At 43.8% G+C, this 57,671-nt stretch carries 50 protein-coding genes (2 of these 50 cut by a window edge); 31 read left to right on the top strand and 19 right to left on the bottom strand.

Annotated elements, in window-relative coordinates; genetic code table 11:
* The 3 genes in view from MHM98_RS10415 to mnmC are tightly spaced (each overlapping or abutting the next) and all read right to left on the bottom strand, a layout consistent with a single transcriptional unit that may run on beyond the window.
* Positions 1-519 carry the 5' portion of a methyltransferase gene (locus MHM98_RS10415; protein ID WP_239439211.1) on the bottom strand. It extends 198 nt beyond the left edge of the window, so the window shows 519 of its 717 coding nt (coding positions 1-519); it begins with the start codon at positions 517-519; the stop codon falls past the left edge of the window.
* Positions 506-682, bottom strand: a complete 177-nt coding sequence (locus MHM98_RS10410; protein ID WP_239439210.1) for a hypothetical protein — start codon at positions 680-682, stop codon at positions 506-508. The genes MHM98_RS10415 and MHM98_RS10410 overlap by 14 nt, the downstream gene beginning before the upstream one ends.
* Positions 669-2,729: a bifunctional tRNA (5-methylaminomethyl-2-thiouridine)(34)-methyltransferase MnmD/FAD-dependent 5-carboxymethylaminomethyl-2-thiouridine(34) oxidoreductase MnmC gene (mnmC, locus tag MHM98_RS10405; RefSeq protein WP_239439209.1), complete on the bottom strand. Its 2,061-nt coding sequence runs from the start codon at positions 2,727-2,729 to the stop codon at positions 669-671. The genes MHM98_RS10410 and mnmC overlap by 14 nt, the downstream gene beginning before the upstream one ends.
* Positions 2,730-2,862: 133 nt before the next feature.
* Here mnmC and fabB point away from each other — a divergent pair, with 133 nt between their 5' ends.
* From fabB to purF, 13 genes are all read left to right on the top strand, one after another.
* The gene (gene fabB, locus MHM98_RS10400; protein WP_239439208.1) at positions 2,863-4,077 is read left to right on the top strand and encodes a beta-ketoacyl-ACP synthase I; all 1,215 of its coding nucleotides are present in this window, start codon (positions 2,863-2,865) and stop codon (positions 4,075-4,077) included.
* 145 nt (positions 4,078-4,222) lie between these two features.
* Entirely contained in the window at positions 4,223-4,825 is a 603-nt protein-coding gene (locus MHM98_RS10395) for an RDD family protein (protein WP_239439207.1), read from the top strand.
* A gap of 18 nt (positions 4,826-4,843) precedes the next feature.
* Entirely contained in the window at positions 4,844-5,347 is a 504-nt protein-coding gene (locus MHM98_RS10390) for a YqiA/YcfP family alpha/beta fold hydrolase (RefSeq protein WP_239439206.1), read from the top strand.
* Positions 5,348-5,677: 330 nt separating this feature from the next.
* A complete protein-coding gene (locus tag MHM98_RS10385; RefSeq protein ID WP_239439205.1) occupies positions 5,678-5,857 on the top strand; it encodes a hypothetical protein in 180 nt (59 codons plus the stop codon).
* A gap of 56 nt (positions 5,858-5,913) precedes the next feature.
* A complete protein-coding gene (locus MHM98_RS10380; RefSeq protein WP_239439204.1) occupies positions 5,914-7,038 on the top strand; it encodes a 4-phosphoerythronate dehydrogenase in 1,125 nt (374 codons plus the stop codon).
* A 43-nt stretch (positions 7,039-7,081) separates the two neighbouring features.
* Positions 7,082-8,092: an aspartate-semialdehyde dehydrogenase gene (locus tag MHM98_RS10375; protein ID WP_239439203.1), complete on the top strand. Its 1,011-nt coding sequence runs from the start codon at positions 7,082-7,084 to the stop codon at positions 8,090-8,092.
* A gap of 372 nt (positions 8,093-8,464) precedes the next feature.
* Entirely contained in the window at positions 8,465-12,115 is a 3,651-nt protein-coding gene (locus MHM98_RS10370; RefSeq protein WP_239439202.1) for a FimV/HubP family polar landmark protein, read from the top strand.
* Positions 12,116-12,215: 100 nt separating this feature from the next.
* Positions 12,216-12,998 carry a tRNA pseudouridine(38-40) synthase TruA gene (gene truA, locus MHM98_RS10365; RefSeq protein WP_239439201.1) on the top strand — a complete coding sequence of 261 codons (783 nt, stop codon included), beginning with the start codon at positions 12,216-12,218 and terminating at the stop codon, positions 12,996-12,998.
* A 385-nt stretch (positions 12,999-13,383) separates the two neighbouring features.
* A complete protein-coding gene (gene accD / locus MHM98_RS10360; protein WP_239439200.1) occupies positions 13,384-14,262 on the top strand; it encodes an acetyl-CoA carboxylase, carboxyltransferase subunit beta in 879 nt (292 codons plus the stop codon).
* A 44-nt stretch (positions 14,263-14,306) separates the two neighbouring features.
* On the top strand, positions 14,307-15,551 hold the full coding sequence (folC, locus tag MHM98_RS10355; RefSeq protein ID WP_239439199.1) for a bifunctional tetrahydrofolate synthase/dihydrofolate synthase: 1,245 nt from the start codon (positions 14,307-14,309) through the stop codon (positions 15,549-15,551).
* Between the two features lie 70 nt (positions 15,552-15,621).
* Positions 15,622-16,272 (top strand): SPOR domain-containing protein, encoded by a 651-nt coding sequence (locus MHM98_RS10350; protein WP_239439198.1) that lies wholly within the window; start codon positions 15,622-15,624, stop codon positions 16,270-16,272.
* Between the two features lie 282 nt (positions 16,273-16,554).
* The gene (locus MHM98_RS10345; RefSeq protein WP_239439711.1) at positions 16,555-17,046 is read left to right on the top strand and encodes a CvpA family protein; all 492 of its coding nucleotides are present in this window, start codon (positions 16,555-16,557) and stop codon (positions 17,044-17,046) included.
* Between the two features lie 35 nt (positions 17,047-17,081).
* Complete coding sequence (gene purF / locus MHM98_RS10340) at positions 17,082-18,599, top strand: amidophosphoribosyltransferase (RefSeq protein ID WP_239439197.1); 1,518 nt, start codon at positions 17,082-17,084, stop codon at positions 18,597-18,599.
* Positions 18,600-18,822: 223 nt separating this feature from the next.
* On the opposite strand, the gene putP is transcribed toward purF, so the two are convergent.
* From putP to MHM98_RS10295, 9 genes are all read right to left on the bottom strand, one after another.
* Entirely contained in the window at positions 18,823-20,274 is a 1,452-nt protein-coding gene (gene putP, locus MHM98_RS10335; RefSeq protein ID WP_239439196.1) for a sodium/proline symporter PutP, read from the bottom strand.
* Positions 20,275-20,653: 379 nt separating this feature from the next.
* Positions 20,654-21,391 carry a DUF3379 family protein gene (locus tag MHM98_RS10330; RefSeq protein ID WP_239439195.1) on the bottom strand — a complete coding sequence of 246 codons (738 nt, stop codon included), beginning with the start codon at positions 21,389-21,391 and terminating at the stop codon, positions 20,654-20,656.
* The gene (locus MHM98_RS10325) at positions 21,388-21,909 is read right to left on the bottom strand and encodes a sigma-70 family RNA polymerase sigma factor (RefSeq protein ID WP_239439194.1); all 522 of its coding nucleotides are present in this window, start codon (positions 21,907-21,909) and stop codon (positions 21,388-21,390) included. The genes MHM98_RS10330 and MHM98_RS10325 overlap by 4 nt, the downstream gene beginning before the upstream one ends.
* Before the next feature lie 48 nt (positions 21,910-21,957).
* Positions 21,958-23,652 carry a BatD family protein gene (locus MHM98_RS10320; protein ID WP_239439193.1) on the bottom strand — a complete coding sequence of 565 codons (1,695 nt, stop codon included), beginning with the start codon at positions 23,650-23,652 and terminating at the stop codon, positions 21,958-21,960.
* Positions 23,646-25,592 (bottom strand): VWA domain-containing protein, encoded by a 1,947-nt coding sequence (locus tag MHM98_RS10315; protein WP_239439192.1) that lies wholly within the window; start codon positions 25,590-25,592, stop codon positions 23,646-23,648. The genes MHM98_RS10320 and MHM98_RS10315 overlap by 7 nt, the downstream gene beginning before the upstream one ends.
* 11 nt (positions 25,593-25,603) lie before the next feature.
* Positions 25,604-26,572, bottom strand: a complete 969-nt coding sequence (locus MHM98_RS10310) for a VWA domain-containing protein (RefSeq protein WP_239439191.1) — start codon at positions 26,570-26,572, stop codon at positions 25,604-25,606.
* Positions 26,559-27,047 (bottom strand): DUF4381 domain-containing protein, encoded by a 489-nt coding sequence (locus tag MHM98_RS10305; protein ID WP_239439190.1) that lies wholly within the window; start codon positions 27,045-27,047, stop codon positions 26,559-26,561. The genes MHM98_RS10310 and MHM98_RS10305 overlap by 14 nt, the downstream gene beginning before the upstream one ends.
* Positions 27,040-28,005 (bottom strand): DUF58 domain-containing protein, encoded by a 966-nt coding sequence (locus tag MHM98_RS10300; protein WP_239439189.1) that lies wholly within the window; start codon positions 28,003-28,005, stop codon positions 27,040-27,042. Before MHM98_RS10300 ends, MHM98_RS10305 begins: the two co-directional genes overlap by 8 nt.
* A 1-nt stretch (position 28,006) precedes the next feature.
* Entirely contained in the window at positions 28,007-28,966 is a 960-nt protein-coding gene (locus MHM98_RS10295; RefSeq protein ID WP_239439188.1) for an AAA family ATPase, read from the bottom strand.
* 311 nt (positions 28,967-29,277) lie between these two features.
* Between MHM98_RS10295 and fadI the strand changes: the two genes are divergently transcribed.
* Together fadI and fadJ are read left to right on the top strand one after the other, a co-directional pair.
* Positions 29,278-30,588 (top strand): acetyl-CoA C-acyltransferase FadI, encoded by a 1,311-nt coding sequence (fadI, locus tag MHM98_RS10290; protein WP_239439187.1) that lies wholly within the window; start codon positions 29,278-29,280, stop codon positions 30,586-30,588.
* A complete protein-coding gene (fadJ, locus tag MHM98_RS10285) occupies positions 30,588-32,699 on the top strand; it encodes a fatty acid oxidation complex subunit alpha FadJ (protein WP_239439186.1) in 2,112 nt (703 codons plus the stop codon). Before fadI ends, fadJ begins: the two co-directional genes overlap by 1 nt.
* An 81-nt stretch (positions 32,700-32,780) precedes the next feature.
* On the opposite strand, the gene MHM98_RS10280 is transcribed toward fadJ, so the two are convergent.
* Together MHM98_RS10280 and cysZ are read right to left on the bottom strand one after the other, a co-directional pair.
* Positions 32,781-33,137: a DUF4156 domain-containing protein gene (locus MHM98_RS10280; RefSeq protein WP_239439185.1), complete on the bottom strand. Its 357-nt coding sequence runs from the start codon at positions 33,135-33,137 to the stop codon at positions 32,781-32,783.
* A 166-nt stretch (positions 33,138-33,303) separates the two neighbouring features.
* Complete coding sequence (cysZ, locus tag MHM98_RS10275; protein ID WP_239439184.1) at positions 33,304-34,071, bottom strand: sulfate transporter CysZ; 768 nt, start codon at positions 34,069-34,071, stop codon at positions 33,304-33,306.
* Positions 34,072-34,261: 190 nt separating this feature from the next.
* Here cysZ and smc point away from each other — a divergent pair, with 190 nt between their 5' ends.
* From smc to MHM98_RS10255, 4 genes are all read left to right on the top strand, one after another.
* Positions 34,262-37,741: a chromosome segregation protein SMC gene (smc, locus tag MHM98_RS10270; protein WP_239439183.1), complete on the top strand. Its 3,480-nt coding sequence runs from the start codon at positions 34,262-34,264 to the stop codon at positions 37,739-37,741.
* A 34-nt stretch (positions 37,742-37,775) separates the two neighbouring features.
* Entirely contained in the window at positions 37,776-38,798 is a 1,023-nt protein-coding gene (zipA, locus tag MHM98_RS10265) for a cell division protein ZipA (protein WP_239439182.1), read from the top strand.
* 62 nt (positions 38,799-38,860) lie between these two features.
* Positions 38,861-40,882, top strand: coding sequence for an NAD-dependent DNA ligase LigA (gene ligA, locus MHM98_RS10260; RefSeq protein WP_239439181.1), 2,022 nt, complete (start codon positions 38,861-38,863; stop codon positions 40,880-40,882).
* A gap of 13 nt (positions 40,883-40,895) precedes the next feature.
* Positions 40,896-41,420 carry a DUF2919 family protein gene (locus tag MHM98_RS10255; protein WP_239439180.1) on the top strand — a complete coding sequence of 175 codons (525 nt, stop codon included), beginning with the start codon at positions 40,896-40,898 and terminating at the stop codon, positions 41,418-41,420.
* Here the strand turns inward: MHM98_RS10255 and MHM98_RS10250 are convergent.
* From MHM98_RS10250 to MHM98_RS10240, 3 genes are all read right to left on the bottom strand, one after another.
* Positions 41,401-41,595 (bottom strand): hypothetical protein, encoded by a 195-nt coding sequence (locus MHM98_RS10250; RefSeq protein ID WP_239439179.1) that lies wholly within the window; start codon positions 41,593-41,595, stop codon positions 41,401-41,403. The genes MHM98_RS10255 and MHM98_RS10250 overlap by 20 nt on opposite strands.
* 173 nt (positions 41,596-41,768) lie before the next feature.
* Positions 41,769-42,014, bottom strand: a complete 246-nt coding sequence (locus MHM98_RS10245) for a hypothetical protein (protein WP_239439178.1) — start codon at positions 42,012-42,014, stop codon at positions 41,769-41,771.
* 202 nt (positions 42,015-42,216) lie between these two features.
* Positions 42,217-42,675 carry a CreA family protein gene (locus MHM98_RS10240; RefSeq protein WP_239439177.1) on the bottom strand — a complete coding sequence of 153 codons (459 nt, stop codon included), beginning with the start codon at positions 42,673-42,675 and terminating at the stop codon, positions 42,217-42,219.
* A 288-nt stretch (positions 42,676-42,963) separates the two neighbouring features.
* Between MHM98_RS10240 and MHM98_RS10235 the strand changes: the two genes are divergently transcribed.
* The 3 genes from MHM98_RS10235 to MHM98_RS10225 all read left to right on the top strand — a co-directional run bounded on the left by MHM98_RS10235 (position 42,964) and on the right by MHM98_RS10225 (position 45,346).
* Positions 42,964-43,713, top strand: coding sequence for an electron transfer flavoprotein subunit beta/FixA family protein (locus tag MHM98_RS10235; protein WP_239439176.1), 750 nt, complete (start codon positions 42,964-42,966; stop codon positions 43,711-43,713).
* On the top strand, positions 43,713-44,639 hold the full coding sequence (locus MHM98_RS10230; RefSeq protein ID WP_239439175.1) for an FAD-binding protein: 927 nt from the start codon (positions 43,713-43,715) through the stop codon (positions 44,637-44,639). Before MHM98_RS10235 ends, MHM98_RS10230 begins: the two co-directional genes overlap by 1 nt.
* Positions 44,640-44,764: 125 nt before the next feature.
* Positions 44,765-45,346 (top strand): thymidine kinase, encoded by a 582-nt coding sequence (locus tag MHM98_RS10225; protein WP_239439174.1) that lies wholly within the window; start codon positions 44,765-44,767, stop codon positions 45,344-45,346.
* Positions 45,347-45,654: 308 nt separating this feature from the next.
* Here MHM98_RS10225 and MHM98_RS10220 read toward each other — a convergent pair whose 3' ends face one another.
* A complete protein-coding gene (locus tag MHM98_RS10220) occupies positions 45,655-48,426 on the bottom strand; it encodes an insulinase family protein (protein WP_239439173.1) in 2,772 nt (923 codons plus the stop codon).
* A gap of 322 nt (positions 48,427-48,748) precedes the next feature.
* On the opposite strand from MHM98_RS10220, the gene sixA reads away from it, so the two are divergent.
* The gene (sixA, locus tag MHM98_RS10215; protein WP_239439172.1) at positions 48,749-49,234 is read left to right on the top strand and encodes a phosphohistidine phosphatase SixA; all 486 of its coding nucleotides are present in this window, start codon (positions 48,749-48,751) and stop codon (positions 49,232-49,234) included.
* 31 nt (positions 49,235-49,265) lie between these two features.
* Here the strand turns inward: sixA and smrB are convergent, their stop codons facing one another.
* Positions 49,266-49,799 carry an endonuclease SmrB gene (gene smrB, locus MHM98_RS10210; RefSeq protein ID WP_239439171.1) on the bottom strand — a complete coding sequence of 178 codons (534 nt, stop codon included), beginning with the start codon at positions 49,797-49,799 and terminating at the stop codon, positions 49,266-49,268.
* A gap of 153 nt (positions 49,800-49,952) precedes the next feature.
* Here smrB and prmB point away from each other — a divergent pair, with 153 nt between their 5' ends.
* The 8 genes from prmB to MHM98_RS10170 all read left to right on the top strand — a co-directional run.
* Positions 49,953-50,912: a 50S ribosomal protein L3 N(5)-glutamine methyltransferase gene (gene prmB, locus MHM98_RS10205; RefSeq protein WP_239439170.1), complete on the top strand. Its 960-nt coding sequence runs from the start codon at positions 49,953-49,955 to the stop codon at positions 50,910-50,912.
* A gap of 13 nt (positions 50,913-50,925) precedes the next feature.
* Entirely contained in the window at positions 50,926-52,029 is a 1,104-nt protein-coding gene (gene aroC, locus MHM98_RS10200; RefSeq protein ID WP_239439169.1) for a chorismate synthase, read from the top strand.
* A gap of 54 nt (positions 52,030-52,083) precedes the next feature.
* Entirely contained in the window at positions 52,084-52,611 is a 528-nt protein-coding gene (locus tag MHM98_RS10195; protein WP_239439710.1) for an elongation factor P hydroxylase, read from the top strand.
* A gap of 3 nt (positions 52,612-52,614) precedes the next feature.
* On the top strand, positions 52,615-53,754 hold the full coding sequence (locus tag MHM98_RS10190; protein WP_239439168.1) for an ATP-NAD kinase family protein: 1,140 nt from the start codon (positions 52,615-52,617) through the stop codon (positions 53,752-53,754).
* 71 nt (positions 53,755-53,825) lie between these two features.
* Positions 53,826-54,104, top strand: a complete 279-nt coding sequence (locus MHM98_RS10185; protein ID WP_239439167.1) for a YfcL family protein — start codon at positions 53,826-53,828, stop codon at positions 54,102-54,104.
* Positions 54,105-54,184: 80 nt separating this feature from the next.
* The gene (locus MHM98_RS10180) at positions 54,185-55,753 is read left to right on the top strand and encodes an MFS transporter (RefSeq protein ID WP_239439166.1); all 1,569 of its coding nucleotides are present in this window, start codon (positions 54,185-54,187) and stop codon (positions 55,751-55,753) included.
* Between the two features lie 133 nt (positions 55,754-55,886).
* Positions 55,887-57,002, top strand: coding sequence for a site-2 protease family protein (locus MHM98_RS10175; RefSeq protein WP_239439165.1), 1,116 nt, complete (start codon positions 55,887-55,889; stop codon positions 57,000-57,002).
* Between the two features lie 8 nt (positions 57,003-57,010).
* Positions 57,011-57,671 carry the 5' portion of a pseudouridine synthase gene (locus MHM98_RS10170; RefSeq protein WP_239439164.1) on the top strand. 41 nt of this gene lie beyond the right edge of the window, so 661 of the gene's 702 nt are visible here — the first part of the coding sequence; the start codon lies at positions 57,011-57,013; its stop codon lies off the right edge, out of view.

Genomic DNA, 57,671 nt, shown 5'->3' with positions numbered 1-57,671 from the left:
TAATTGAAGTGTATTGCATATCTCGTTAATAGCTTCAATTGTATGCACGGGAAGGAGCAGTGAAATAACCCCATCATCCCTCAGGAGTGCTTTAGCCTTTGTTAACAATTGTTGGTAGCTAAGGGTATCTGTATGGCGCGCCGTATTGCGTAAGTTATCGTCATTTTTTAAGTGATTATCAAAAAACGGCGGGTTGGAGATGATGACATCAAACGTATCGTCACTTTCGAAATTATTTATATCGCAATTGATTACCGAGATTCTGGCTGACCAAGGTGAGTTGTTCACATTGTCACTAGCTTCTTGACTACTCGCAGTCATTAATTCGACACAGGTGATGTGTTTAGCGCCGCGCTGCGCTGCCATTAGTGATAAAATTGCTGTGCCGCCGCCAATATCAAGCACACGCTCCGCGTTTTCAACTGGCGTTAGTGCACCAAAAATCAGGCTGTCAGTGCATACCTTCATCGCATTGACGGATTGTTTGATGGCAAATTGTTGTAATTTAAATGTCGACATTGTGTTTCTTAAATTGCTTGATCCAGTAACGGTTTGGATTTAATTGATCTAACAGCGATTGTGGCAGTGGCATTGGCTCATCGGTGAGCTGACAAGCTAATACTTCTGCCATCGCATTGACAGATTGCTCGATTGCAAAGTGTTGTAATTTAAATGTCGACATTGTGTTTCTTTAGTTGCTTTATCCAGTAACGGTTTGGATTTAATTGATCTAACAGCGATTGTGACATTGGCATTGGCTCGTTAGTTAGCTGACAAGCTAATACTTCTGCGAGCAGCGGGGCAGAACACAAACCTCGAGAACCTAAGCCGCCTAGCATGAATAGCTGCGACTCGATGGGGGAATTTTCATAATGATGGGCGGGTTTGCCTTTGTATAAATCGTTATAAAGCGTTTTGGTCGCATTGTATTCTGGCACATTTCCCACCATCGGCAGATGATCTTTGACGCTACAGCGCACGCCAACTTTGCCGCCATTCACATTATTATTAATTTCTGTGAAAAGTGTTGGGACATCGATTTCAAGCTTATCGAGGTTTTGCTGATGCTCAATATCGTTCACGTCATAGCCGCTAATATCGCGATTAAAGCTGGCCCCAAGACTGTGTGAACCATTATGACTTGGCGTGACATATCCTTGATAGCAAAGCACTTTGTTAAGTTTCTCGCTAGTCTCCGTTGAATTGAGGTGACTGACTTGTCCGGCCGTCGCGTAGAATGGCAAATGCTGACATTGTGCAAAGTTGGCTATTTCATGGCCCGCAGCTAACACGAGGATGTCAGCCTTAAGTGGCGATTGAGCAGTGATATTCACTTGCCAATTATCTTCGACGAAGTTTATCGATTCAACTTGGCAGTTATAGCGAACTACAACCTCGCTATGCTGCTGAGCAAGTTTAATCAGCTCACTGGTTAATGATTTTGGAGATACCCAGCCGCCAGTAGGAAAGTGCAGTGCGTTATGCTCGATAGCGATACCGCTCAATGTGCTAGCTTGCCCGGCGGTCAATTGTTCTACCAACCCCTTGGGAAAGATTGCTGAGTCAATTACTTTACTATGGGCTTTGGCCTGTTTTTCTTCATGATCTAATGACAGTACGCCGCATAGCTTACCGACCTCTGGGTTGCGTTGGATAATGTCATGATAACGATTGGCTGCATACAAGAACGCGGGCGCATAAAATTGAGACAATAAATCGTGCTGACCATTGATTAGCGGATAAAAACCGCCTTGGCGATTACCTGACGCACCGCAAGCTAAGGATTGATCTTTACACAATACTTCACTGCTGATACCGCGTTTTGCTAAGGCGAGGGCTAATGTTGCACTTGCAACGCCGCCGCCGACAATGGTTATGCGCGATGGTGTTGAAGCGCCTTCATTACTATGGGGGAACTGTGTAACTCCTTGGCGATAAAACCACGGATTGTGATTGGTGTATTTGTCGGTGCGCTCAAACAGCCCAGTGATCATTTCACGCTTTTTACCAAAACCCTTGGCTTTCTTGATCACAAAACCAGTTTGTTGCAAGCCGCGACGGACATCGCCAGCAGCGGTAAATGTGGCCATCGACGCATTGTGTTTAGACAGCTTCGCCATGTTGTTATAGAGGTTTTGGTTCCACATCTCGGGATTCTTGCTAGGCGCAAAGCCATCGAGGTACCACGAATCGACAATGCCCTCTGGCGGCGTTGAAACTTGGGTGATGGTGTCTTTGATGTCTCCGAACCACAAATCGAGAATGATCTGACTATTGTCGTCATCTAAAGCGAAGGGCATACGATGGCAACCTGCTAATACTGGTGGATATTGACTTTGCAGTGCAGTTGCTTGCTTGGATAGAGAAGTCCAACGCTGGTGTGACTTGATTAAGTCGCCCTGTGTTAGCGGAAATTTTTCAAAACTAATAAAGTATAAGCGCTTTAACGGGTGGTTTGGGTTGTGCGCTCTAAAATGCTTGAAATGCTGCCACGTCACCAGAAAGTTTAAGCCACTACCAAAGCCTGTTTCGGCAATGACATAACTGGCACTGTCGGTTTGTAACCAGCGCTCGTGAAGTTTGTTTTGCTCAATAAAAACATAAGTCGTTTCATCAAGGCCATCGGCGGTGTTGAAATAGATGTCGTTAAATTCAACAGAGGTCGGCTCTCCGTTGTCATTCCAGCTTAATTTAGCGGCTGAAAGACAATTTTTTTGCTGTTTAAACAAATGTTTAATACTCGTGATACAAAATATCGCGTAGTATATCATCGAAATTGATTAAATTGGCTATGAAAGCTGACCACTAAGTTAATAGAAAGTTATTACAATGCGGGCAGTTTATGAAACAACAGGATTTAAAATGAAACGTGCCGTAATCACAGGTTTAGGCGTTGTATCAAGTATTGGTAATAACGCAGAAGAAGTAACTCAATCATTGCGCGATGGTCGCAGTGGTATTAGCTACTCAGAGCAATTCAAAGAAATTGGCCTTCGCAGCCAAGTGTGGGGCAACATCGATTTAGATCCTAGTGAGCACATCGATCGTAAAGCAATGCGCTTTATGGGTAATGCAGCAGCGTACGCTTACGTTGCAATGCAACAAGCAATTGACGATTCAAAGTTAACCCCTGAAATGGTTTCTAACGTTCGCACAGGTTTAGTTGCCGGTAGTGGCGGTGCGTCTTCATCTGACCAAGTCATTAGTGCAGACAAGCTTCGCGAAAAAGGCGTTAAGCGTGTTGGTCCTTACCTAGTACCAAAAATCATGTCGAGCACCACATCAGCGACATTAGCAACGCCATTCAAGATTAAAGGCATTAACTACTCAATCAGCTCAGCCTGTGCGACTTCTGCACACTGTATTGGTCACGCACTAGAGCAGATTCAACTTGGCAAACAAGACATCGTATTTGCTGGTGGCGGCGAAGAAGTTGATTGGACATTAGCTATGGGCTTTGACGCGATGGGCGCACTATCGACTAAATACAACGAAACACCAGAAAAAGCGTCACGTACTTATGATGCAAACCGCGATGGTTTCGTAATCTCTGGCGGTGGCGGTATGGTCGTTGTTGAAGAACTTGAGCACGCATTGGCACGTGGCGCACACATCTACGCTGAAGTTGTAGGTTACGGTGCAACATCTGACGGTTACGACATGGTTGCTCCATCAGGTGAAGGTGCAGTACGTTGTATGCAACAAGCGATGGCAACGACTGATGGCGATATCGAATACATCAATACGCACGGTACTTCAACACCAGTGGGTGATGTGAAAGAACTTGGCGCTATCAAAGAACTATTCGGTGACAAAATCCCAGCATTCGGTTCAACAAAATCGCTAACTGGTCACGCACTAGGCGCAGCTGGTGTACATGAAGCTATCTACTCATTATTAATGATGGAAAACGACTTCATTGCACCATCAATTAACGTTGAAGAATTAGATGAACAAGCAGCAGGTTTACCAGTAGTTACCGAGCTACAAGAAAAACCATTGAAGACATTAATGTCAAACAGCTTCGGCTTCGGCGGCACTAACGCGACATTAGTTTTTCAAAAGTTTGAAAAATAATTAAGGCGTTTAAACGCTGTTAATTGATGAAAGCCATCTAATGCGAATTAGGTGGCTTTTTTCATTAATAGTTACTATTGGCGAACACTGTAATTCACGATTAAAATTAATTCATTAGTAAAGAAAATAGCCAACAAGGAATGATATGAATAAAGATAATGAAATCGACTTTTCGACATATTCGTTAGCAGAATTATATGATGCGCAGCGCAATATTGACCGCGAACAGTACCCAGATAGAGGAGCGAAGATTGATTCGTTAATCAAGAAAAGAGAAGCGGTGGATGCCGAGGACTCAAATCAAAAAGCAGATGGGACTTTAGCTAGTCGTGGAGACCGTTTTGTAGCGGCGTTGATTGATGGCTTGATTGGCGTCGGAGTTTCACTTCCGTTGTTTATCTATTGGGGGCTGGAAACTCTTAATTCTCTAACTATTGGTCAACAAGCGCTTGGCTTTGTTTATGGTTTAACGACTTTTCTAATTATCCAAGGTTACTTGATACATCATTATGGTCAAACCATAGGTAAAAAGTTAGTGGGTATTAGAATTGAGAATCTCGATGGAACTAAAGCAAGTCTTAGTACGGTTTTCCTCAAACGAATTTTGATTTTGCATGTAATTTCGTTAATTCCATTTATTGGCCAATTAATTGTAGGTATTGTTAACCCATTATTTATTTTTGGTAAAGAGCGTCGTTGCTTACATGATTACATTGCTGGCACGAAAGTTTCTAATTTTCAAAACTAATTACTACGGTAGTAATTCATGACAAAAATAATCTTCTCCCACGGTAAAGAAAGTGGTCCTTGGGGTTCGAAAATAAAACGCTTAGCTGATATCGCTAAGTCTTTCGGCTGCGACGTTGATAGCATCGATTACACCAATACTTTAGATCCCGATGAGCGGGTTGCACGATTAGCTGAGGTACTTGCCCAACAAAGTGACGATCTAATTCTAGTAGGGTCAAGTATGGGCGGTTATGTATCACTGGTAGCATCGAGTCAAACCAATTCAAAAATTAAAGGGGTGTTTTTACTCGCGCCAGCGCTTTATATCGACGGTTATCAAGTACAGGAATATTCAACTGCGCCCAATATCGAAATAGTCCACGGCTGGTCAGATGATGTTATCGCACCCGAACATTCGATTCGTTACGCCAAGACCGCCAAATGTTCACTGCATTTGATTGATGGCGACCATCGACTAAATTCTTCATTGGAAACCGTCGAAGAATTATTCTCGCAGTTTTTGACGAGATCCTTGCTGTAGTTATTGTGGGTGATGGGAATGATTGAAGTTCGAGAATCTAAAACAGCGGCGATGTGTCTTATTTTATTTAGTATCGGCTTTGCAATGTTTGCACTAACCTCATGGCAACAAGATACGTTCATTTCTATAGTGGGATTATTGATATCACTAGGGATACTAATAACCTCTGTAAAGACATTAATCAAACCTAAGTTCTTTATGTCGCTGAATCATTTAGGGATTAATATACCAGGCCAAGTAATTAGTTGGGGTGACATAGCAACTTATCAGTTTATAGACAGTTATATAGACAGAAAATTGATCATTAAGGTTAGAACATACGACTACATCATGTCTCTTAACGCAAATCGTAAAGATCAAGCAGTTGACGTTAATATCCATGAGTTTGCGCTAGAAGAAAAGAAGCGTCTAGGTGAATACAGCTCATTTGTAGTTCTATTACCGCGCTGTAACGTCAAGATGCTTGATCTTAAGGAAATATTTGATCGTCGCATTCGAACTTCGCGTTAAAGCTGCTACAATCCACACCTGTTTTTCTGTCTTTCCCATTCTAAGTTGAGTCCTTAATGATCAATGTATTAGCCGACGAGAATATGCCATACGTCACTGAGTTATTCGGTGATTTTTCTAATATTACCTTTAAAGCAGGACGCGAGATTGTCGCTGATGATCTGATTGACGTCGATGTGCTGCTAGTGCGCTCAATCACTAAGGTCAATAGCGAATTGATTGCTAAAGCCAACAGGCTGCGCTTTGTTGGCTCAGCGACCATTGGGCTTGATCACATTGATGGAGCCTGTCTAGATAAACGCAGCATTACTTGGACCAATGCGCCGGGGTGTAATGCGATAGGCGTCGCGCAATATGTACTAAGCTCTCTGCTAGTACTCGCCAGTCGTAAAGGATTTGAATTGCAAGATAAACGCGTTGCTATTGTTGGCGCAGGTAATATCGGTAAACAGCTGGCAAAGATTTTGACCGCTCTGTCTATTGAGCATTTCTTTTGCGATCCGCCGCTTAAAGATGCTGGTGCAGCTGGGGACTACCGTGAGATGGATGAGGTAATGAAAGCCGACATCATTTCGCTGCATGTGCCAATGACTAAAGAAGGCGAATATCCAACTTATCATTTATTTGACGAACAGCGCCTATCACAATTATCGGACAACACGATCTTACTCAACAGCTGTCGTGGCGATGTAATCGATAACGAAGCATTAGACAAGCTATTGGCTACCGGCAAAGAGCTCATCACCGTTATGGACGTGTGGCAAAACGAGCCACAGATTAATCAATCGTTACTCAATAAAGTTGATATCGCATCATCGCATATTGCGGGTTATTCATTTGAAGGCAAGGCGCGTGGCACTTATATGTTGTATCAACGCTGGTGTGAATTAGCCAATAAAGTGCCAGAGAAATCCCTTGTTTCTCTACTACCTAAAGCTAATGTCAGTGATATTAAGCTGCAACAGGCGCTTACTGTCGAAGATATTAAGCAGTTAGTAACCTTAGTCTACGACGTACGCGATGATGATGAACTTGTGCGGGCGCACGGTTTATCGGCGAAAGGCTTTGATAATTTACGAAAACAGTATAAAGTGCGCCGCGAATTTAGTGCAATTACCGTGCACGCGGCTAATGAAACTGACGCAGCGACGCTGCGCGGTCTTGGTTTTAATACGATTTAGCTTTTTTATTTGGATGACTTATTGAATGACTGGGGAGCAAACAATGTCTGAGCAATTTAATGTAGGTGTAGTTGGTGCAAACGGCGCTATGGGTAAGGCGATTATAGAAACCCTAGGTGAGCGTGACTTTGCCATCGACACGTTACTGCCGATTGATGTAGAAGTTACAGACGAGGATACAGCGCTATTTAATGGTAAGTCGTTATCAGTAAAAGATGCTAAAGACGTTGATTGGTCGACGTTGCACATTGTGTTTTTCTGCCATAGCGATGAAGTATCGTTAAAATATGCACCAATAGCCGCAGAATCCGGCGCAGCTATTATCGATAGCACTAATGCATTTATCGAGCGACCAGAAATCCCAATGGTTATTCCACACATCAACGGCAATGCCATTGCTGATTTTCGCAATGCAAATATCATCTTGAGCCCAACGCCAAGTGTGGTTCAATTATGGACGGTGTTAAAGCCAATTTACGATCAAGTAGGCATAACGCGCATTAATGTCACCAGTCATCATTCGGTATCGAGTGCCGGTGATTTAGGCATCAATGAACTTGCGCGTCAATGTGGCAAACTGCTTAACGGCTTAACCGTTGAAGATAATCCGTTTTCGTCACAGCTCGCTTTCAACATTTTGCCAACAGTAGGTAAGGTGTTAGATGAAGGCGAAACTGATATCGAAGCTATGCTGCGCGAACAAAGTATTAAGTTACTTGGTGACGCAGGCATCGCGATTAACTCAACTGCTGTTATGACACCAGTGTTTTACGGTCTCGGTCAAAGCATTAACATTGAATTAGGTCAGCCAATTGATGTTGACCAAATTCGTGAGTGGTTAATGATGGTAGAGCCAGTTGAAATTGACGGTGAGTACATTCCAACCCAAATTGATGACGCCTCTGGCAGTGATATGGTTCATGTAGGTCGCTTACGCGAAGATACATCTCATCCACATGCGGTAAACCTGTGGAGTGTGAGTGATAACGTTAAAACAACTGGTGCGTTAAACAGTGTTAAAATTGCAGAAATGCTAGTTCGCGATTTTTACTAATCAACATATTATCAAATATACAAAGCCGTGATGTCACAAACATCACGGCTTTTTTTTGCTTCAAATAACGACTAACGTTTACCGACCATTAGTCAGTTGCAATAAGCTTGGCTTATTATTTGCACAGATGATTAGGTCAATGCTTTGACGTATTTTTAACACTGACTGATAAAATCATTAATTATTATGACCAATTGTCATTAAGCGCTTGGCTTACAAATTTTTACTGATAATATAACGCACTAATATTCAGATAAAAATTTTGATGCTGTGAAGGTAATTGGCTCCCATTGGCCGTTTGTTAAACAGTTAAAATAATTATAAAAATCGGTTGGTTAGTAATCCAATTAACAAGGGACCAAGATGGACTTTATGAATCGTTTAATAAGTACCTGTATATCGACTTGTATCGTTTTTTCCGTGTTTATCGCAGCAGATGTTGCGGCTAAGCCTATTGAGCTAGTTGGCCCCAATAACAAGGTGGCCGGCAAGAATAAAACGGCAACTTATGGTCCAGTAAAAACAACTGACACCTTGTGGCGTATCGCATTTAACCATCGCCCAGATCCTAAACTAACCGTTGATCAAGTTTTAATTGCCATATTCATGGCAAATCCTCATGCTTTTAAAAACAACGACATTCATTCAATTATTAGTGGTTCAACGCTGACAATTCCATCTCAATCAGATATTGAAAGCATCACTGACGCCGCAGCCAAACTTCGCATTGCCAATAACGATCAACTTAAGACGAATAGCCGTCCTGCTCCGCGAACTGTGTCGCCGACCACTGAATCGAAACCACCAGCCACAACAAATACACAGACTCAAACGCAACAGACTAAACCAACGGTTGTAGTACCTGAGCCAGTTGAGAAAAAACCGGAATTTGTTGATGAGAAAGGGCCTGAACAGTCAGATACTGATGACCAGAGCGCGAACGTAACGCCAGTGCAGCAGGAAAATCCTGGACTATCAGAGCAGCTTGCGCTAGCGATGACAGATATGCAGCTGTTGATTAAAGAAAATCAGGCATTAAAAGAGCAAATTAAGGCTCTTGATGACAAGCTTGCAGAAATGCAGACGCAAGAAGCTTTAGATCTGCAAGCTCACGAAGAATTAGCAGAGTTGAAAGACGAATTAGCAGAAATTCAACTTGCGAAAGATATGGAGCACGATTCGCTACTTAACAACGGTTGGGTTATCGGCACCATTTTCAGCTTACTATCCACTGGTATTATGGCGGGTGTTTTCTTTTGGTTAGTACGTCGTCATAAGCCAGCGCCTGAAGAGCCAACAGAAGCGAAAACTGCAGCAGATGATAATGCGGTTCCTGATCTCGAAACCGAAGATGACTTGTTGGAAGTAGATGCTGATGACGATCTGTTGATCAGTGATGAAGACGATGATCTTTTAGAAATCAGTGACATTGATGATTTACCAGATCTTGATGATGATCTGTTGTCAGATGGCGATGAAGATGATGAATTATTAGTGCCATCTGATCTCGATGAAATTCAACTAGATGACAGTTCTGAATTACCAGAGCCAGAAGAAGAGGTTACCCAAGAAGAAGCTCCTAAAGAAGATGAGGGGATTTTAGCTCAAGACGATTTAGAAGCGCTTTTGGCACAAGCTGATGAGCTTGAAGAGGAAGAGGCACAAGGTGATCCTGATCTTTCTGATGAAATTGTTAGCACCGATGACATCGATGCGTTATTGGCCCAAGCCGACGAATTAGAAGTTGATGATGCCGACGAATTAACAAGTGACGATGATATCGATGCGCTGTTGGATGAAGCCAATGATGCAGTTGCAGCGGATGATATTGATGCCTTGTTAGACGAGGCTAACGCACCTGTTGACGCAGATGACATTGACGCTCTGCTAGATGAAGCCAACGCGCCAGTTGAAGCAGATGATATTGATGCGTTGCTAGATGAAGCCAACGCGCCAGTTGAAGCAGATGATATTGATGCCTTGTTAGACGAGGCTAACGCACCTGTTGACGCAGACGACATTGACGCTCTGCTAGATGAAGCCAACACGCCAGTTGAAGCAGATGATATTGATGCATTGCTAGACGAAGCTAACGCACCTGTAGACGCTGACGATATTGATGCATTGCTAGACGAAGCCAACGCGCCAGTTGAAGCAGATGATATTGATGCGTTGCTAGATGAAGCCAACGCGCCAGTTGAAGCGGATGATATTGATGCATTGCTAGACGAAGCCAACGCGCCGGTTGAAGTGGATGACATTGATGCATTGCTAGATGAAGCTAATGCACCGGTTGAAGTGGATGACATTGACGCTCTTCTTGCGGAAACTGACGAATTGGTTGAAGAAGATGCTACAGAACCAGCAGCCGATGTTGCGGTTGATGACATTGACGCTCTTCTTGCGGAAACTGACGAATTGGTTGAAGAAGATACTGTAGAACCAGCAGCCGATGTTGCAGTTGATGATATCGATGCACTTCTTTTGGAAACGGAGAGTTTAGCAGAAACCGATGAACTTGTTGAAGAAGATGCAGTTGAAGCAGCGGCCGATGTTGCTGTTGATGATATTGATGCCCTTCTTTTGGAAACAGAGAGTTTAGCTGAAACTGACGAATTGGTTGACGAAGATACTGTAGAACCAGCAGCCGATGTTGCAGTTGATGATATCGATGCACTGCTAGCAGAAACCGATGAACTTGTTGAAGAAGATGCAGTTGAACCAGCGGCTGATGTTGCAGTTGATGATATTGACGCACTGCTTTTGGAAACAGAGAGTTTAGCGGAAACTGACGAATTGGTTGAAGAAGATGCTGTAGAACCAGCAGCTGATGTTGCCGTTGATGATATTGATGCACTGCTTTCGGAAACAGAGAGTTTAGCCGAAACAGACGAGCTTGTTTCACAAGAGACGGTTGATACGTCGGCGGAGTCAACTGGCACGGTTTCAGATGTCGAAGACATTGATTCACTGCTTGGTGGTGCGTCACAACCCGATCTTGAACTGCCAGAAGATGATATTGAGCCGTTAACACTTGAAGTTGAAGAAGAGGTTGTTGCGCCAGAGGGGCTAGATGAACTACTAACTGAAACTGATTCTTTAGCTGCCCCAGAACAAGATGACAGACCAATCAGTACTCTTGAGCAGTTGTCACAATTAGATACGGTAGATGAGCCTTATCTGATGACTGAAGATGCTACTGAGGAAGATTTTTTTAGCGAACAAACTGCACAAGTAACTGATTCCGCCGAAAGTAATAGTGGGTTGAGTGATGCCGAGCAGCAAAACTTAGCACAAGCGCTCGAATCGCTTGATGACTTTATCGAGCCAGTAGCATCGAGTGAACCAACGCCTGAGTTGGCCATAGAGCAACCGCAAGAACTTGCACCAAGCCAAGAAGCACAACATCTCGTTGATGCGTTAGACAGCATGCTTGATACATCAGCTGAGCCACAAACTGCGCAAGCGGCAGTTGAGCTTGATGAGTTTATTAATAGCGACGCCATAGAGTTAGATGACGCAGATCTAACACAATCGATGGCCGAGTTTGATGAAGAAGCTGTGATTGAACCGTCAACGCAAGAGTCGGTGGCAGCACCGGTAAACAGTACGTTAGCTGATAGCGTAGCTCAGCTCGATGATATCAAGGAACCAGCGGTTGATTTGCTCGATGCTGAAGAGCAATTAAGTGAACAACTTCCTAAGTTCGAGCAAGAAAATAGTTTTATCGACATCGATAAGTTGCTTGATGAGTCGGCGATGAACGAGCAAGAAGCTGAGCCGTATCAAAACGTTGATTTAGATATTGGTCTTGATGAGTTTCCTGAAATGTTGCCAGAAACCGGTGGCATCGATGTTGATGATGATCCAAACGGCGCATCGAAAAAACTCGACTTAGCACGTGCTTATTTGGAAATTGATGACGAAGATAGCGCCCGCGATATGCTGGAGCAAGTTAAGCAGTCAGGCGATGAGTCGCAAATAAAAGAAGTCGAAAAGCTGATGAAGCGACTTAAGCATTAGCTTAATTGTGTTAAGGGACGAATATTTAGATAAGTCCTCTTTAAACAAGCGCATTATTATCCGATAATGCGCTTTTATTTTTTCAGTTGGTTTTAAAATTATGCGCATAGCATTAGGTGTCGAATACGACGGTTCAGCATATTACGGATGGCAACGTCAAAAAGACGTGATTTCTGTACAGGCAGTGCTTGAAAAAGCCCTGTCGAAAATTGCCAATGAACCAATTACGGTGCAATGTGCTGGTCGTACAGATACTGGTGTGCATGGCACTGGACAGGTAGTGCATTTCGATACCACGGCAGAGCGCGACGATCGCGGATGGACCTTAGGTGTAAACGCTATCTTACCCGACAATATCGCTATTCGATGGGTTAAGCGGGTGCCAGATGAATTTCACGCCCGCTTTAGCGCCTTTAATCGTCGTTATCGTTACATTATTAGCAATGGCGCACTAAGACCAGCAATTTTAAGTAGTGGCCTTAGTCACTATTACCAGCCACTTGATGAATCGCTAATGATTGAAGCGGGCAAACATTTCGTTGGCGAACATGATTTTACATCCTATCGTGCACTTCACTGTCAGGCACATTCCCCGGTGCGTGAAATTAAACATCTTACTATTGAGCGTATAGGCCAATATATCGTGGTAGATATCAAAGCTAACGGCTTTTTACATCACATGGTGCGTAACATCGTTGGTACCTTAATAAAAGTCGGCGAGGGGGAATTGCCGACCGATGCTCCATTGACATTCTTAGCGCAAAAAGATCGCGCTCTTGCACCGCCAATGGCTAAAGCTGGAGGTCTATACCTAGTAGAAGTAGAATATCCAGAAACATTTGAACTCCCACGGCCTGCAGTAGGTCCATTATTTGTTCAATAAGCGAGATCTTCGGCGGTTGTCCTTAACTTGTTGAACGATCGCGGCAAAATCATCACTTAGTCGTAAGGGTAAGACCAGTTATTTATGTCTTTTACCCTTGAGAATATGGTTTAATGTCGCCAGTTTTAGTACTTAACTAACCCTTTGTAAGCTTTTTATTCAATAAACGGTGTCTTTTTTATGGACAATTGATGTAAAAGTGTCGATAAATATTCGAAAATTGTAATGATTTGTTGCGAAATGACGATAATGAATTACTTTTATTATGTTTGAGTATTCAATGGTGTTAGTTGGGTCGACGGTAATCGAAACAACGTCTATGTGCGTTAGTCATTAAATTACCGGTTTAAGTGTTTTATGAATTATTAAATTTCACGGATCTTTTATGAGCTGGATAGAAAAAATTGAAAAGATGCTGCCTACAGGCATCTCAAATCAACGTAAACATAACATTCCTGAGGGTGTTTGGAGTAAATGTGGTTCTTGTGATCAAATCATTTACCGCGTTGAGTTAGAGCGTAACCTAGAAGTATGTCCGAAATGTGACCATCACATGCGCATTAGCGCACGTAAGCGTCTGTTAGCGTTTTTAGATGATGGTAGCGCAAGTGAACTAGGTTTAGATCTTGAGCCGCAAGATTTACTTAAATTTAAAGACACTAAAAAATATAAAGATCGCATCAGTTCAGCACAGAAAGTATCTGGCGAGAAAGACGCGATGGTGGCAATGGAAGGTACCTTAAAAGGTATGCCAGTTGCTGCATGTTCATTTGAGTTTGGCTTTATGGGCGGCTCAATGGCGTCTGTAGTAGGTGCTCGTTTTGTTGCAGCAGCTCAAGTTGCTTTAGATAAAAACATTCCACTAGTGTGTTTCTCTGCATCTGGCGGTGCGCGTATGCAAGAAGCGTTAATGTCACTCATGCAAATGGCTAAGACAAGCGCTATCTTAAATCGTTTAAGCGAGCGTGGTATTCCTTACATCTCAGTATTAACCGACCCAACGATGGGTGGTGTTTCTGCAAGTTTGGCGATGCTAGGTGATATTAATATTGGTGAGCCTAAAGCGCTTATCGGTTTTGCTGGCCCACGCGTAATCGAACAAACTGTTCGAGAAACGCTGCCAGAAGGTTTCCAACGCAGTGAATTTTTGCTTGAGAAGGGCGCAATTGATATGATTGTCGACCGTCGAGAAATGCGAAATACTATTGCGCGTTTATTAGCCAAAATGACTGACCAGCCAGCGATTCCTCAAGAAGTGAATTAAGGGCCATTGTTCATTCTGGTTAGATAACGCTAGCGGAATGAATAATGAATCAAAGCTTTAATACCAACAGCCAATCCCTCAGCGATTGGCTGTCTTATTTAGAATCCATCCATCCCCAAGAAATCGAAATGGGACTAGATCGCGTACGCGAAGTCGCCAATCGAATGAATCTTCTTAACGATCTCAATAACGTTATCCTCGTTGGCGGCACCAACGGTAAAGGTTCAACCTGTGCTTATTTAGAGCAACTTATCTTAGCCAGTGGCCACACAACAGGTGTATTTAGTTCACCGCATATTATTCGTTATAACGAGCGAGTTCGCATTAACCATCAAGAGTTAGCAGACGACGCACACATTGAGGCGTTTCGCGCGATTGAGTTAGCGCGTGGTGATATTGCGTTAACTTATTTTGAAGTGAACACCCTAACGGCACTGTTCTTAATGAAACAGGCGAACGTTGATTATGTGATTTTAGAAGTTGGATTGGGTGGCCGCTTAGATTCCACGAATATCGTTGATGCTGATTTAGCCATTATTACTTCAATCGATTTAGATCATCAAAGTTGGCTCGGTAATACCCGTGAAATGGTTGCGTACGAGAAAGCTGGCATTTTTAGAACCAATCAAAAGGTCATTTGTGGTGAACCAAACCCGCCTCAGCCTATGGTGGAAAAGGCGAAAGAATTAACTTGTGACATTGCTTACAAGGGTAAAGATTTTAGCTTCGACGCATTCGAACAGCATTGGCAGTTCAAAGGTAAAAGTCACAGCTATTGTAACTTAGCGTATACCAAGCTACCCATGACCAATGCAGCGACTGCTTTGGCGGCATTTGAAGCGCTTGGATTACAGTTACCTGATAGCAAGATCGAAGAGATTATTGCCAATACCAGTCTCAATGGCCGTTTACAGCAGATTGGTAGTGAACCCGCTATCTATCTTGATGTTGCCCATAATCCGGAAGCAGGGCGCTACCTTGCAGCTTGGATAGCGCGCCAAAACGCAGCTAAGGTACATGTGGTTTGTGCGATGCTCGGTGATAAAGACAGTGCTTCAACCCTTGAGGTAATTAAGCCCTTTGCCCACCAATGGTACGTTGCTGGCCTCGATTGCGAGCGCGGTGCAAGTAGCGATCAGTTGTTCGCGTCATTAGGTGTGGAAGACGCGCAAAAGTTCGAAACAGTTAATGAAGCATTGAACGCGGCAAAAGCAGTGGCTAACACAGATGATTTGATCCTAGTCTTTGGCTCGTTCTTTACTGTAGCTGCCGTGTTAGAGCAATATTAACAATAGCTTAGGCTGCCATTTTATTTTATAGTGGCTGCTTATAAAATCGTTGTAGATTTAGGGACATCAAGTGAGTGATCAAATTAAAAATCGCGTAGTAGGGGCAATTGTACTATTTGCGCTGGCGATTATTTTCTTACCAAAAATATTTGACGGAGAGAAGCAATCGCAACGTCAAGCGTTTGTGACTATTCCTGATAAACCAACGCATCAACAGCCGGATGTGAGTAAGATTCAATTGGATAAGCCGCCAGCGGCCAAGAAAGAAACAATTGAGCCTAAGCAAACTGAAAGCGAAGTTATTGTCACTGAGAAAACCGCTGCAGCAACAGCTGCTTCTGAAAAGCCGATTCAAGAAAAGCTTAGTCAACAAAAGACTGGATCAGCGAAAGCCGAGCAAGTGAATGACGCGGCTAAACAGTCAACCGTTGTGACATCTTCAGCTAAGAAGATTCAGACTAAACCTGCGATCAAAGCTGAAGGGTGGGTAATTCGTATGGGAAGCTTTGGTAATCCTAACAACGTAAACGCGCTAGTTAAAAAGCTACGAAAGCAAGGATTTACCGCCTACAGTGTACCAGCAGTGCCGCGCTCTGGCGTCACTAATAAAGTTTACGTTGGTCCTGAGCTTAGTAAAAAGAAACTACGAGCGATGCAGCCTAAGTTGAAAAAAGCCTTTAAAGAGGCAGGCGTCATCGAAAAATATAATCCAATCCAATAGTTTTTGAATCAAGGATAGCCGTTCACTGTAGCGGCTATTTTTTTGACTTCATTTTCTTGTGTTTTATTCGCATGACCATGACTTAAGTCCGAGTTTTACGAAACCTGACACAGGGTACAAATAATTATTAAAATGATTAAAAACAATATCTTATATGGTACCTTATGTCCACTGTTTGTTATTGTTTAATCAATTAAGAGAAAAGAGGAAACTTATGCTAGGAATTTTTTATAAAGTTGGTAAAATTCGCACAAATTTGCAAGGAGTGTCACATAAATGAAGATGATTTGGATAGATTTTGCGATATTGATCATCATTGGTTTATCGACACTGATTAGTTTGGCCCGTGGCTTTGTAAAAGAAGCATTATCATTGGTTATTTGGGTTGCTGCGTTTTTTATTGCCAGTACGTTTTACGCAGATCTCGCTGCGTTCCTAACTCAAATAGACGATCCTATGGTGCGAAATGCAAGTGCAGTGGTCGCGCTATTTATTTGTACTCTGATTATTGGTGCAATAGGTAACTACGTTATTGCTCAGTTGGTTATTCGTACTGGCTTGTCAGGTACAGATCGCATGCTAGGTGTAGTTTTCGGTGCTCTGCGCGGTGTGCTAATCGTTGCTGCGGTACTCTTTGCAATAGATTCATTTACAACATTATCAAATTCAGATTGGTGGAAGAATTCTGTCCTTATTCCTGAATTTGGCGGTGTTATCGAATGGTTCTTCGAGTTTTTAAAAGAAAACTCGAGCTTCATTAAACAACAAGCTTAGTTAACTAACTCAACATTGTTGAGAGGGGAAAATTTATGTGTGGTGTCGTTGGTATTGTTGCCTATAGTCCTGTAAACCAATCACTTTATGATGCGTTAACGGTGCTACAGCACCGGGGGCAAGATGCCGCAGGTATCTGTACTGTAGACGAAGGTAATTTTCGTTTACGCAAAGCTAATGGTCTAGTGCGTGATGTGTTTGAGCAAAAACACATGAAGCGTCTTCAGGGCACCAGCGGTATTGGCCACGTTCGTTATCCAACGGCGGGAACTTCAACATCGGCCGAAGCACAGCCGTTCTACGTCAACTCACCATTTGGTATTTCGCTAGCCCATAACGGTAACCTGACTAACTCACGCGCGTTGCAAGATTATTTATTTAACGTCGCTCGTCGTCACATCAATACCAATTCAGATTCAGAAATTCTTCTAAACGTATTAGCCCATGAATTATCGGTTAATCCGGCGATGAAACTGTCACCGCAAGAGATCTTTGACAGTGTTGCTCGTACCATCGCCTTGTTACAAGGTGCTTACGCTGCGGTGGCCTTAGTAATTGGTCACGGTATGATTGCGTTTCGCGACCCTTACGGTATTCGTCCATTAGTGTTAGGTCAGCGAGAAGAAGAAGGCGAAGTAGAGTACATGGTAGCGTCAGAAAACGTTGCACTTGATGCACTTGGTTTTAGCTTTTTGCGTGACGTTGAACCTGGTGAAGCAGTGTATGTTGACGAGCAAGGCCATCTACACACGCAACAGTGTGCGAAGAACGCCCAATACGCGCCGTGTATTTTCGAATACGTCTACTTTGCTCGTCCAGATTCGTTTATCGATAAAATCTCTGTATACCAAGCTCGTCTTAACATGGGTAAGAAGCTCGGTAAAAAAATTGCTCGTCAGTGGGAAGATTTTGATATTGACGTGGTTATTCCTATCCCAGAAACGTCGTGTGATATCGCCTTAGAAATTGCCAGCGAGTTAAATATTCCATACCGTCAAGGATTTGTGAAAAACCGTTACATTGGCCGTACCTTTATCATGCCTGGTCAAAAGATGCGCCGTAAGTCAGTGCGTCGTAAGCTAAATGCAATTAAGAGCGAGTTCAAAGGTAAAAACGTATTACTGGTTGATGATTCGATCGTGCGTGGTACAACGTCTGAGCAAATCATCGATATGGCGCGCGAAGCTGGCGCTAATAAGGTGTATTTTGCATCTGCAGCACCAGAAATTCGCTTTCCGAATGTATATGGCATCGATATGCCATCAGTAACAGAATTGATTGCTCATGGCCGTGAAATGGATGAAATTGCCGAGCAAATCGGCGCTGATGATTTGATTTACCAAGATATTGAGGATTTGATTTCGGCAGTACGCGACGAGAATCCTGAGATTGAAGCTTTTGAAACGTCAGTGTTTAACGGGCGTTATGTGACGGGTGATATTAGTCAAGAGTATCTAGATGAAATTACGGGCCTGCGCAATGACAGCGCCAAAGCCGCGACTGAAGCCAAGGCTGAAATATCTAATATTGATCTTCACAACGAAGCAAACTAGTCGATAAATCCAATTGGATTAGTTAGTAAATTCCTGAGGAGCAGTGCCAACGATGGTGCTGCTTTTTTTTGTGTCGTTAGTTACCAATAATTAGAAAAATTGCTGTGGATATTCAAGCAGCGCTGGGCCATATGTGGGCTTAGTGTTTTAGAAAAGGTAACGAAAGATAATGTATAAGATTAAAAAACCGCTAACTCTTGTTAGCGGCTGAGTATTTGAATTGTTATAGAGACTTTTCAAACTCATCAAATTGTTGGTTAAGCTGTGCGTCTTCTTTTGCAGTCATGATGCTAACGACAACGCCTGTGATTAATGCAAACACAAAGCCCGGTACAATTTCATAAAGGTCGAATAAGCCACCTTCAAGGTTCTTCCAAATGATCACGGTGAGGGCACCTGTGATAATCGATGCTATTGCGCCAAATTTGTTATAGCTGCGCCAGTATAGTGACAAGATGACCATAGGGCCAAATGCCGCGCCAAAACCAGCCCATGCGTAACCCACAAGGCCAAGGACATTAGATTTAGGATCAAGGGAAATAATGGTAGCAATAGCGGCGATGCTAATTACCGCTAAGCGACCTACAAGCATAAGTTCTTTATCGGTGGCTTTAGGGTTAACAAACGGACGGTAAATATCTTCACTGATCACACTTGAACTTACCAGTAATTGGGAATCAACGGTACTCATGATGGCAGATAGAATTGCAGCGATAAGAATGCCTGATACCCAAGGATTAAATGCCACTTTACTTAAGAAAATAAACACGGTCTCCGGATTATCAAGTGGTTGCTCGGCAAAATAAGCCGCGCCAACAAGACCAGTGGCTAACGCTCCACATAAGGCTAAGATCATCCAGCCCATGGCAATGTTACGCGATACTGCCACATCACTTGGTTTAGCAATCGCCATAAAGCGCACTAAAATGTGTGGCTGACCGAAATAGCCAAGGCCCCACGCGAGTAATGAAATTAAACCGATAGCACCGGTTGTTGGAGATATATCAAACATTTTCTCTGGTAGGGCGGTTGTCATTGCTTCGCTACCGCCGATTTCAACGAACATCGCTGCTGGGACGATGATTAATGCCAATAACATCAAGATGCCTTGGAAGAAATCTGTCCAACTTACCGCGAAAAATCCACCGACATAGGTATAGGAAACAATAATGAAAGTACCGATGAGCAGGGCCATGGTGTAATCAAGGCCAAATACTTTTTCAAATAAAATAGCACCGCCCACTAGACCTGAGGCTGTGTAGAATGTGAAAAATACTAAGATAGCAATAGCAGCAACGGTTTTTAATAAGCCAGTATCACCAAAGCGGTTGGCAAGGAAGTCTGGCAAGGTTTGGGCATCGCCAGCGACTTCGGTATAAACTCTTAAACGCTTGGCAACAAACATCCAGTTAAGCGCAGCGCCGGCCACTAGACCGATGCCGATCCACACTTCGCTGACACCACTTACGTAAATTGCGCCAGGTAGGCCGAGTAACAACCAGCCAGACATATCGGATGCACCAACACTAAGCGCAGCGACACTAGGACTTAGGCTGCGACCACCGAGAATGTAATCACTGTGATTATTGGTTTTTTTGTAAGCGTATAAGCCAAGCATGAGCATGCAGGCTAAATAAAATATGAAAGTGACGAGAATGGGGAGTTCAATAGTCATGGTTTATTCTTATTATTTTTAGTTAAAGGACGTTACAAACAAAAACACCGAAGTAATAACTTCGGTGTTTCGCAGTTATTCGGGCCTGTTTATCTTTTTTGAAGGTTTTTGCAGCGAATTGTTCGGGTTTTATACAAGGCAGAGCCTGCGACGCTTAGTGGGCTAAGCTAGCAGGCGATAACGCCGTAGAAATCACGAACAAACGCTGTCCTTCGTATGCAATGACAAGACATTTTCGCGGCGTTTTTCGTCGTTCGCCTAGGTAAACTAGGCGTCGCTCCTCATGCCTTGCGAAAAAGCCTTGTCAATTGCACAAAATTCATCCTCAAAAGATAAACAGGCCCCAATGCGATTGTATCGCATTAAGGAGTAATTGCCACTAAATTGACCAATCTAATTGGCTTTCCATATTAGACTTAAAGCTAGTGATATCAGAGTTTTTAGGACCAACAATCACTAAATAGCCTTCTTCTAGTTCGGTAATTGAACCGTCAAATTGCTCGTTGCCAAATTTCGCTTTAATTTCATCAAACTTTTGCGATTTAGGTACTAAAAACACATTCACTTTTTGTGTGTGATTCTGGTAAACCAAATGGGCACTTGCCACACCTTCGAAATCACAATGAGCTGACCAAAGCACGTTATCGACGTTGGATAGTTTGGCACCATACACCGCTAGTTGTTGATTCACTCGATGTAACGACGGGTTGGTGTCTGTTGCGCCAGCAAATGGTAATCCGTGCTCAGTGTGTGATAGGGCATGGTCCATTAAGTTGTGGTTATAGTGATTATTGCCACTAAGCATAAACATACTAACCGCCATAATCGCAAATGATGCTGCAATCGCTAGGTATGGCTTAAAGCGATTGATTTGGCGCTTTGGCATTGGCGTAACGTTGTCTAACGCAGGCGTGTTACAAATGTCCTGTATTGCCGCTAGATGCTCTGCTGAAGGCTCAGGAATATCCGAGATAAACTCTTGGAAGAGTTTATCGTTTTCCTTTGCTTCGGCAACGATTTGCGCCAACGCCGGATCCTTTGCCACCGCTTCTAAGAAGTCGGGGTCGCTATTGTGGGGATCGGCAATAGCTAAATCGTAAAAATCTAATGGTTTCATTTTTCCGCAGTCCTGCTTACTGCATTGCTTTTTATAAGCTCTGCTAATTGTTTCTTTGCTCTAAAGAGTCTAGTCATGACAGTGTTTTTATTTAAATTTAGCTGGCTGGCAATTTCTTCGCCGCTAAACCCAAACATCGCCTGCATAATCAAAGGCTCTTTATAATCATCCGCTAACATGTTGATTGCTTCATGTAGCTCTTCTTTTTCGATAGATGTTTGCTGTTGTGACTCATCATCGTCGGCAACGCTGTAATCATCAATATCGACTAAGGATAACTGTTTGCGCTCAAATCGACGCGCATTTTCTCTGCGCAATATAGTTATCAACCAGCCTTTAGCTGCTTTGATGTCTTGTAGCTGCTCAATAGCACGCCACGCCCTTAAAAAAGTTTCCTGAACGATGTCTTCAGTGACTTGTTTATCTTTGGTTAACCAATAACCATATCGATATAAATCAGTATGATATTGGGCAACAAGGGCTTCATATTGCTTTTTTAGTTCGTTATCTTTCTTCAAGACCGCTAACCCTTTTTAAAACTTTCATTATTTTCAAAAATAATGGAGTTAATTTTTGTATAGCCCATCTAGTGATGGTTTTGTCGTCACTTTGTAATTCTTCATAAATGTGATGACGCTTTGCTTTAGCGCTTGGCAATTGCCCGTTTGTGGTTGCTTGCTGTATTGCTCGCCAGCGAGTCGTTCATAGTGTTCGGTGATAGTGCTGTCGACAACCACTGGATCTGACAGCCGTAAGTTGAAATCACTATTTAACCACAATGGTAATAATTTCATGACGTTGCCAACGTCATTTTTTTCTAAAGCGGCGATGAGTGTAGCATAACTCGCCGTTGATGTTTCAACTGATTTTGTGACAGCTGGCGTGTCGCTATTCAATCTTGTGCGTAGTTTCAAACTATAAATCCCTAACAAAATCACAAGCAATGCAAGCGTAGCGACGCTAATCGGCCAGATGATGTTTAATTGGGCAGCGACGCTAACTACCTGTGGCGTTTGCTGTTGCGGCGGTGTTACTTGTTGTGGCTGCTGGATAGGTGTTTCAACTTGCTGCTGTGTCTGATTAGCTGGGGCAACAGTAATGGTTTTGGCGGCAATTGTTGCCCATTCAACACGCTCAGTCGAGACATTAAACCACGGCACCTTGATTTCGGGTAAGGTCACTGTACCTGCTTTACTCGGAATTAGCGCGAGTTTCTGAATTACCTGCGAGATTAGCGTGTTGCCACTAAAGCCGGTTTTAAGTTCAGGTTTATCTGGGTAGCTTTGGACATCAGTGCCGTTATCAATAGTTAAATCTGGTAGCTGCTCTGTTGCTATGTTAGCTGCAGATAATGTGATAGTGCGGGTGATAGGCTCACCAACGCGATAAGTTTCTTGCTGTTCCCAATCATCTTCTATAGTCACTATTTCAGACGCTAACCATTGACCAGGGAAATCTGTTGGTATTGGTTTAACTGTAATGGTCTCATTATTCGCGAGTAAGGTAACTGGCTTAGAGCGCCCATAACCATATTGGCTGATATCGCCGCGAAATATACTGCCTTGTAAATCAAAGGTGCCAGCTTGCGTTGGGCTAATGCTATAGCGTCTAGTAATAGTGCGATAACGCTTGCCGTTAACGATTTCACTGGCATCTGTATCTTCACCCATTTGCACAACATCAGCACCAATCAGGCTTGGCTCTTGTAAATTAGCTCGTTGTAGGCGCGTGCCGATATAGAGCTTAATCGTATAAATCAGCGGCTGACCAATATAGCTAGTGGTGGCAGAAATAGTGGCATCGAGTTTTACTTCCTGATTCTCCTGCGCACTTTGTGTTTGCGGAATAATCTTCATGGCAATAGGTTGACTGCTGATGCCATCAACGGTTAACGAAGGAATGGTGTAGTCCCCCGGATTACGGGCGATTAAAGCCACACGCCATGTCGTTTGCTGCGACATGCTGCCATTGAGAATTTGGGTATTAGAGGACACAGACGTTTGACCAACAATAAAATCCTTTAGTAACGCTTTAGTATCTAGCGTATTTCTATTGACTGAATCATCGGCGACTACATTTAGGATAAAGGTTTCGCCTGCCATTGCTGGATTGCGATCAACTTCAGCCCGCAAGGTGGTGATTGCATTTGCTGTATGACTAAGCAGTATTGTCAAACAAGCGATAACAATCAGTAACGCACAGCGCAACCATGACGCTAATTCAGTTTTGTGCTCAAGAGAGAATTGTTGTTTGATTACCACTTTTTACGTTCCTTAGTTGTCACTCGTTGATACTGACGTTTACGGGCTTCCACCGCCATTTTGTTTTTTAATAGCAGGGAAGGATCGTCAGGGATCTTTTTCACTAGCTGATTGAGGCGTTGCAATTGCTCAGGCGTTAAATTGTCTTCGTTAAACATCTGCTGTTTTTGCTGTGCCGCTTGCTGCGCTTGTTGTTGCTGAGCCTTTTCTTCGTCGGTTAACGGCTGTTGCTGACCTTGCTGCTGAGTTTGCTCTTGTTCTTTACCGTCTTGATCTTTTGCATTTTGTTGGCTTTGCTGCTCGTTTTGTTGTGGGCTTTGCTGGGCATCACCTTCTTGTTGTTCGCTTTGCTGAGACTGTCCATCGCCAGACTGCTCTTGAGATTGCTGGTTATCGCCATCTTGTTGCTCGCCGTCCTGAGCATCTTTACCGTTCTGTTGTTGCTGATTCTGATCCTTGCCTTGACCTTGTCCCGATTGGTCTTGCTGCTGTTGCTGCTGCATTTGTTTGAGGATCTCAAGGTTCTCCTTGGCATTGGGGAAGTCAGGCTGTTGGTTTATTAGCGATTCTAAACGTTGAATGGCGTCATCGATTCGCTCCATTTTGGCAAGTGCGTTGGCTTGATTGAACAGGCCTTTAGGGGCTTTGTCTTGTTCAAAAGCACTGAGGGCTTGTTCATAATTGCCATTTTTATAATGAGCTGCGCCGCGCCATTGTGGATCATTAAAATCGCTTAATGCCTGTTCAAAATCTTGCGCTTGGTAAGCATCGTAGCCGCGCTGATTTTTACTCTGCCATAGATTGTTCCACCAACTAGATTCTGTCGTGCGCTGAGTTAGTTTCTCTTGTACTTGCTGCGTGCTTGGTAGCTGTGCTGACTTATCACTCACTGGTGTGGTGGCGAAGGCTGGTTGTGGTGCAAGTTGCCCTAGGAAAATAACACCGACGATTGCCGCCAGTGCGCCGCGTCTAAACGCAAATAATGCAAATGGTAGAATCAGCAGAACAAGGTAAGGTCCCATCTCATGCCATTCGTCACCGAACTGTTTGTCGCGTGCCTCGTCGTCAATCTCATCTGGCGCTAGTGTTTGGGTGAGGTAATCGATATCCGACTGATCGTTGGTTAAATTGCTGTAGCGGCCGGAAAGGGTGCTGGCGAGATTTCGCAGGATGTTGGCCTGTAATTTAGGGATTACAATATTGCCAGCATCGTCTTTTAACAGCTGTCCGTTGGGTAGCTTAATTGGCGCGCCTTTAGCCGTGCCAACGCCAAGAATATTCAAGGTGTATTTAGTGTTTTTAACAAGCTGAGTAATGGCGCGGGCGTCACCCGGCTCCATACCATCGGTAACCAGATAGAGTTGACCTTGGTTGTATTGGGTTTGTGACAGAAGTTCGAGTGCGCGTTCGACAGCGACAGTAGGATCCGAACCATACACTGGCATAATCTGTGGATTCAAAGCCGGCAGAAGGTTATTAAGGTTTGCAACGTCTTGGGTCATTGGACTGATGACGAAAGCATCGCCAGCATAGGCAATAAGGCCTGTTTCACCTTCGCTTAGACGATTGATAAGATCTTTGATTTTAAATTTAGCGCGGGTTAAACGATTTGGCGCGAGATCTGTGGCATACATCGATAATGACATATCCGCTATCACAATCTGCGCTTGTTTAACTTTAAACAACGGCTGCTCGATGCGCTCCCATGTTGGGCCTGCCATAGCTATCGTGGCTATTAACGCGGCAAGCCATAACGCAAAACCTGATTGTTTTTTTTGCGTTGCGCCACTTTCGACGATTAACAACTTGGCCAAATGTGCGGGTAAAACCTGATGCCATTGGCCCTGACGGCGCTGCGCTCTAATGGCTAACAATATCAATACAGTTAAAGGAATAATAGCGACTAACCACCACGGGCGTAAAAAATGAAAATCTGTCATTAATGTTTCCATTACTTTTGCTCCCTGATGATAACGCTTACGAGAAGGAGGCCGACAATTAGCATCGCAATGGCAAGCGGCCAATAAAACAAGGCTTGTTGTGGGCGCATCGTTTGCTCGTTGGCTTCGATTTTTTCCAGTGCATCTAATTGGCTGTAGATGTCTTCTAGCTGATCGCTATCGGTAGCTTTAAAGAATTTGCCATTGGTGGCTAGCGCGATATCCGTTAAGGACTCTTCATCGACACCCGTACTGCGATTAAAAAAGCCAAATTGACGGTTGTTTTCACTGCCGACACCGATAGTGTAAATGGTGACGTCTTTAGCAATGGCAAGTTCGAGTGCTTGCTCGGGAGAAATACTGCCCGCAGTGTTTTCACCATCGGTTAGTAGAACTAACACTCTGTTACTGTCTTCTTTGTTGTCGAAGCGTTTTACCGCTAGACCGATAGCTTCACCGATGGCGGTACGTTGGCCAACCAAGCCTAGAAATGATTCGTCTAACAGTGTTTGTACTGTGGTTAAATCGAAGGTGAGGGGCGCTTGCACGTAGGCGTTATCTGCAAACAAAATAAGGCCAATGCGATCGCCTTGTCGTTTTGCTATAAAGTCTGCCAATACCGATTTAACCATGGTTAAACGATCCACATAGCGGCCGTTGAGTTTCATGTCATCTTCTTGCATCGACGCTGACAAATCCACGGCTAAAATGAGTTCACGTGCTTGGGTTGGTTGCGTAATTGGTTCGCCAATCCACATTGGTTGGGCGCTACTAACGATTAATAACAGCCATACCAAAGTACTGGCAACTAACTTGGCTGCTGATTTATTGCTAGTGGTCTCACTTACGGACGGAAACGCACGATTATTGGCGACTTTGAGTGCGGATAGTTGCGGTTGCTGTGTTGGTTTTATTAGGAAATAAACTAATAATGGCAGCGGCAGGGCGATAAATATCCAGGGAAAATTAAATGACAGCATGGTTCATCTCATTGACTGTGGTGTTACTCAGATTGCTAAGCCAATGTTTTGCTAGCGTTTGGTATTGCGCTTTGTACTGCGCATGCTCTGGGCGATAGAGCGCTTGGTGAATGTCGTTTAATGTTTCGTGTTGGGCATTGGGTAAATTCTTGGCCAAAAAGTCAGTCCATTGTTTATCCGTTAATGGGCCGATGTTTTGCGCTGGGCAATAATGAATGGCGACTTGTTTAAGCAGCTGATTAATGTCATCGCAGCTTTCACAATTAGGGAGTTTCTCTAACGCAAGGCGTTTAATTGCCCAGCGGTGGCGATGGCTCATGAAATGTGAAATCGCGATGCCCAATAAAGATACAACTAGGGCTATCAATAACCACCAACCGATGGCAAGTGGCCAGATCCCCGGTTTTGCTGGCACGACGATATCGTGTAACTGCGGCGCAACGGCAGCAGACATTAACAACGTTGAATTAATCATTGCTACTCTCCGCTGTAGTTTGGCGACTATATCGCTGGTTGAGCTGATCAAGTAATGGCAAGTGTGCAGAGAAATTCAACATAGGGATCTTAAGCTTTTTAAGGGTTTGCGCCCGTTCATCGAGCAAGGTCGACTGATGCAGGGCGTATTGCTGACGGCGTTTGTTGTTGAGTAAAAACTCTGTCCGATTTACACCATCGGTAATAGCCAGTGCTCCCGATAGCTCGTCGGGTAAATTATGCTCTAAGGGATCGGTAATTTGACAGCCAATAATCTCATTGTGGCGCGACAACAACTGCAATTGCTTAATGGCTTTAGAGGTGAGACCACTAAAATCCGACAGTAAAAATACTAAACTGCCAGGCTTTACGACTCGGCGCAGACGCAAACATGCCTTCTCGAATGATTGTGGATTGGTTTCGTTTCGCTTAAAGGACTCTAATCCTTGGTTGTGAAGTTTCACCAAGTATTCAATCACGCCTAATGCGCCATGATGACGGTTGCGAGGTTTTAGCTCGCGATGATCGTTATCGTTAAAGAGGAGCGCGCCGATGCGATCGCCATTGGCTACTGCGGACCATGATATCAACGAGGCCAGATGGGCAATTTGCACCGACTTTAACAGCATTTGCGAGCCGAAGAATTGCTGGTGTGAAAAATCGACCAGTAATACCACAGGGCGTTCCCGCTCTTCGCGGTAGATTTTGGTGTGGGTTTTACCTGTTCGCGCTGTAACGCGCCAGTCTATGGCTCGAATATCGTCGCCGACTTGGTAATGGCGCGCTTCGTCAAATTCCATGCCGCGACCTTTGGTTTTAGCGACAAGCGTACCTGCCATATGAGATTTGATTTGGTTTTTGGCAGACAAATCGAGCAGGGCACTGCGGCCGCGATATTCCAGCAGCTCTTTAATTGTTAGGTTGATGCCATCGCTAAACGGTGGAAACGAAGCCGTCATATTAAGGTACTGCCACCATAGTTAATATTTTATCAATCACCATGCTGGCGTTAATGCCTTCTGATTCTGCTTCATAACTAAGGAGCAGACGATGACGTAATACATTAGGTGTCACGCTGATGATATCCTCAGGGCTCACAAAATCACGACCGTGCAGCCATGCGCGCGCTCGTGCACAGCGCTCAAGTGCGATGGTTGCACGTGGGCTGGCGCCAAAGGTAATCCAATCTTTAAGTTGTGGATCGATATTCTCTGGACGACGTGTTGCCATAATGATCTGAACGATGTATTCCTCAAGCTGCGGCGCGAGGTAGATTTCTAAACAGGCGTTACGGGCGTCTACGATTTCAGCCTGACTCAGCTCAGGTGCTTCAACAGTTGCCTTACTCAGTGCTTCATTGCGGTTAAGGGCAAGGATCTCACGCTCAATTTCTGCGCCTGGGTAATCGATGGCAACATGCATTAAGAAGCGATCTAGCTGCGCCTCAGGCAAGGGATAGGTTCCTTCCTGCTCAATTGGGTTTTGCGTCGCCATTACTAAAAACAGATCCGGTAATTGATAGGTGGTACGGCCAACGGTAATTTGGCGCTCAGCCATTGCTTCTAATAAGGCAGATTGTACTTTTGCCGGCGCACGGTTAATTTCATCCGCAAGGATCAAGTTGTGAAACAGCGGTCCTTTCTGAAACTCGAACTCGTGAGTTTCTGGGCGATAAATGTCTGTACCTGTTAAGTCGGCCGGTAATAGATCTGGCGTAAATTGTACGCGGTGAAAATCGCCATCGATACCATCTGCTAGAGATTTAATGGCACGGGTTTTTGCAAGTCCCGGTGGTCCCTCAACGAGGATGTGGCCATCAGCTAATAGACAAACCAACATCGATTGAGTGAGTTCAGGTTGGCCGAGAATTTGGGTATCGAGATATGCCTTGAGCTGTTCAAATTTACTGATGGCGGTCATGCTGTTTTTATACCTATTTATTGTCCGTAACAAATCGCATTGGGACGGTTGAAAATTTTGTTGGGGTTATTGATCCAAAAATGACGCAATACGTCAACAGGATAACCCATTGGAATTATGGTGTATTGAGAGGATTTGTTTCAAAAAGTTCCAAATTTCTATCAAGTGAACACTTTGTGTACAGATGTGCGTTAAATTACATCTTGTCGTGGTCTGACCTGTGGGTTATAGTGAGTCGTTAAAAATTTTAAATAGTCGTTTGAAATTTAGTTTTTACAATCTGTTAAACGGCTAATTTTCGGGAGTCAATAATGAATTCTAAGCAAGATCTCACCACTAAAGACGGGCAACGTATTGCCATCGTCGATGGATTGCGAACACCATTCGCTAAACAAGCAACGGCCTACCACGGCGTTCCAGCCTTAGATCTAGGAAAGACAGTGGTTAACGAATTGCTAACCCGCAGTGAGTTAGATCCTAAATTGGTGGATCTCTTGGTCTATGGCCAAGTAGTGCAAATGCCAGAAGCGCCAAACATTGCCCGAGAAATCGTGCTTGGTACTGGCATGAATATTGCCACTGATGCTTACAGCGTTTCGCGTGCTTGTGCCACTTCATTTCAGTCAGCTGCCAATGTTGCAGAATCGATTTTATCCGGCACTAGTGATATCGGGATCGCTGGTGGTGCTGATAGCTCATCTGTATTGCCTATCGGTGTATCAAAAAAGTTAGGTCGCGCATTAGTCGATTTAAACAAAGCACGTACTTTAGGTCAGCGTTTAAATATCTTCAAACGCCTATCGTTGAAAGATTTATTGCCAGTGCCTCCTGCGGTCGCAGAGTACTCTACCGGATTGTCAATGGGACAAACTGCTGAGCAAATGGCCAAAACTCACAGTATCAGCCGCGCAGATCAAGATGCACTTGCTCATCGTTCACATACCCTAGCCACTGAGAGCTGGAAAAAAGGCTTACTCGATAACGAGGTAATGACGGCTCACGTTGCTCCTTACAGCGGCCATATTAGTCAAGATAATACGGTGCGTACTAATTCAGAACTTGCAGGCTACGCCAAGTTACGACCTGTATTTGACAGAAAACACGGCTCTGTAACGGCAGCAAACTCAACGGCACTTACCGATGGCGCGTCAGCAATTATCATGATGCGTGAAGACAAAGCTAAAGCGTTAGGTTATCAGCCACTTGGCTACATTAAGAGCTTTGCATTTTCGGCAATTGACGTGTGGGAAGATATGTTAATGGGCCCATCGTTTGCTACACCAAAAGCTTTGGCTAACGCCGGCATTGAGTTATCAGATCTTACGCTAATTGAAATGCACGAAGCATTCGCTGCACAAGCGCTAGCTAACATGAAGATGTTCGAATCAGATCTCTTTGCCCAGCGCCATTTAGGTCGTGATAAAGCGATTGGTCAAATCGATATGGAGAAATTTAATGTGATGGGTGGTTCACTGGCATACGGTCATCCGTTTGCAGCAACAGGTACCCGCTTAATCACGCAAGTATTGAACGAATTAAAACGCCGTGGCGGCGGACTGGGCCTAACAACAGCATGTGCTGCTGGTGGTCTTGGTGCGGCTATGGTTCTGGAGGTTGAATAATGAGTACATTCACCACAACAATTAACGACGATAACATCGCCATCATCAGCATGGATGTCGCTGGTGAGAAAATGAATACATTGCGCGCCGAGTTTGGCGAGCAAATGACAACAGTATTAGACGAACTTGAAGCAAATAGCGCTCTTAAAGGCGTGGTTGTGATTTCGGGAAAGCCAGATAACTTTATCGCTGGCGCTGATATTACCATGTTAGACAGCTGTCAAAGTAGAGACGATGTGTTATCGATTTCTCGCATGGGACAGCAAATGTTTGATCGCATCGAAAACATGAAAGTGCCAGTGGTTGCCGCAATTAATGGCCCTTGTCTTGGTGGTGGTTTAGAGCTTGCGATGGCCTGTCATGCACGTGTTTGTACTGATGATGCAAAAACAGTGTTAGGTCTTCCTGAAGTTCAGCTTGGTTTATTGCCAGGCAGTGGTGGTACACAGCGCCTTCCAGCGTTAGTCGGTGTCGCTAAATCATTAGATATGATGCTTACTGGTAAGCAATTACGCGCTAAACAAGCGAAAAAGGCGGGTTTAGTTGACGATGTCGTGCCAAAAACAATTTTGCTTGAGGCGGCACTTAAACTGGCGAGCAAAAAAGTTAAGCGCGCTAAGCCTAAACTAGACAAAGTTAATGCGCTATTACAAGCGACGAGTGCTGGTCGCAACTTGATGTTTAATCAGGCTGAAAAGTCTGTATTGGCAAAAACCAAAGGTCATTACCCAGCGCCGTTAAAAATTATTGACTGTGTTCGCAAAGGGCTTAATGAAAGTCGCAGTAAAGGGTTAGAAGTTGAAGCTTCACACTTTGCTGATTTGGTGATGACAGATGAGTCAAAAGCGCTGCGTCAGTTATTCTTTGCAACGACAGAAATGAAAAAAGAGACGGGCAGCGACGCACAGCCAGAGAAAGTCAACAAAGCCATGGTGCTTGGTGGCGGATTAATGGGTGGTGGCATCGCTAATGTTACGGCGATTAAAGCGAACATCCCGACGCGTATTAAAGATATTTCTCACGATGGTATTAGCCAAGCGTTTAAATACAGTTATGACCTGTTGAACAAGAAATTCAAGCGCCGTTTTATTACCCGCGCTGAATTAGAATCGAAAATGAATAATCTAACGGGTACTGTTGATTATCGCGGCGTAAAGGATGTCGATATCGTGGTTGAAGCGGTATTTGAAGATCTTAAGCTGAAACACCAAATGGTTAAGGACGTTGAAGAGCATTGTGGTGAGCATACGATCTTCGCGTCAAACACCTCGTCACTACCAATTGGTAAGATTGCAGAGCACGCGGCGAGACCAGAGAACGTGATTGGTCTGCATTACTTCTCACCAGTAGATAAAATGCCACTGGTTGAAGTTATCGCCCATGAGACGACTTCAGCGCAAACTATTGCAACGACTGTTGCCTTTGCTAAGAAGCAAGGTAAAACGCCAATCGTAGTTAAAGATGGTGCTGGTTTTTACGTTAATCGTATTCTGGGTTTATACGTGAATGAAGCTGCCAATGTGTTAATGGAAGGCGACTCTATTGAGGCGCTCGACAAAGCGCTAGTTGAGTTTGGTTTCCCTGTTGGTCCAGTGACTTTACTTGATGAAGTTGGCATTGATGTAGGCTCTAAGATTTCCCCAATTTTAGAAGCTGAGTTAGGAGATCGCTTTAAAGCGCCTGCTGCATTTGATGCATTGTTAAACGATGATCGCAAAGGCAAGAAAAACCGTAAGGGCTTCTATCGTTATGACAAGAAGGCTAAAGGCAAGAAGCTGGTTGATGAAAGCGTTTACAAGGTATTAGGCGTGACGCCTAGCAAAGAAACGCCAAGCAAAGAAATAGCTCAGCGCTGTGTCATTCAAATGCTTAATGAGGCGACTCGTTGTCTAGAAGAGGGCATTATTAGCAATGTTCGCGATGGCGATATTGGTGCTATTTTCGGCATTGGTTTCCCACCGTTCCTCGCTGGTCCGTTTAGCTATATCGACAAACTCGGTGTCACTGAAGTGGTTCGATTGCTAAAAGATTATCAAGCACAACACGGCGATCGCTTCGCTCCGTCTGAGTTGTTACTAGAAATGAGTGAAAACGATAAGACCTTTTACTAATTTTATTTAATGGAAAGACAAAGGCCGCTAACTGACAATCAGTTAGCGGCCTTTTTGTTATTGATGTTGTTACCTAGCTAGTTACTCATTGCAGTGATAAACGTTACCACTTAGCGTGACGTTGGTTTGTTGAGTACCGCCATACTCATCACCATAACTACCTGTTTGACCGGCGCGCTGTGTCAGCAGGTAAACAACATTGCCGCCCATGGCGTTAGCTTTGTTTTTAATGTCGTTTCGTGCACCAGTTTCTAAATCAGCGTTTGAGGTGAATCCACCAGTGAAAAAATCACCTTGATTGCCTGTTACGTCACCTAAAAACTTACAATTGGTTGGCTCGGTGTGAGTTAGACGGACTTGAGCTGCCGATTGTTGCAATGGAATTGCGCTACAAGCGGTTAGCGATAAGATAGCTAGTGCTGGAATAAGTGCTTTCATGGATTCGTTTCCTTGTTCGTTTTGTTGGAATCATTATCAAGGAAACTGGGGCAATGGGTTAGTCAAAAGATGTTGGTAAAATGTCAGCTTACAGCGATATTTCTTACACTTTCTTACAAAAAGCGCGCTGTGTAAGCGCGCTAGTTTAGGACGATTTGGCTTTTGGTTATTTCCACTCAGCCAAGCTGTCGTTGTTGAGGTGATGCTCGCGATAACGTTCCACCCACATTGCGGTCGCGCCACAGATGGCAACTGGCATCACAATAAAGTTTACGATTGGGATCATCGAGAATAGGGTCGTCATAAACCCGAACGACAAGGCGCTGCCGCGATCTTGTTTTAGTTGGTCGCGCATAATGGTAAAGCTACGCTTGTGATTATCAAATGGGTAATCGCAGTATTGAATCGACATCATCCACGCGCTAAATAAGAACCACAAGATTGGTGCGACAGTTTGGCCGATTAACGGGATGAAAAATAAAATCAAACAGCCAAGTGCTTTTGGAATGTAGTACACCAACTTCGTCCACTCGCGGCCAAGGGTGCGGGGAATATCTGCCATCAACTCTTTAAATGAGCTCTCTGGTGCAGGTTTTCCGGTGAGGTGACACTCTACTTTTTCGCTTAACAAGCCGTTAAAAGGTGCTGCTATCCAATTGGCGACCGAACTAAAGATAAACGAAAACACCACCAAAACAATGATGATGGCGATTGGCCACAGGATTACGTTAAGCCATGATAACCAATCTGGTAAATAGCCATTGATGTAGGCAAATAGATCTTCAAGCTGCAGATAAAGATAGTAAAAGGCGGCACTAAATAGGACTAAGTTGACAAGTAATGGCACTATTACAAAAGTGCGTAGACCTTTGGTTTGGATCAACTCAAATCCTTTTAAGAAGTAGCTTGCGCCACTGCGTGATTTATCAAACACGTTAAAACTCTTTTATGTGGTGACTGGATAATGATTGGCAGTATAAATTGTTAATTGCTTATTCGGTAGTCGTGTTGACGGTAATATTAGAAAAACTGTAACAAATTTAATCAAATAAGCCCTGATAAGCTGACTTACAAAATAGAGCTGTGCCATAATGCGGAGTCTTTTTTATTACTTCAGCCTTTAAATGCGCTTAAAACATCTCAAACTTGCGGGCTTTAAATCATTTGTCGATCCGACAGTGATCCCTTTTACGCAGTCGCTAAGTGCTGTGGTGGGCCCAAATGGCTGTGGTAAATCCAATATTATCGATGCTGTGCGCTGGGTACTTGGTGAATCCAGTGCTAAGAACCTCCGTGGCGATGACATGAGTGACGTTATTTTTAACGGCTCTAATGCGCGCAAGCCTGTGTCTGTGGCGAGTGTTGAATTGCTGTTTGATAACAGCGAAGGTCGCGCTCAAGGTCCGTGGCAGCAATTTAGCGATATCGCAATAAAACGCCAAGTTTCTCGTCAAGGACAATCCGATTATTTTGTCAATGGTCAGAAATGTCGCCGCCGCGATATTGCAGATTTGCTAAGCGGGACAGGTTTAGGCCCGCGTAGTTATTCAATTATCGAGCAGGGCACAATTTCTCGCCTTGTCGAGTCAAAACCGGCGGAGCTACGTGGCTTTATTGAAGATGCCGCAGGTATTAGTAAATATAAAGAGCGCAAGCGCGATACGCTAAATCGAATCAAAAACAGTCGCGATAATCTAGAGCGATTAGGCGATCTGCATGTTGCGCTTAAAACTCAAATCGACTCGCTAGAAACACAAGCCAAAGACGCACAAGAATATACCGCATTAAAAGCGCAAGAGCGTCAACTGCAAACAGATATTGTCGTCAATCGTTGGCAGGCGTTTAGCCGCCAGTTAGAACAAACGCAAGCAAATCTAATTAGCGGTGAACAAGCCTTAGCTGAAATCGAACAAGATGCAGATGGCGCGGCGCAGCTAGATTCTGATACAGAATCACAGCTCACTGCGTTACGAGCACAACTAAATCAAGCCAATGAATCGTATCATCAGCATCAAACTGATATTACAAGCTTATCTCTCAATATCGAGCATCTAATTCAGGCGCAAAGTCAGAGTCAGCATTTATCTGAACAGTTAACTCATAAGAAAGCATCAATCGACAAGCAAATTAGCGATATTGACGCGCTGATTAGTCAGCATATGACGCAAATCGAGCAACAGCAGGCTGAACTGGCGCCGCAAAAAGATAACGTCGATAGCCAAAAAAAGTTGCTAACAGACAAAGAGCAATCGCTCGAATCGATTGAAACGAAATTGTTTGCCTTAGGCAACGAGCGCCAGCAGATTGTCGCTGAGCAACAATTATTGAAACAACGACTCGAAGGACTCAATAGTCAGCGGGTTAAGACCAATAGCCAAATCGAGCTGCTCAATGAAAAACGCGTCAATCTCGCGAAGCAGCAACAAGCACTCGATCCTGTCGCTTGCGATGAGCGATATCAACAAGCGAAACACCTTGTTTTACAACACGAAGGTGAGTCACAAGATCTTCAGAGCAAACAACAATCATTGCGCCAGTTTTTAAGTGATAATGAAAAAGCCTTGGCGAGTGTCAATCAGCGCATCGCGTTGCTAGATCAAGAGTGTAAAACGACAGAGCAGCGGTTAGCTCAATTGAGCAAAGATGACGATGGTCAACTGAATGAATATTTCAACGGTCATAACCAGCTTTGGCAAATCATTGACGTTGAACCTAAGTGGCAATTCGCCAGTGAGCAGCTGTTAGGTGCAATGAGCCATGGTTATCTTATGCCTGATATTGACGTGCAAGCACCTCAGTCGGCGCATGTGCAATTATGGCCAACGGAATCTAACAAGGTACTTGATGATTCACTTGCCACTAAAGTGAACTGTAAAGATGTCAGTGGGCGTAAGATTATCGATAAGCTCCTTGGTCAAGTGCGCTGTGTTGAACAAGACGATCAAGTGTCAGATTTGATAAAGAAATTAACTGATGGCCAATCGTTAATAACGCCCAGTGGACAATATTATAGCCGTTGCGCATTCCAGTTATTCGGTAGCAATCAACAGCAAGATGGCGTGCTGACATTACGTCAGCACATTGCAACATTAAAGCAATCGTTAAGTGAAGAATACAGCCAGCAAGAACAACTATCGATACTCTGTCACAAGTCAACCGCAGAAATAGCGGAACTTGAGCCTAAAATCACCAAGGCGAAAGCGCAATTAGCTGAGTATCAGGTGCAGGCCAACGCTGCGAAACAACAATGGTTGTTAGTGCAACAACAGTGGGAACACACCGCAAGTAACCTAAAGGAAGTTGAACAACAAGTATCAGAGCTGACAACCAGTGACGGTATTGATTCGACGGCAATTAACGAAATTAATGATTCTCTCGTAGAAAGCAAAGACAAATTAGCGCAAAGCGATCATTTGCTCGACTCATTAAAGAGTGAAAAGCAATTAGAAAAACAGCAAGGAAAACGCGTTCAGCAAAAGCTTGACGAGGCAATGCATCAACTTCACCAAGGTGAATTGAGTCTACAAAAGCTTGAAATGCAGCTGCTCAACGAGCAGCGCCAGCGAGCTAACCTAGATACCCAGTCCTCACAAATAAGTAAAGAATTTGCGCAGTTAAGCGAAAAGTTAGCATTGGGAGATGACCCCTTAAAAGCGAAACAAGCGCAGCTGACGGTAAAAAAACAAGCCCAGCATGTGCTAAGCAATCAGCGCAGTCAATTGCAAGAGCAACTATCAGCACTCGAATCGTCAAGAGCGGAGCAGTCCAGTGCCCGTAGTGCGATTGAAAATAAAAAGGCGGCGCAGCATAAAAGTAATGAGCAACTGCGCTTAAAATTAGAAACACTAAAAGTGAAACTGCAATCTCAGCGTCAAAATGCCGAACTCAGTGAGCGAGAAATGGCGCAGCGGGCTCTAGAAATTACTGATGCAACTGACACTAAACTGTGGCCAGAGCGGCTGGATACTATTCGTAATAAACTTGCGAACATGGGGGCAATTAATCTCACTGCGATTGAACAATACAATGAGCAAAAACAGCGCTTAGACGAGTTAACGCGTCAAACTGACGATCTTGAATCTGGTTTACAAACGCTTGAAAAAGCAATTAAAAAGATCGATCGCGAGAGTCGTGACAAATTTAAAAAGACCTTTAACAGCGTCAACAACGATTTCCAGCGCCTGTTTCCTAAAGTATTTGGTGGTGGAAGCGCGCAGCTCACTTTGACTGACAGCGATATGCTAACGGCGGGTGTGAGTATAATGGCGCAACCACCAGGTAAGAAAAATAGTACAATTCACCTGTTAAGTGGTGGCGAAAAAGCATTAACCGCATTATCATTGGTGTTTGCAATTTTTCAGCTCAATCCGGCGCCTTTTTGCATGCTCGATGAAGTCGACGCACCATTAGATGATGCCAACGTTGATCGTTATTGTAATTTGGTTAACGAGATGTCTGAAAAAGTGCAGTTCATATATATTACGCATAATAAAGTGTCTATGGAGATGGCGAATCAACTGACGGGTGTCACCATGCAAGAAGCTGGTGTATCTCGCATCGTTGCGGTTGATGTCGACGAAGCCGTTTCTATGGCACAACAATAAAAGAAACAATAAATAAAAAGAGTGGTTGATGTTCATGGATCTTGAATTACGAAGTGTTTTGTTAATTGTTGGCGTCATTGTGATTGCCGCAATCTTATTACACGGTTTGTTTAGTATCAGACAAGCAAATAAACCGGTAGATATTTCCCATTTAGATTTGTCGGAAACCGATGAAAATGGTGAAGTTTTACGAGACAGTTCAGGTTTTGATCGCCATGGCGTCGGCGTTGCTCGCGTTGTTGAACAAAAAGATCAGCCTATTGATTCACCAAGTGCTCCAGAAACGCAATTGTCATTAGATATTGGCGCAGATGATAAAGAATCACTGCAGTCGCCATCGATTGACTTTGATGTGGCACTGGAAGAAGACAATGCTCCTAAGAGCGAAGAGCAAGTGGAAGCACCAATCTTTGCCTCACCAATCGCCAAAGAAAAAGAGAACTTTATGGCAGCGAAACAAGCGCCTAAAGTCAGTGTTGAGCAACAAGGTGAATTAGATCTAGGCGATGATGAAATCACACCAGTGGTTGGTAGTTTTGGTGATTTGGACAATGTAACTGCAGACGAATTACAAGAGCCAGCACCAAGCATGGAAAAAACGCCAGCGCCTGAAAAACCAGCTACCGATCCTATGGATGTATTAATCCTAAATGTTGTCGGCGAAGATGGCGGTGAGCTTGATGGGGCAACGCTATTACCAGTGTTACTGACCTTGGGATTCAAGTTTGGTGATATGAATATTTTCCACCGTCATGTTGATCCAGCTGGACAAGGCCCTGTGTTATTCTCATTGGCCAACATGGTTAATCCAGGCACTTTTGATATTGATAACATGGAGCAATTTACCACGACCGGCGTTAGCTTGTTTATGACACTGCCTCACGATAACGGCAACATGGAAACATTCAATAAAATGCTTAATGCCGCGGCTAAAATCGCAGAAGAATTCAATGGTCAAGTGTTAGATGGTGATCGCAGCACATTAACCAAGCAATCGACCCAGTTATACGTTCAGAGAATTCGCGAAGTAGAGCGCAAATTACTTCTTATAAAATAACGTCATCAAGGGGCTTTACGGCCCCTTATTTTTCTCATGTCTTTACGTTCAAAGAGTTCACCATGACAGCAGTTAATCCAGAACAGCGCGTTAGCGAATTAACCAAACTATTAAATGATTACAACCATCAATATTACGTTTTAGATAATCCAACGGTTCCAGACGCTGAATACGATCGCTTGATGCGAGAATTGCAAGCCATTGAAGGCGAGCATCCACAATTAAAATCTGCAACGTCACCGAGCCAGCGCGTCGGTGGTGAAGCGTTAGATTCGTTCTCGCAAATTACGCATTTAAAGCCGATGTTGTCACTTGATAATGCCTTTAACGATGACGAAATGGCAGATTTTGTTCGTCGGCTTGAAGAGCGTACAGGACAAAATGCTGAGGCGTTTTGTTGTGAGCCGAAGCTTGACGGTTTGGCGGTAAGTTTACTCTATGTCGATGGGCAATTAGCGCGCGCCGCAACACGCGGTGACGGTCAAGTTGGTGAAGACATTACTCAAAATGTTAAAACTATTAAGGCTATTCCACTAACTCTACGTGGTGAAGACTATCCGGCACAAATTGAGATCCGTGGTGAAGTCTTTATGCCATTTGCGGCGTTTGACGGCTTAAATGAGCGTGCTGCCACTAAAGGTGAGAAAGGATTTGCTAATCCTCGCAATGCGGCGGCGGGTAGTCTTCGTCAATTAGATTCAAAGATCACCGCAAGTCGCGGTTTATCGTTTTATGCTTACTCAACAGGTGTTGTCGATGGCGTTACTACGCCAATGGCTAGTACCCATTACGATCAATTGCATCAGTTAAAAGGATGGGGCGTTCCAGTCTGTCCTGAAATCAAACGCGTAAATAGCCTTGATGAAATGATTAGCTATTATCAAGACATTCTAAATCGTCGTAGTGAATTAGCTTATGAAATTGATGGTGTGGTTAACAAGCTTGATAGCATTGCAGGCCAAGATAAAGCAGGTTTTGTCGCTAAAGCGCCGCGCTGGGCAATCGCATACAAATTCCCAGCTCAAGAAGAAATCACCACCTTGTTAGATGTCGATTTTCAAGTGGGTCGCACCGGTTCTATTACACCGGTTGCGCGCCTCGAACCCGTGTTTGTTGGCGGGGTGACGGTAAGTAATGCCACCTTACACAATAAAGACGAGATTGAGCGTTTAGGGGTAAAAATTGGCGATAAAGTGGTGATCCGCCGCGCTGGCGATGTAATCCCACAAATTGTCTCTGCGGTAGAAGCGCAGCGTCCTGATGACGCAAAAGACATTGAATTTCCAGAAAGTTGCCCGGTATGTGACTCAGAGATTGAGCGATTAGAAGGTGAGGCTGTTGCTCGTTGTGTTGGCGGCCTAGTGTGTGGCGCGCAGCGCAAAGAAGCCATTAAACACTTTGCATCGCGTAAAGCATTAGATGTTGATGGATTAGGGGATAAGCTTGTTGAGCAGCTGGTGGATGAAGATATGATCCAAGCGCCAAGCGATCTCTTTAATTTGACCCTGCCGCAGCTATTAAACCTAGAGCGCATGGGGGAGAAAAAAGCGCAGAAACTACTTGATGCCCTTGAAGCGAGTAAATCAACGACGCTCGCTAAGTTCCTATACAGCCTTGGGATCAGGGAAGTGGGCGAAGCAACAGCAAGTAATCTTGCGCAGCATTTTAAAACACTCGACGCCATTAAGGCGGCATCAGTGTCACGACTTACTGACGTCGATGACGTCGGGGAGATCGTTGCTAAGCACTTGTATTATTTCCTTCGCAAAGACAACAACCTTGAAGTGATTGATAGTCTATTGGCATCTGGTATTCACTGGCCAGAAATTGAAGAGAAAGACGAAGCTGCATTGCCGCTAGTTGGTCAAACTTGGGTGATTACTGGCACTCTGCATTCTATGGGCCGTAGTGAAGCTAAAGAGCGCATTGCCGCATTAGGCGCTAAGGTTGCAGGCAGTGTTTCTGCGAAAACTACCATGTTAGTGGCTGGTGAAAAGGCGGGCTCTAAACTGACAAAGGCGCAAGATCTTGGCATAAAAACCATGGATGAAGACGGTCTAACCGCGTTTTTAGCGCAGTTTTAGGATTTAAATCTACGTGCGTTACAATCCATTTCGAGATTACGATAAATACGGCTGCATAAAGTTACCCTTGTTACTTTATGTCGCCTTGGCCTATTTACTCAAAGGGTATGTGATTTGGGTAGTTTCTTTGTCTTATCGTGAAAATCCAGCGGCCTTGCTCAACACCTTTTATCCCAGTCGTAATGATTTCTATCATGCACTAATAGTGGCTCTACCGGCGCTGTTTTGCGCAGTCGTATTTAGTATTCGGCGCATCAATATGCCAAACGTAGTTAAATGGTTCTGGCATAAGATCCGTTATTTATTGGTGTTGAGTGCAAGTGTTCAGCTAGGCTATAGCATTTGGCAGGGTAATATTAGTCTGCATAATATTATGCATTTCAATGCGTATTATGGCGTGTTAGTGGATGTGGTCGTCCTAATGCTGATTATTGGTTATTGCCTACTTAATCAACGAGTGATTGATGTAAGTAGGCAGTTTCCTGAGCCCGAAGGCGAGGGTGAAGAGAAAGTTGCAGCTAGTAAACGTCGTCAATAAGCCGTGCTATTTGTTCGGCGTCAATGCGCTCCATTCGATTGGCTTGATTGAGAATTAAATCTTGTTTAGTTAGGCTAAAGTGTTGGTTTTCTAAGAATAGGTGGCAAGACATACTGTCGTCTTGCGTTAAAAATTCGGCAATTACTTGTGCCTGTGCTTCGATTACATTATTCATAACGCGCTCCCATTTGAGTTAATGGCTGGTTGATGCGCGTGATAAGATTTTTTTAAATGTCACCAAGCTCATCAATCATTCAGTAACACTTTCATACTACCGAATCTTAAGGAGCTTGGCGCTGATTTTAATAGAACGTTGCGATCCTAAAACAGGATGAATAGCAGGATCTGTTATAAATTATTGATGGTTTGTTTTAAATCGTAACCCTCTTGCGTCACGATAGTTTCCAAATTGATAACGCGTTTTTCCAATGTTTTCACTTGTTCATTGAGTTGCTCGTTAATTGCAATCAATCGCGCGACATCCTCTGACTGAGGATTTGATGCCTTGATCTTTTTAACGTCGAACATGCGCTTAACAACATCTGCAATCACACAAATCGCCACGATGGCGAAAATCATAGTCCACAAACCCATAATAAATCCTTAAATATATTAATTATTAACACTAGCTGTTCTTAACCAATAACTATGCCAATAAATTTTATTGTTACATTACAATGCTTTAAAATTACACCGTCATATTATGTCATCAATTCTACTAAATATTAGTGAATTCGACAGTTAATTAACCTGAATTCGGGTTAAGAGATGAATTCAGATACACAATACCATTAGGTTAATTAGTCGCGGTATTTGGTTGATAGAGGCTAACACTCGATAGTGAGTGTTTGAAGCTACCTTTAGTTTCCTTAGTCGAATAAGACAAATAAAGTAATGTGTTGTTTTCTTTATCGTAGATGCGGCGTACTTTTAAGGATTTAAACAGCACGCTGAGACTTTCCTTAAAAACGACTTCACCGCTTTTACTGGTATCCAAAGTTGCTAGTTGGCTCGCTAAAATAGGACCTGTTTGGCGACAAGCGATACTCATATTGGATGGGTCTGACAGGTCGAAATTGGCTTCTACGTGACTGATATGACATGTGACACCTGGCAGTTTAGGATCCTGTTTAGCATCGATAAAAATATCAGAGGTGGTAAACATACCAAGGCTCACTTTACCAACATCATCACCACAGGCGGTTAATGCAAAAGCGGTTGTAATAACTGCAGCGATAGTTTTAATTGATTTCATAACAACTCCATAATTTTTACTGAGTATAAGGAGTTGTGCGTGATAACTAAACGGGCAGAGCATAAAAAATCGTATATATCCGCACAATAATTAGGCGTCAAGAAATGTGTCCGTTATAAGGAGTGCTTTATTGACAGCTGACATAGACTTTTTGGGCATATACATTGTTATGTTTCCATTAATAATGTAATTTCCTGTTGACGTTTCCGTCAATTTAAACTAATTTAAACGCTTGTTTAATTCTCGCCAATGCTGATTGGCTCTTTTTTACAGGTAAAGGATAACTTTATGAAAATTCTTGTGCCGATTAAGCGCGTCGTTGACTATAACGTTAAGGTACGTGTTAAGTCTGATAATACTGATGTTGATTTAAGCAACTTAAAAATGTCAATCAACCCGTTTTGTGAAATCGCTGTTGAAGAAGCGGTTCGTCTAAAAGAAGCGGGCGTGGCAAGCGAGGTTATCGCTGTTTCAATTGGTGAGAAAGCTTGCCAAGAACAAATTCGTACAGCATTAGCACTAGGTGCTGATCGCGGTATCCAAATCGAAACGGATGCAAAACCACAACCACTAGCAATTGCAAAAATGCTAGCGAAAGTTGTGGAAGAAGAGCAGCCACAAATCGTCTTAATGGGTAAACAAACCATCGATGGTGACAATAATCAAACTGGCCAAATGCTTGCAGCACTAACTAACATGCCTCAAGGTACTTTCGCTTCAGAAGTGAAAGTTGACGGCGATAAAGTGCAAGTAACTCGTGAAATCGACGGTGGTTTAGTGACTGTTGAATTAAACCTTCCTGCAGTAATCACTACTGACTTACGTTTGAATGAACCACGCTATGCGTCGTTACCAAACATCATGAAAGCTAAGCGCAAACCAATCGATGTTAAAACACCAGCTGATTTAGGTGTTGAAGTTGCTGATTCACTTGAAGTATTGAAAGTTGAAGAGCCTGCTGGCCGCAGTGCTGGCGTTATGGTTGAGTCTGTTGACGAGCTAATCGAAAAATTACGCAACACAGCGAAGGTGATCTAATGACTATTTTAGTAATTGCAGAGCATAATAACGCCGAATTAAAAACCGATACTCATAAAGTGGTTGCTGCAGCTGCAGCGATTGGTGGCGATATCGACGTATTAGTTGCTGGTAGTGGCTGTGGCGCTGTAGCTGATTCAGCTGCAAAATTAGCTGGTGTTGGTAAAGTGTTAGTTGCTGATAACGCTTGTTACGAGCATCAACTAGCAGAAAATGTAAGCTTGTTAGTTGCAGAGCTCGGAAAAAACTACACCCACGTACTAACTGCTGCATCAACAACTGGTAAAAACTTTTTACCACGCGCTGCTGCACTGTTAGACGTTGCACAAATTTCAGATATCATTCGCGTAGAGTCAGCTGATACTTTCGTACGTCCTTTCTATGCGGGTAACGCAATCGCGACTGTTAAATCTAACGATGCGATCAAACTAATCACTGTACGTACGTCGGCTTTTGACGCTGTTGAAGAAACTGGCAGCGCTGCTGTAGAAGCCGTTGCTAGCGCACATGATGCAGGTATTTCAAGTTACGTTAGCAGTGAACTTACTGTATCTGAGCGTCCTGATCTTGGTTCTGCACGTGTTATCGTTTCTGGTGGCCGTGGTATGCAAAATGGCGACAACTTCAAGATGCTTGAAGAAGTTGCAGATAAGTTAGGCGCTGGTGTTGGTGCTTCACGTGCCGCTGTTGATGCTGGCTTCGTACCAAATGACATGCAAGTTGGTCAAACTGGTAAGATTGTTGCGCCTGAGCTATACGTTGCCGTAGGTATTTCTGGTGCCATTCAGCATCTTGCAGGGATGAAAGATTCTAAAGTAATCGTTGCGATTAACAAAGATCCTGAAGCGCCGATCTTCCAAGTAGCTGATTACGGCTTAGAAGCCGATTTATTCGAAGCTATCCCAGAGTTAAACAGCAAGCTTTAATTATTTGCTGATTTTGTTCGATAAAAAACCGCTGATTTCCCTCAGCGGTTTTTTTATTTATTTTCCAATGATTAATTTATTGTAAAAAGCTACACTAGCTTTTTTTGTTTTAGGGCACGATTTTTGTGGCACAACTTTACTTCTATTATTCTGCGATGAACGCAGGTAAATCGACTTCGCTCCTACAATCAGCATATAACTATAAAGAGCGCGGCATGGAGTCGGTTATTTTTACGGCGGCGGTGGATGATCGCTATGGCAAAGGCAAAGTGACTTCGCGTATCGGCCTGAGTCAGGACGCCGATATTTTCTCGTCAAACTGCAATATCTTTGACATGATGTCAGACAAACTCGCCAATGGGCCAGTCCACTGCGCGTTAGTTGATGAATGTCAGTTTCTTACCAAAGAACAAGTTAAACAGCTATGCCGCGTTGTCGATGAACTCAATGTTCCGGTGCTGTGTTATGGATTGCGTACAGATTTTATGGGGGAGCCGTTCCAAGGTAGTCTCTATTTAATGAGCTGGGCCGATAAACTTATCGAATTAAAGACCATTTGCCATTGTGGACGTAAAGCGTCAATGGTGGTGCGTATGGACGAGCAGGGCAATGCGTTAAGCAGTGGTAGCCAAGTGGAAATCGGCGGCAATGACAAATACGTTTCTATGTGTCGTCAGCACTTTAGTGAACTCGTATGGCGTGATTAGAGCCTGTTGACCTTTGGTGAAGTTTTTTGCAGCGAGTTGTTCGGGTTTTATACAAGGCAGAGGCTGCGACGCTTAGTGGGCTAAGCTAGCAGGCGATAACGCCGTAGAAATCACGAACAAACGCTGTCCTTTGGATGCAATGACAAGACATTTTCGCTGCGTTTTTCGTCGCTCACCTATGACTGCATGGATGCAGGAAGTAGAGCGACTCAGGAGATAAAGCCGAGGTAAACTAGGCATCGCTCCTCATGCCTTGCGAAACAGGCTTGTCAATTGCACAAAATTCATCCTCGAAAGTTCAACAGGCTCTATTCCGGCGTTAGCAGCATCACCGGTGTTTGTGCTTTGAATTCGTTGACATTATTGATAGTGCGATAATTGATCGCACTTTTCTCAAGTTCATCGCCGGTCATCATAATGAGGCGATCTGGCGATGGTGAAATCAACCGTTGTTCGATAAAGCTAATTAAGGCTTGAGGGGTTATAGACGCTAATGCCTCTAAGGTTTTATTACGATGTGAAAACGATAGATCGCGGTTACATATTCCCGTCCAAAAACGCGTCGCCTGTTGCCTTGCGCTGCTGTCCTTAGTATCGATTTGAGATTTCATGCCATTGAGGTAGCGTTGCCATCTTGTTTCATCAATGTCTTCGACGTATTCGGCAAACTCGCTGAGCACGTTGTCAATTGCATTTAAAATTTCGTTGGTGTTCGCTACCGAAGATTGTACGTATAACATCATGCCGGGATAGCGATTAATCGGCATATAGCTAGCGCCACAGACATAGCCCAATTGTTGATTGGTACGAATTTCAGAGAAAAATAACGGACTTAAGATCTGACTCGCTAAACTCCACAGCGCTACTTGTGAAGGGTTATTATCTTGCGACTGATAGTAGACGATGACGGCTGATTGGTCTTGAGTTTGTTCAAACTGACGCACTAAAGTCCCGCAGTTTGCCAAGGAGTGAACTTGACGCGGGATGGACGGCGCCGCCTCTGCAATAGCGTCAATTTGGCGGTGCAAACTTGCGCCAAATAGTTTTACTTCACGTGTTGGCCAATCACCTAATACAAAAGATTCTAAATGCACATGTTTAAACAGCGCAGATACAAATTGCTGAAGATCATCAAGCGTGATATTTGCCAACTCCTCGATTAATAGCGGGTGATCAAATTGGTGGGGCTGGAGTGTTGCACTGAGTCCTTTAAACAAACGATTTATCGGCTTAGCCTTGCGTTGGTCGCGCCAGCTTTTGGCTAACTGATATTTGATTTCTTCAAACCGCTGCGGCGTAAAATCACGCTCGCGGATTTTGGTGATAAGAATTTCAAAGAAAAGAAATAGCTTTGGTGTATAGCCGCTGACATGCATAGTCACGCCTGAAGCATGAGGATAAATGTCATAGTGCATTCCTGCTATTTCTGCTGGAAACGTCACTTGCGCCAGCGAGTCGTGGAGCATTTCAATGTAAAGCCGACACAAGACTTGTTTTTGCGGCGTATTGTCGACGATTGGCGAATCAATTGCGGTATAAATATGGCCTTTGGGAACAGTGAATTCCGATTGCGGTAAGTGCCACAGCCTAAAGCCTGCTTCGTCGAGTAAAATCGATGGCTTGTCCTGTATTGTTTGTGGCGGTGTAAATGCTAAACGTTCAACCACAAAAGGATTAGGTTGCGGCAGTGCTAATTCGTTATCTATCGATGTTAATGTCCAGAGTTTTCGACGTTGTGATGAAATTGGCAGGATATCGTAAGGCGTGTCATACCATTTGGCAGTTTTAGTCGTGGCAAGTTGCGGGCAAACCATAACCAAACGAACCGTATCTGGGTTCATACTTGCAACTAAGCGATGAATCGCTTCTGGCTCAAAGCTATCCATGGCGTAGTCGCCATAGACGATATCTTGCTCTTCGTATTTGAACATGTTGATGGATAAATGACTGACTAAATCGACGGCTTTAGGCGGCTCTTGAAAATCAAACGCAACGTTCATGATGTTGTGTTTCTCGGTATAACGCCATGCGTCGATACCTTGCGTCTCGATCATTCTTAGCATTTGGAATACTAAGCCGATAATGCGATCCGTGCTTCGAGCACCAAGTTCGGTGAGTGCGATGTGGATGGCAAACTCTCGAAAATTGTATCCAGATAGGCCTGTACCTGCGGACAAGTTATTTGCTAATCCTGCTTTCTTTAAGCTTGATAGTAAACTGCCTTCGCCCTCGTGACCAATGAGAAATGCGAGATAGGAGAGGGGTTTACAATAGTAATTAATATCATCAATATCTAGCTCAAAACTTAGGGTGAGCTTCTTGGTGTCTTTGGTCGGAACGACGTTGATTTGGACGCTGTATTGCTCGTTGAGATAAAGAGGGACATCGTCAAAATCACAAGTGAGTTGTCTATTGGTTATTTGCGAAAAATATTGACGACAACTTTTCTCAATTGTATCGAGTTCTTGATTGCACAATAAAACCAGCTTCATTTTAGAGGCGCAATATTGCGTATGGTAGAAGTCGCGCAATACTTGCTCTAAATCCTCGCCACTACCGGCCAAGGTTTCGTTATTTCCCACGGAAAATTGACTGTAAGGGTGAGCAGCGTTAACCGTTTCTTTTAAAACGGCGCTGAGTCTACGTGAATCGTCTTGATATTTGAGCTGAAATTCAGAGTTTACCGCGGCGCGCTCTTTTGCAATCATCTCGCCGCATAACTTGGGTGCGATAAAAAAATCACTGAAACGATCAAGTGCGTTAATAAAATAGTCGCTGTCGATGGCGAAATAGAAATTGGTAAACTCGCTACCAGTCCATGCGTTGTGCTCACCGCCGTGTTGTTTAATGTAGCGCTGATATTCACTAGGGTCGGGATATTTGTCTGTCCCTAAGAACATCATGTGCTCAAGCAGGTGCGCGAGACCTTCGCGATCAGAAGGATCGTTAAAGTGACCAACGTTAACGGCAAGGGATGCGGCAGATTTAGTTGCATCAGGCTGACTAATTAGTAAGGCTGATAAACCATTTTCAAGGGTAATATGACGATATAACTTTTTGTCGTTGGCTGAAGTGATCAAGGATTTTCCTTACTAATTCAATACATGAATACTTGTCGCCGAGACACCCTCGGAAAATCAGCATAGCAAATAATTTAACGCGTTAATACGAATAAATGAGAATGATTTGTATATAAGACAAATGTATGAGTGAGGATGAACACAAATCACTCGGATCCTAGACTTTTGCCCAATTGTCTAAATCTGCTTGTCAATCACAATATTTATGTAGTCAGGCAGTTATACTCACTTTAAACCGATTAACATGAAGACTATGTTGAATTTTGCTGTTTCACTATTGTCTATAAAACTCGACCAACGCCGCTTATTAAGGAACCGATGAATGAAGTTGTATATTATGCGCCACGGACAGGCTCAGATCACAGCGTCTTCTGACTCAGCCCGCCAATTAACCCCGCAAGGGCATCAAGAAACAGAGATCATGGCCAAGTGGCTACGATCTAACGAACAAGGGTTCGACTTGACTTTTGTGAGCCCTTACGTGAGAGCGAAGCAAACCTTTGACAATGTTATTAATGAATTTGTGATGCCCGAGCATCATTATGAGTTAGATGAATTAACGCCTGATTCGAATCCACAGATGTGTGGCGATGCATTGCTTGCCTATTGTGCTCAACACAAAGCCAATAGCGCGTTGGTTGTTTCTCATTTACCGTTAGTGGGACTATTGGTAAACGATTTGTGTCGCGGCGACTTGGTACCGGCCTTCGCGACGTCTTCAATTGCATGTCTTGATATTGATTTAGAGAGCTGGCAGGGCAATCTACTGTGGCACAAAACTGTTAATCAAGTATTGATGGGGGCTTAATGGAAACCTTGGGCGTTTATCAGCTAACGCCCTAGTCAAGCTTGGTGAAATCGTCTGGCTCGATATCTAGCAAAACGATTAATGCACCTTGGCCACCCCATTCAAGTGGTGCCTGATGAAACGCCAGTAGCTCTGGGTATTGCGCAATCCAATAGGGCGTGCGGGATTTAAGCGTTCCACCACTGACTCCGTGAACGATGACGCAGCATTGGATTTGCTTCTTTTTACACTCTTTAAACAGCGCCAAAATTTCCATTTTCGCTTCATTTTGATTTAAGCCGTGCAAATCGAGGATCAACTCTGGCGTGTAATCGCCACGACGCAGTTTTTTCAATTCGTATTTTTCTACATCGTCGCGACAGTAGCGCATGGGGCCTTCGTCACTTAAATGAGGTACATAGCCATCTGAAAAATAAAATTCCGCCTGTTTTTGCTGTTGTTTGTCTTTGTGGCCTTTAACGCGTACGGATTTTGGTTGACGCAAGTTTACTTTATCTTGGGTCAACGGTTTGACGTTACCTTCACCTAGAAGGTCCGCCATCGAGAATGGATTTTCGTCGTTCATTTACTAATCAATTGCAGTGCTTTATTTCAAAGTACGTATTTTAAATGCTTTTTTGCGCTATGAACAAGGTTCATATTCACAAAGTAGTGAGATACAATGCCAGCCAATATAGGGCTTAATCGCCATTAGTTATGCATTTTAGGAGCGATAAGCTTGGAATCATTTAAGCTAGATCAGCAACATATTAAAGAGGCTGTCAACGAACTATTAACGCTTGGCGACATGCTGCGTTGGGGCACCACGGTGTTTAATCAAAGTGGCGTATTTTACGGCCATGGTAGTGATAATGCTTGGGATGAAGCAGTAACACTAGCAACTCACGTATTGGCGCTGCCGATTGACAGCAAAGACAGCATTTTGGACTCTCGTTTGTTAACCAGAGAGCGCGTTGCCATCGCTGAAGCCTTTGCCATTCGCGTTAACGATCGCGTACCGACGGCATACATTACTAATCACGCTTGGTTTGCTGGGCTGCAGTTTTACGTCGATGATCGCGTATTAGTGCCGCGCTCTCCGATTGCTCAAATGATTCAGACTAACTTTGAGCCTTGGTTAGATGGCCATAGTGTTCATCGCGCGCTTGATCTCTGTACTGGAAGTGCTTGTATTGCACTTGCTATGGCCCATCAATTCGAATCAGCAGAAGTTGATGCAATCGATATCTCGCATGATGCGTTAGACGTTGCCAACATCAATATTTTTGAACATGGCATGGAAGAGCGAGTTATTCCTATTCAATCTGATTTGATGAATGAAGTGCTACGTGAAAAATATGATTTGATTGTCTCTAATCCTCCATACGTAGACCAAGAGGATATGGACTCACTACCACAAGAGTTTATACACGAGCCTGAGCTCGGTCTCGCGGCCGGATGGGATGGCTTAGATTTGGTTAAGCGCATTTTAGTTGATGCGCTTGGCTGCTTAAACGACGGCGGTATCCTTGTGGTCGAAGTAGGTAACTCTCAAGTTCATATGGAGCAGCAATTCCCTGAAGTTGATTTTGACTGGGTGGAATTTGCACAAGGCGGGCACGGCGTGTTTGTGTTAACCAAGGCACAATTACAACAGCATCACGAATTATTTAAAGCAGCATTAGCGGCTACGATTTAAACAAGGAATTTTCATGTCAGGTAATACTATTGGTAAGTTGTTTTCTATCACGACATTTGGCGAAAGTCATGGTTTGGCACTTGGCTGTACCGTAGACGGTTGTCCTCCGGGATTAGAAATTACGGAAACAGATCTTCAAGTCGATTTAGATCGTCGTAAACCAGGTACATCAAAATTCACTACACCACGCCGTGAAGCGGATGAAGTTAAGATTTTATCAGGTGTGTTTGAAGGTAAAACAACTGGCACGCCAATCGGTTTATTGATTGAAAATGGCGATCAGCGCTCTAAAGATTACGGCGAAATAAAAAATCAATTCCGCCCTGGTCATGCAGACTACACCTATCAGCAGAAATACGGCATTCGCGATTATCGTGGCGGTGGTCGTTCGTCTGCGCGCGAAACTGCAATGCGCGTTGCTGGTGGTGCTATCGCTAAAAAATACCTCAAACAAGCCTACGGCATTGAAATTCGTGCTTACCTATCACAAATTGGCGATGTAGCGATTGAAAAGGTGGATTACGATCTCATTGAAACAAATCCATTCTTTTGCCCGGATGCCGACAAGCTAGAGCCGATGGAACAGTTGATCCGTGATTTGAAAAAACAAGGCGATTCAATTGGCGCTAAAGTCACTGTTGAAGCTATCAATGTGCCAGTTGGTCTTGGTGAGCCGATTTTCGACCGTCTAGACGCTGAAATCGCCCACTCATTGATGAGTATTAACGCAGTAAAAGGTGTTGAAATTGGTGATGGCTTTGAAGTGGTTAATCAAAAGGGCAGTGAGCACCGTGACGAGATGACTAAAGATGGTTTTACTTCGAACCATGCTGGCGGTGTGTTAGGCGGTATTTCAACAGGACAACCAATTGTCGCCCATATGGCACTAAAACCAACTTCGAGTATTACCACGCCGGGTCGCAGTGTCGATAAAACGGGTGCGGAAGTCGATTTAGTGACAAAAGGGCGTCATGATCCTTGCGTCGGTCTGCGCGCTGTGCCAATTGCCGAAGCCATGTTAGCGATTACGCTGATGGATCATTTATTACGTCATCGCGGTCAGAATTTCGATGTTCAATTGTCGACAACGGCTTACAAAATGGCAGATGACTCATAAGAGTCCTAAGTTGAGCACGATCCATTGAAAGACGGTTTTGATTACAATGATTTGATGAAGGTGTTTGATGACACCTTTTTACAAAGTCACCAAACACGCCTGATCAAAGGTGGCGATGAGCCAATTTACCTACCTAAAGACGATGAGGTGAACTACCACCGCATCGTTTTTGCGCGTGGCTATTTTGCTAGCGGCCTCCATGAAATTGCGCACTGGTTAGTGGCGGGTGAGGCAAGACGATTACTGGAAGATTATGGTTATTGGTATTGCCCTGATGGCCGCGATCAAGCAATGCAGATGGAATTTGAAAAAGTTGAAGTACACCCGCAAGCAATAGAATGGGCATTGTCATTAGCTTGTGGTCATCCTTTCCGCGTTAGCACCGACAATCTCAGTGGTTATCAGTCTGACCGTTATGCGTTTCAAGATAAGGTGTACAGTAAGCTATGTCAGTTAATTGAGGATGGATTTAATCCACGCACACAACGTTTACTCGCCGCTTTGCAGGCCTTTTATCATCAGCCTGAACTATCTGTTGACCATATCGGTTACCAACCTCACGTTAATCCTGTGGAAGAATAATTTATGAAATTTAAAATTGGTTTAATCGTCAACCCAGTTGCCGGTATGGGGGGGGCTGTTGCTTTGAAGGGCAGCGATGATGTGATTGATAAAGCATTGTCCCTTGGCGCTGAGCCAAAGGCTAACGATCGGGCAAAGCTAGCGTTATCAGTACTTAGTCCTTATAAAGACCAATTTGAAATTATTACAGCACCTGCGTTGATGGGGGAAAGTCTTTGTCAGACTTTAGGTTTTACGCATCAAGTTATTGGATTCGACGTTAACGATCAGCTAGACGGGCAATTGCAATCGTCGAAAGCGGATCATACCTTAGAGGCCGCAAAGCTAATCAAAGCACAAGGTGTCGACGTATTGGTATTTGCCGGTGGCGACGGAACGGCTCGCAACATATACAGTGCAGTAGGCGATGATTTTCCCGTGCTCGGCATTCCTGCTGGGGTTAAAATTCACTCTGGCGTGTATGCTATTACGCCAACTGCTGCTGGTAAGGTACTAGAACTAATGGTGACTAACCAGTTAGTGAGTGTGATGGAGCGAGACGTGATGGATATTGATGAGTCACTGTTTCGCGATGGCGTGGTAAAAGCGAAGCGATATGGGGAAATGCTTGTACCTGCAGAGCTTAGATATATGCAAGCCGTGAAAATGGGCGGTAAAGAATCTGATGAGCTGGTGCTTGCGGATATCGCTGCAGATGTCATGCGTCAAGTGGACGATGAATTAGTGATCATGGGCTCCGGTTCAACCACTGAATTTATTATGGAAGAAATGGGCCTTGATAATACACTGCTTGGTGTCGATGTGGTTCAAGACCAGTCATTAGTTGCATCGGATGTCAGTGCATCTCAGTTATTATCCTTAATTGAGCAACATGACGACGTTAAGTTAGTCGTCACGCTGATTGGCGGGCAAGGGCATGTCTTTGGCCGTGGTAATCAGCAGCTAAGTCCCGCTGTTATTCGTGCCATCGGTAAAGAAAATATTATTATTGTTGCGACAAAAACCAAATTACAGGCATTAGAACAACGTCCTCTTTTGGTTGATACAGGCGACAGTGAATTGGATAAGGCGTTAAGCGGTTTTGTGAAAGTGACAACGGGTTATAACGACTATGTCATGGTGCAAATGAGTAACCCCGACTAAATGGTCTAAATGAGTCATTTTATTACAAGCTAATTCATCTTAATTTTAAGATGTTACGAATGGAAAGAGATATGTTATTAACACAAACTGAAACTATCATTGAAAACTTCGTCGCCGAGATTTTAGAGAACGGTAACGACGATGCGCTATTTGCTAGTGGTTATTTGCAAGGGCATTTGGATCTTATCCTCCAAGGTTGTATCGATATCGATGATAATTTTGCAAACTTCATGACTAAAATGCAGGCGAGTCTAGACAGCGCGTTTGCTAAAAATGAACTTGCTCCCCATGATAAAACCCTAGTCGTAGATTGTTGGAACGATCTACAGACGGAGTTCCAACGCGTTTAGATCCTTTTTTAAACGAATTCTTGTTTTTGTATACAATATATCTTACTCTGGCTCTGTTTTAATTATAAATAGAGCCAACTATGAGCCAAGATATCACTTCTACTGAACCAGCTGCTAATGCTGGTACTCCCACAAATACCATTAAAAAGCTCGGATTTTTTGCCTCCATCGCATCCTTAAGCTATGTCTTCTGGATTGTTGGTGGCATGGAGTTAATCGAACGCGTCGCCTTTTATGGTGTTAAAACCGTCGCTGGTCTTTATGCCACAGATCCAGTATCTAAAGGCGGTCTTGGTGTCACCATGACCGATTTTGGTACTATCCTGATGGCTTGGGCACTGGTACAAGCCTTTGTTCCTGTATTTATCGGCGGTTTATCGGATCGAATTGGCTATAAAGAGACAATCGCACTATCCACAATCACCAAAATTGCTGCTTATTTATTGATGGCGTTTTTCCCAACGTATTGGGGCTTTATGGTAGGTGCCATTGTATTAGCACTCGGTACCGGTATTTTTAAACCGGGAATTCAAGGCACGCTTGTAAAAGCAACCAATCCGCAAAATTCCACCATGGCTTGGGGCATGTTTTATCAGATGGTAAACATCGGAGGTTGGGTTGGTCCATTGATTGCGGCGCAGTTACGGATTTTAGATTGGCAGAACGTATTCTATGCCTGTGCGGCAATTATTAGTTTGAACTTTGTTATGTTGCTGCTCTATAAAGAGCCTGGCAAAGAAGAGCGAGAAGCGCAATTAGCGGCTCAAACTGACAAGAAATCGTTATGGCGTGAATCTATCCAAGAATTCAAACAAGCACACCTTATCTACTACACCATTATTTTTTCAGGCTTCTGGTTTATGTTCATGGCGTTATTTGATGTATTGCCTGTTCATATCCGCGATTGGATCGATACCACAACCATTGTTGCTACGTTATTTGGTGAAGGTGGAACGGACTCTATCGCGTGGCGCTCTGTGCTAGGCATGGATAGCGATGGCATGACAATTTTACCTGAAGGCATGATGAACCTAAACTTTGGCATGATCATGTTGACCTGTTTTATTTTCGCCGCATTGGCACAACGTTTAGGCACTATGAACAGTTTAGTTGTTGGCACGTTTTTATGTAGTGGCGCTTTGTTTATTATTGGTGGCGTAAACGTCGCTTGGTTTTTAGTATTAGCGATTTTTGCGTTTAGTGTTGGTGAAATGTTAGCAAGTCCAACGTCGTATAAACTCATCGGTAATATCGCGCCGGATGACAAAAAGGCGATGTATTTAGGCTTTAAGGATTTACCTTTAGGTATTGGCTGGGTGGCAGAGAGTTATATCGGCCCAATGCTATATGACAAATACGCGGCAAAAGAAACGTTAGCAAAGGCGATGCTCAGTGAGAAGTATCAACAAACGTCAGAAGCATTAGCTGCGATCCCGGAAGGTGAGTATTTTATGCATCTCGTTGCAATGAGCGGTCAGACCGAACAACAGATGACGCAAATCCTTTATGAGCAAAATAATATTGGCGTGGTGTGGTTCGTGATGGGCGCCATTGGTATTGCCTCGGCATTCGGCTTGGTGATTTACAGCAAATGGATCATCAGTGCACGCAGTTCGCTTTCTAGTGAGCAAAAAGCGTTGGTTGACTAATGAACCATAAGTGAGCTTTTAGGCTACCTAACCAAGTTAGGTAGCCTTTTTGTTTTCTGAAACATAAGAATATGGTTTGTTTACGTTTGAAAATCATCGATAATCACCGCAAACGATTTTTAGAGTCTTACCTGTGCATTTATTAAACTTAGAATTATTCGGTAAACCATTAACCCTAGATGCGTCTATGGCTGGGTGGCAGCAATTATTTTGGGGCAATGATTGTGTTAGCCAAATCAGCGCATCAGAAGCGGCTGGCCAAGAGAAACTTAGCCATAAATTCGAGCTTACACACCAACTGCCATCGCAAGATGGCGAAGAGCCCATAGAGCACAAAATTGAAATAGCACTGGATAACGTTATTGAATGGCAGCCTTTTGGCCTTGAGTATCAACTTCATGTCGATGGTGAGACAGTTGCCAGCGGCACTCTCAATGAAAAAGATATTGAGCAGCGAGAGATTGTTGATGCGGGTCAAAGTAAACCAAAATTTAGCACCATTGGTTTGTTGGGATTAGGACTAAAGCTGTTTAAAAGCGCCAAGGTCATCAAAGTGCTGCTAGCGGCGGGTTCACTTGCTGCTTATAGCTGGCTATTTTCGTTTCAATTTGCGGTTGCGCTTATCCTTTGTTTGGTATTTCACGAATACGGCCACGTTAAAGCCATGAAGTATTTCGGTATGAAAACCAAGGGCTTTTATTTGATCCCATTTCTTGGCGGTATGGCGGTAACAGACGAGAAAATTAATACCCGTTGGCAAGATGTCTTTATTTCTATTATGGGGCCATTCTTCGGACTTATTTTATCCATCGCCTGTTTAATTGGTTATTGGATTACCGACATTGAAATTCTTGGCGGTCTTGCGGTATTTAATGCGCTGTTAAATCTGTTCCAATTATTACCTGTATTGCCACTTGATGGTGGTCACGTGCTGAAAAGCATCGCTTATTCCGTTAACTCGAAAGTAGGCTTGGCGATTTGTGTACTTGGCGCGGCACTAGGTGTTTATGTGAGTTATTACTTTGGTTTAGCGTTATTAGGTTTCTTATTAGCGCTCGGCTCGATTGAGATTTTCTTTGAGTACAAATATCGCCATAACACGCGCTTATTACCACTCGATAGATATGGTCAAATTGTATCAGCCATTTGGTATCTGATTACTGCTGGTGGTTTAGCCGCCATTATTTGGTTTATGGGCCAAAGTGCTAATGAGGCATTGGCACTGCCATTTAAAATCTTAGGCAGCTAATAAGCCCAATGAGATTAGCGCAATATATTGCCAAATGCGGCGCGTGTTCACGCCGCAATGCGTCGCGATTAATTGACGAGGGGCGTGTCGTTGTTGATGGCATGAAAGCTGGGCACCTAAGCTTTATTCGCGGCGGTGAAATGGTGTTGGTAGATGGCGAACTCATTAAAGAAGTTGATAAAGTGTATTATCTCTATAATAAGCCTGTCGGTATCGATTGTAATCTCGATGTTAATGATCCTGCGAGTTTAATTCATCATTTACCACCGCAAGAACAGCGCTTGTTTCCCGTTGGCAGGTTAGATAAGGATTCGTGCGGTTTATTATTGCTGACTAATGATGGAGAGCTTGCCAATAAATTACTATCACCAGCGTTTAAGAAGTCTAAGCGCTATATGGTTACTGTTGAAGTGTCACATGCTAATAAAGAAATGGGGCGCTTGGTGCTGGGTCATGACTTTATCGATGGCATGAATCAGCCTCTTAATATTAAAGGCAAATGGACAACGCCTTGTGAGATTAAGTTACTCGATACGCTGCTTTTTGAAATTACTTTAACCCAAGGATTAAATCGCCAAATTAGGCGAATGTGCGCCAATCAGGGCTTTAAAGTCGTTCATTTACAGCGCACTCACTTTGCGGGACTGGATCTGGGCGATTTAGCGCAAG

The sequence above is a fragment of the Psychrobium sp. MM17-31 genome (genome assembly GCF_022347785.1).
In the GTDB taxonomy this organism is placed as follows: domain Bacteria; phylum Pseudomonadota; class Gammaproteobacteria; order Enterobacterales; family Psychrobiaceae; genus Psychrobium.
This window is presented reverse-complemented; position numbering and strand designations above follow the sequence as displayed.

Bases quoted from the DNA above. Each gene is read 5' to 3' on its own strand.
- MHM98_RS10410 (WP_239439210.1), bottom strand. From the start codon at position 682: ATGTCGACATTTAAATTACAACACTTTGCAATCGAGCAATCTGTCAAT.
- fabB (WP_239439208.1), top strand. From the start codon at position 2,863: ATGAAACGTGCCGTAATCACAGGTTTAGGCGTTGTATCAAGTATTGGT.
- MHM98_RS10395 (WP_239439207.1), top strand. From the start codon at position 4,223: ATGAATAAAGATAATGAAATCGACTTTTCGACATATTCGTTAGCAGAA.
- MHM98_RS10390 (WP_239439206.1), top strand. From the start codon at position 4,844: ATGACAAAAATAATCTTCTCCCACGGTAAAGAAAGTGGTCCTTGGGGT.
- MHM98_RS10385 (WP_239439205.1), top strand. From the start codon at position 5,678: ATGTCTCTTAACGCAAATCGTAAAGATCAAGCAGTTGACGTTAATATC.
- MHM98_RS10380 (WP_239439204.1), top strand. From the start codon at position 5,914: ATGATCAATGTATTAGCCGACGAGAATATGCCATACGTCACTGAGTTA.
- MHM98_RS10375 (WP_239439203.1), top strand. From the start codon at position 7,082: ATGTCTGAGCAATTTAATGTAGGTGTAGTTGGTGCAAACGGCGCTATG.
- MHM98_RS10370 (WP_239439202.1), top strand. From the start codon at position 8,465: ATGAATCGTTTAATAAGTACCTGTATATCGACTTGTATCGTTTTTTCC.
- truA (WP_239439201.1), top strand. From the start codon at position 12,216: ATGCGCATAGCATTAGGTGTCGAATACGACGGTTCAGCATATTACGGA.
- accD (WP_239439200.1), top strand. From the start codon at position 13,384: ATGAGCTGGATAGAAAAAATTGAAAAGATGCTGCCTACAGGCATCTCA.
- folC (WP_239439199.1), top strand. From the start codon at position 14,307: ATGAATCAAAGCTTTAATACCAACAGCCAATCCCTCAGCGATTGGCTG.
- MHM98_RS10345 (WP_239439711.1), top strand. From the start codon at position 16,555: ATGATTTGGATAGATTTTGCGATATTGATCATCATTGGTTTATCGACA.
- purF (WP_239439197.1), top strand. From the start codon at position 17,082: ATGTGTGGTGTCGTTGGTATTGTTGCCTATAGTCCTGTAAACCAATCA.
- putP (WP_239439196.1), bottom strand. From the start codon at position 20,274: ATGACTATTGAACTCCCCATTCTCGTCACTTTCATATTTTATTTAGCC.
- MHM98_RS10330 (WP_239439195.1), bottom strand. From the start codon at position 21,391: ATGAAACCATTAGATTTTTACGATTTAGCTATTGCCGATCCCCACAAT.
- MHM98_RS10315 (WP_239439192.1), bottom strand. From the start codon at position 25,592: ATGACAGATTTTCATTTTTTACGCCCGTGGTGGTTAGTCGCTATTATT.
- MHM98_RS10310 (WP_239439191.1), bottom strand. From the start codon at position 26,572: ATGCTGTCATTTAATTTTCCCTGGATATTTATCGCCCTGCCGCTGCCA.
- MHM98_RS10305 (WP_239439190.1), bottom strand. From the start codon at position 27,047: ATGATTAATTCAACGTTGTTAATGTCTGCTGCCGTTGCGCCGCAGTTA.
- MHM98_RS10300 (WP_239439189.1), bottom strand. From the start codon at position 28,005: ATGACGGCTTCGTTTCCACCGTTTAGCGATGGCATCAACCTAACAATT.
- MHM98_RS10295 (WP_239439188.1), bottom strand. From the start codon at position 28,966: ATGACCGCCATCAGTAAATTTGAACAGCTCAAGGCATATCTCGATACC.
- fadI (WP_239439187.1), top strand. From the start codon at position 29,278: ATGAATTCTAAGCAAGATCTCACCACTAAAGACGGGCAACGTATTGCC.
- fadJ (WP_239439186.1), top strand. From the start codon at position 30,588: ATGAGTACATTCACCACAACAATTAACGACGATAACATCGCCATCATC.
- MHM98_RS10280 (WP_239439185.1), bottom strand. From the start codon at position 33,137: ATGAAAGCACTTATTCCAGCACTAGCTATCTTATCGCTAACCGCTTGT.
- smc (WP_239439183.1), top strand. From the start codon at position 34,262: ATGCGCTTAAAACATCTCAAACTTGCGGGCTTTAAATCATTTGTCGAT.
- zipA (WP_239439182.1), top strand. From the start codon at position 37,776: ATGGATCTTGAATTACGAAGTGTTTTGTTAATTGTTGGCGTCATTGTG.
- ligA (WP_239439181.1), top strand. From the start codon at position 38,861: ATGACAGCAGTTAATCCAGAACAGCGCGTTAGCGAATTAACCAAACTA.
- MHM98_RS10250 (WP_239439179.1), bottom strand. From the start codon at position 41,595: ATGAATAATGTAATCGAAGCACAGGCACAAGTAATTGCCGAATTTTTA.
- MHM98_RS10245 (WP_239439178.1), bottom strand. From the start codon at position 42,014: ATGGGTTTGTGGACTATGATTTTCGCCATCGTGGCGATTTGTGTGATT.
- MHM98_RS10240 (WP_239439177.1), bottom strand. From the start codon at position 42,675: ATGAAATCAATTAAAACTATCGCTGCAGTTATTACAACCGCTTTTGCA.
- MHM98_RS10235 (WP_239439176.1), top strand. From the start codon at position 42,964: ATGAAAATTCTTGTGCCGATTAAGCGCGTCGTTGACTATAACGTTAAG.
- MHM98_RS10230 (WP_239439175.1), top strand. From the start codon at position 43,713: ATGACTATTTTAGTAATTGCAGAGCATAATAACGCCGAATTAAAAACC.
- sixA (WP_239439172.1), top strand. From the start codon at position 48,749: ATGAAGTTGTATATTATGCGCCACGGACAGGCTCAGATCACAGCGTCT.
- smrB (WP_239439171.1), bottom strand. From the start codon at position 49,799: ATGAACGACGAAAATCCATTCTCGATGGCGGACCTTCTAGGTGAAGGT.
- aroC (WP_239439169.1), top strand. From the start codon at position 50,926: ATGTCAGGTAATACTATTGGTAAGTTGTTTTCTATCACGACATTTGGC.
- MHM98_RS10195 (WP_239439710.1), top strand. From the start codon at position 52,084: ATGAAGGTGTTTGATGACACCTTTTTACAAAGTCACCAAACACGCCTG.
- MHM98_RS10190 (WP_239439168.1), top strand. From the start codon at position 52,615: ATGAAATTTAAAATTGGTTTAATCGTCAACCCAGTTGCCGGTATGGGG.
- MHM98_RS10185 (WP_239439167.1), top strand. From the start codon at position 53,826: ATGTTATTAACACAAACTGAAACTATCATTGAAAACTTCGTCGCCGAG.
- MHM98_RS10180 (WP_239439166.1), top strand. From the start codon at position 54,185: ATGAGCCAAGATATCACTTCTACTGAACCAGCTGCTAATGCTGGTACT.